The sequence below is a fragment of the Spiroplasma sp. NBRC 100390 genome (assembly GCF_001886495.1).
GTDB lineage: Bacteria > Bacillota_I > Bacilli_A > Mycoplasmatales > Mycoplasmataceae > Spiroplasma.
Map to the genome: position 1 here is coordinate 1,095,759 of NZ_CP018022.1, position 57,671 is coordinate 1,153,429.

46 protein-coding genes, 1 other RNA gene and 1 riboswitch (2 of these 48 cut by a window edge) are annotated in these 57,671 nt (G+C 28.5%); of the genes, 5 read left to right on the forward strand and 42 right to left on the reverse strand.

The genetic code is table 4. The features are described 5' to 3' along the window. The 10 genes from ligA to rplK form a co-directional block, all read right to left on the reverse strand. Positions 1-1,873, reverse strand: the 5' portion of a protein-coding gene (gene ligA / locus S100390_RS04940; protein ID WP_070407160.1) for an NAD-dependent DNA ligase LigA. 131 nt of this gene lie to the left of the window's left edge; the window shows 1,873 of its 2,004 coding nt (coding positions 1-1,873); it begins with the start codon at positions 1,871-1,873; the stop codon falls past the left edge of the window. A gap of 10 nt (positions 1,874-1,883) precedes the next feature. Next, a complete protein-coding gene (locus S100390_RS04945) occupies positions 1,884-3,509 on the reverse strand; it encodes a hypothetical protein (protein WP_070407161.1) in 1,626 nt (541 codons plus the stop codon). A 113-nt stretch (positions 3,510-3,622) separates the two neighbouring features. Next, complete coding sequence (locus S100390_RS04950; protein WP_070407162.1) at positions 3,623-4,105, reverse strand: PTS sugar transporter subunit IIA; 483 nt, start codon at positions 4,103-4,105, stop codon at positions 3,623-3,625. 84 nt (positions 4,106-4,189) lie between these two features. Continuing rightward, a complete protein-coding gene (locus tag S100390_RS04955; protein WP_070407163.1) occupies positions 4,190-4,477 on the reverse strand; it encodes a hypothetical protein in 288 nt (95 codons plus the stop codon). A gap of 54 nt (positions 4,478-4,531) precedes the next feature. After that, on the reverse strand, positions 4,532-6,265 hold the full coding sequence (gene ptsP, locus S100390_RS04960) for a phosphoenolpyruvate--protein phosphotransferase (protein ID WP_070407164.1): 1,734 nt from the start codon (positions 6,263-6,265) through the stop codon (positions 4,532-4,534). A 241-nt stretch (positions 6,266-6,506) separates the two neighbouring features. Continuing rightward, complete coding sequence (locus S100390_RS04965) at positions 6,507-6,866, reverse strand: hypothetical protein (RefSeq protein ID WP_070407165.1); 360 nt, start codon at positions 6,864-6,866, stop codon at positions 6,507-6,509. 239 nt (positions 6,867-7,105) lie between these two features. Continuing rightward, positions 7,106-8,110, reverse strand: coding sequence for an NAD(P)-dependent oxidoreductase (locus tag S100390_RS04970; protein WP_070407166.1), 1,005 nt, complete (start codon positions 8,108-8,110; stop codon positions 7,106-7,108). Positions 8,111-8,122: 12 nt separating this feature from the next. Further along, positions 8,123-9,337 (reverse strand): AEC family transporter, encoded by a 1,215-nt coding sequence (locus S100390_RS04975; RefSeq protein ID WP_070407167.1) that lies wholly within the window; start codon positions 9,335-9,337, stop codon positions 8,123-8,125. Between the two features lie 140 nt (positions 9,338-9,477). After that, entirely contained in the window at positions 9,478-10,164 is a 687-nt protein-coding gene (rplA, locus tag S100390_RS04980; protein WP_070407168.1) for a 50S ribosomal protein L1, read from the reverse strand. A gap of 2 nt (positions 10,165-10,166) precedes the next feature. Continuing rightward, the gene (rplK, locus tag S100390_RS04985; protein WP_070407169.1) at positions 10,167-10,601 is read right to left on the reverse strand and encodes a 50S ribosomal protein L11; all 435 of its coding nucleotides are present in this window, start codon (positions 10,599-10,601) and stop codon (positions 10,167-10,169) included. 648 nt (positions 10,602-11,249) lie between these two features. On the opposite strand from rplK, the gene S100390_RS04990 reads away from it, so the two are divergent. Then, positions 11,250-13,256 carry a hypothetical protein gene (locus S100390_RS04990; protein ID WP_070407170.1) on the forward strand — a complete coding sequence of 669 codons (2,007 nt, stop codon included), beginning with the start codon at positions 11,250-11,252 and terminating at the stop codon, positions 13,254-13,256. A gap of 444 nt (positions 13,257-13,700) precedes the next feature. Here S100390_RS04990 and S100390_RS04995 read toward each other — a convergent pair whose 3' ends face one another. The 12 genes from S100390_RS04995 to sufC all read right to left on the reverse strand — a co-directional run bounded on the left by S100390_RS04995 (position 13,701) and on the right by sufC (position 26,996). After that, on the reverse strand, positions 13,701-15,314 hold the full coding sequence (locus tag S100390_RS04995) for a hypothetical protein (RefSeq protein WP_070407171.1): 1,614 nt from the start codon (positions 15,312-15,314) through the stop codon (positions 13,701-13,703). 280 nt (positions 15,315-15,594) lie between these two features. After that, positions 15,595-17,205 (reverse strand): hypothetical protein, encoded by a 1,611-nt coding sequence (locus S100390_RS05000; protein ID WP_070407172.1) that lies wholly within the window; start codon positions 17,203-17,205, stop codon positions 15,595-15,597. 170 nt (positions 17,206-17,375) lie between these two features. Next, positions 17,376-18,989, reverse strand: a complete 1,614-nt coding sequence (locus S100390_RS05005) for a hypothetical protein (RefSeq protein ID WP_070407173.1) — start codon at positions 18,987-18,989, stop codon at positions 17,376-17,378. A gap of 157 nt (positions 18,990-19,146) precedes the next feature. Beyond that, entirely contained in the window at positions 19,147-19,497 is a 351-nt protein-coding gene (locus S100390_RS05010; RefSeq protein WP_070407174.1) for a hypothetical protein, read from the reverse strand. 42 nt (positions 19,498-19,539) lie between these two features. Further along, positions 19,540-20,523: a hypothetical protein gene (locus S100390_RS05015; RefSeq protein ID WP_070407175.1), complete on the reverse strand. Its 984-nt coding sequence runs from the start codon at positions 20,521-20,523 to the stop codon at positions 19,540-19,542. Positions 20,524-20,678: 155 nt separating this feature from the next. Beyond that, a riboswitch (cobalamin riboswitch) is annotated at positions 20,679-20,864 on the reverse strand. Positions 20,865-20,866: 2 nt separating this feature from the next. Further along, positions 20,867-21,661, reverse strand: a complete 795-nt coding sequence (locus tag S100390_RS05020; protein ID WP_070407176.1) for a hypothetical protein — start codon at positions 21,659-21,661, stop codon at positions 20,867-20,869. A gap of 17 nt (positions 21,662-21,678) precedes the next feature. Next, on the reverse strand, positions 21,679-22,230 hold the full coding sequence (locus S100390_RS05025; RefSeq protein WP_070407177.1) for a 5-formyltetrahydrofolate cyclo-ligase: 552 nt from the start codon (positions 22,228-22,230) through the stop codon (positions 21,679-21,681). Next, complete coding sequence (gene sufB, locus S100390_RS05030) at positions 22,230-23,642, reverse strand: Fe-S cluster assembly protein SufB (protein ID WP_070407178.1); 1,413 nt, start codon at positions 23,640-23,642, stop codon at positions 22,230-22,232. Before sufB ends, S100390_RS05025 begins: the two co-directional genes overlap by 1 nt. Before the next feature lie 14 nt (positions 23,643-23,656). Then, on the reverse strand, positions 23,657-24,112 hold the full coding sequence (sufU, locus tag S100390_RS05035; protein WP_070407179.1) for a Fe-S cluster assembly sulfur transfer protein SufU: 456 nt from the start codon (positions 24,110-24,112) through the stop codon (positions 23,657-23,659). Then, positions 24,113-25,342: an aminotransferase class V-fold PLP-dependent enzyme gene (locus S100390_RS05040; protein ID WP_070407180.1), complete on the reverse strand. Its 1,230-nt coding sequence runs from the start codon at positions 25,340-25,342 to the stop codon at positions 24,113-24,115. Positions 25,343-25,344: 2 nt separating this feature from the next. Next, positions 25,345-26,178, reverse strand: a complete 834-nt coding sequence (locus S100390_RS05045; protein ID WP_070407181.1) for a SufB/SufD family protein — start codon at positions 26,176-26,178, stop codon at positions 25,345-25,347. Positions 26,179-26,180: 2 nt separating this feature from the next. Beyond that, on the reverse strand, positions 26,181-26,996 hold the full coding sequence (gene sufC, locus S100390_RS05050) for a Fe-S cluster assembly ATPase SufC (RefSeq protein WP_070407182.1): 816 nt from the start codon (positions 26,994-26,996) through the stop codon (positions 26,181-26,183). Positions 26,997-27,185: 189 nt separating this feature from the next. On the opposite strand from sufC, the gene S100390_RS05055 reads away from it, so the two are divergent. Further along, positions 27,186-29,468 carry a hypothetical protein gene (locus S100390_RS05055; protein WP_070407183.1) on the forward strand — a complete coding sequence of 761 codons (2,283 nt, stop codon included), beginning with the start codon at positions 27,186-27,188 and terminating at the stop codon, positions 29,466-29,468. Beyond that, positions 29,468-31,168 (forward strand): lipoprotein, encoded by a 1,701-nt coding sequence (locus S100390_RS05060; RefSeq protein WP_070407184.1) that lies wholly within the window; start codon positions 29,468-29,470, stop codon positions 31,166-31,168. The genes S100390_RS05055 and S100390_RS05060 overlap by 1 nt, the downstream gene beginning before the upstream one ends. A gap of 67 nt (positions 31,169-31,235) precedes the next feature. Here S100390_RS05060 and S100390_RS05065 read toward each other — a convergent pair whose 3' ends face one another. Further along, positions 31,236-31,457 (reverse strand): hypothetical protein, encoded by a 222-nt coding sequence (locus S100390_RS05065; protein ID WP_070407185.1) that lies wholly within the window; start codon positions 31,455-31,457, stop codon positions 31,236-31,238. A gap of 215 nt (positions 31,458-31,672) precedes the next feature. Here S100390_RS05065 and S100390_RS05070 point away from each other — a divergent pair, with 215 nt between their 5' ends. Then, the gene (locus tag S100390_RS05070; RefSeq protein WP_070407186.1) at positions 31,673-32,089 is read left to right on the forward strand and encodes an HIT family protein; all 417 of its coding nucleotides are present in this window, start codon (positions 31,673-31,675) and stop codon (positions 32,087-32,089) included. A 23-nt stretch (positions 32,090-32,112) separates the two neighbouring features. Here the strand turns inward: S100390_RS05070 and tpx are convergent, their stop codons facing one another. The 11 genes from tpx to S100390_RS05125 form a co-directional block, all read right to left on the reverse strand. Next, positions 32,113-32,613 (reverse strand): thiol peroxidase, encoded by a 501-nt coding sequence (gene tpx, locus S100390_RS05500; protein ID WP_070407187.1) that lies wholly within the window; start codon positions 32,611-32,613, stop codon positions 32,113-32,115. Next, on the reverse strand, positions 32,600-33,223 hold the full coding sequence (locus S100390_RS05505) for a 4Fe-4S single cluster domain-containing protein (RefSeq protein ID WP_070407188.1): 624 nt from the start codon (positions 33,221-33,223) through the stop codon (positions 32,600-32,602). The genes tpx and S100390_RS05505 overlap by 14 nt, the downstream gene beginning before the upstream one ends. A gap of 3 nt (positions 33,224-33,226) precedes the next feature. Next, complete coding sequence (locus tag S100390_RS05085) at positions 33,227-35,047, reverse strand: AAA family ATPase (RefSeq protein WP_070407189.1); 1,821 nt, start codon at positions 35,045-35,047, stop codon at positions 33,227-33,229. Positions 35,048-35,281: 234 nt separating this feature from the next. Then, positions 35,282-36,379, reverse strand: a complete 1,098-nt coding sequence (locus tag S100390_RS05090) for a hypothetical protein (protein ID WP_070407190.1) — start codon at positions 36,377-36,379, stop codon at positions 35,282-35,284. Further along, the gene (locus tag S100390_RS05095; protein WP_070407191.1) at positions 36,379-38,754 is read right to left on the reverse strand and encodes a hypothetical protein; all 2,376 of its coding nucleotides are present in this window, start codon (positions 38,752-38,754) and stop codon (positions 36,379-36,381) included. The genes S100390_RS05090 and S100390_RS05095 overlap by 1 nt, the downstream gene beginning before the upstream one ends. A gap of 16 nt (positions 38,755-38,770) precedes the next feature. After that, on the reverse strand, positions 38,771-42,646 hold the full coding sequence (locus S100390_RS05100) for an AAA domain-containing protein (RefSeq protein WP_070407192.1): 3,876 nt from the start codon (positions 42,644-42,646) through the stop codon (positions 38,771-38,773). A gap of 122 nt (positions 42,647-42,768) precedes the next feature. Further along, positions 42,769-43,170 (reverse strand): 30S ribosomal protein S9, encoded by a 402-nt coding sequence (rpsI, locus tag S100390_RS05105; RefSeq protein ID WP_070407193.1) that lies wholly within the window; start codon positions 43,168-43,170, stop codon positions 42,769-42,771. Between the two features lie 11 nt (positions 43,171-43,181). Then, positions 43,182-43,622 (reverse strand): 50S ribosomal protein L13, encoded by a 441-nt coding sequence (rplM, locus tag S100390_RS05110; RefSeq protein ID WP_070407194.1) that lies wholly within the window; start codon positions 43,620-43,622, stop codon positions 43,182-43,184. A 110-nt stretch (positions 43,623-43,732) separates the two neighbouring features. Continuing rightward, on the reverse strand, positions 43,733-44,974 hold the full coding sequence (glyA, locus tag S100390_RS05115) for a serine hydroxymethyltransferase (RefSeq protein ID WP_070407195.1): 1,242 nt from the start codon (positions 44,972-44,974) through the stop codon (positions 43,733-43,735). Between the two features lie 88 nt (positions 44,975-45,062). Next, the gene (locus S100390_RS05120) at positions 45,063-46,019 is read right to left on the reverse strand and encodes a hypothetical protein (protein ID WP_070407196.1); all 957 of its coding nucleotides are present in this window, start codon (positions 46,017-46,019) and stop codon (positions 45,063-45,065) included. 74 nt (positions 46,020-46,093) lie between these two features. After that, positions 46,094-46,756 (reverse strand): uracil-DNA glycosylase, encoded by a 663-nt coding sequence (locus tag S100390_RS05125; RefSeq protein WP_070407197.1) that lies wholly within the window; start codon positions 46,754-46,756, stop codon positions 46,094-46,096. Positions 46,757-46,912: 156 nt separating this feature from the next. Between S100390_RS05125 and S100390_RS05130 the strand changes: the two genes are divergently transcribed. Next, positions 46,913-47,518, forward strand: coding sequence for an IMPACT family protein (locus S100390_RS05130; protein WP_070407198.1), 606 nt, complete (start codon positions 46,913-46,915; stop codon positions 47,516-47,518). On the opposite strand, the gene trmB is transcribed toward S100390_RS05130, so the two are convergent. From trmB to S100390_RS05170, 8 genes are all read right to left on the reverse strand, one after another. Next, positions 47,493-48,134 carry a tRNA (guanosine(46)-N7)-methyltransferase TrmB gene (gene trmB / locus S100390_RS05135; RefSeq protein WP_070407199.1) on the reverse strand — a complete coding sequence of 214 codons (642 nt, stop codon included), beginning with the start codon at positions 48,132-48,134 and terminating at the stop codon, positions 47,493-47,495. The genes S100390_RS05130 and trmB overlap by 26 nt on opposite strands. Next, the gene (locus S100390_RS05140) at positions 48,118-50,157 is read right to left on the reverse strand and encodes an EAL domain-containing protein (protein WP_070407200.1); all 2,040 of its coding nucleotides are present in this window, start codon (positions 50,155-50,157) and stop codon (positions 48,118-48,120) included. Before S100390_RS05140 ends, trmB begins: the two co-directional genes overlap by 17 nt. A gap of 116 nt (positions 50,158-50,273) precedes the next feature. Continuing rightward, positions 50,274-50,699: a transfer-messenger RNA gene (ssrA, locus tag S100390_RS05145) on the reverse strand. 48 nt (positions 50,700-50,747) lie between these two features. Beyond that, on the reverse strand, positions 50,748-52,019 hold the full coding sequence (locus S100390_RS05150; protein ID WP_070407201.1) for a hypothetical protein: 1,272 nt from the start codon (positions 52,017-52,019) through the stop codon (positions 50,748-50,750). An 18-nt stretch (positions 52,020-52,037) separates the two neighbouring features. Beyond that, positions 52,038-53,222, reverse strand: coding sequence for a hypothetical protein (locus tag S100390_RS05155; protein ID WP_070407202.1), 1,185 nt, complete (start codon positions 53,220-53,222; stop codon positions 52,038-52,040). Positions 53,223-53,234: 12 nt separating this feature from the next. Then, on the reverse strand, positions 53,235-55,436 hold the full coding sequence (locus S100390_RS05160; protein ID WP_070407203.1) for a DUF4091 domain-containing protein: 2,202 nt from the start codon (positions 55,434-55,436) through the stop codon (positions 53,235-53,237). Positions 55,437-55,450: 14 nt separating this feature from the next. Then, positions 55,451-56,599, reverse strand: coding sequence for a hypothetical protein (locus S100390_RS05165; protein WP_070407204.1), 1,149 nt, complete (start codon positions 56,597-56,599; stop codon positions 55,451-55,453). A 155-nt stretch (positions 56,600-56,754) separates the two neighbouring features. Continuing rightward, a protein-coding gene (locus S100390_RS05170; protein ID WP_070407205.1) for a lipoprotein crosses the window boundary here: on the reverse strand, positions 56,755-57,671 show its 3' portion. Its footprint extends 721 nt past the window's final position; the window shows 917 of its 1,638 coding nt (coding positions 722-1,638); its start codon lies off the right edge, out of view; it ends in the stop codon at positions 56,755-56,757.

The following is a 57,671-nucleotide window of genomic DNA, read 5'->3' on the forward strand; positions in this document are numbered from 1 at the left end:
TTTCAGAAGTTTGACCACCATAACTTTCAATTAGTTCTTTAAAGTATTCGCGTGGTTTTGATAAAACACCTGTAATAACAAAGCGATAATTTTCAAATTTTTGCGATAAAGTTTGATTGGTCGCAAAATATGTCATATTAATACCTTGTTGTTGTAACAAAGCAATTTCTTCTTGGTTTGCCACAATCGCAAAATAGTCAACAACACTAGCCGCAACAATCGGACCAATATCATTAATAACTGATAATTGTTCAATATTCATTGCGACTAATTCTGTTATTGTCTTAAATTGTCGCGCTAATAGTTTTGCTGTTTTCTGTCCAACATGACGAATTCCTAAGCCAAATAATAACCGTTCTAACGAATTTTGTTTCGAATTATTGATTGAAGCAATCATATTTTCAAAAGATTTTTCACCAAAATTTTCTAATTGAATAATTTCAGCACGATATTGTTCTAATTGATATAAATCACTAAAACTTTTCAAATATCCTAATTTATATAATCGTTCAATAATTTTTTCACTAACTCCTTCAATATTCATTGCATTGCGAGAACAATAATGTTCTAATCCCCGGGTAATTTTTTTTGGACAAACTGAATTAATACAATATTGATCTACTTCCCCCGTTACTCGTTCTAATAAAGACTGGCACTCTGGACAATATGTCGCTTCTTGTCATTTTTTTGCCTTTTTTTGACGACGATCAACAACATAATTAATAACTTCTGGAATAATATCCCCCGCTTTTTTAACTTGCACATCATCACCAATTCGAATGTCACGTTCAGTAATAAAATCAGCATTATGTAATGTTGCTGCTCTTACAATTGTCCCTGCAATTCGGACTGGTTCTAAAACAGCATTATAAGTAATTCGCCCTGTTCGACCAACCGATGGAAAAATATTAAGTAATTTTGTTACCACTACTTCCGCTGGAAATTTATAAGCAATTGCTCATTTTGGGTTTTTCGCAGTATAACCAATTCGATTATATAAATTTAAATTATTTACTTTAATTACAATCCCATCAATTTCATATCCTAATTGATGACGTTTTGGTTCATATTCCTGAATATATTCTCAGACAGCAGCAATATTTGGACAATAGCGATATTCTGGATTTGTCTTAAATTTTAATTGTTCTAAACGTTGCAATGAATCATACTGTGTTTGAATTCCATCTCCCAGCGCATTAACATAATAATATAAAAAAGCATTTAAATTTCGTTTTGCCACAATTGCTGAGTCTAATTGGCGCAATGTTCCAGCAGCAGCATTACGTGGATTAGCAAACTCTGGTTCACCAAGTTTAATTCGATCATCATTAATTTTGTTAAATTCTTCCAACGACAAATAGACTTCACCACGAACTGTTAAATTTGGTTGTTCAATTCGTAGTGGCACTGACTTAATTTTTTTGATATTGACAGTAACATCCTCGCCAGTTACACCATCTCCCCGTGTAGCCCCCATTATTAACAAATGATTTTCATAGACTAATGAAATTGATAAGCCATCAATTTTTAATTCACACGTATATTCAACTTCTGACAACCCCGTTAATTCTTTAATTTGTTCGTCAAAATGAATTAAATCGTCATAATTAAAAGCATTTGCCAAACTTAACATTGGGCTATTATGAACATATTTATTAAATTTTTCACTAACTTGACCAAAAACCCGCTGTGTTGGTGAATCAATTGTAATTAATTCACTATATTGTTGTTCAATTGCCATTAATTCTTGCATTGCACGATCATATTCTTGATCACTAACACTTGGAGCATCATTGACATAATATTCATAATTTCATTTATCTAACTGTTCTTTTAGTACTAAACTGCGTTTTTTTGCTTGTTCAAAATTCATAATTTCCTCCTTATTTTATTACTTTTAATTTGCGCTCATTATGGGGAGGCAGGGTTGGTTTTTTCAAATGTCACTTTTTAAATGGCTTAATTCGTAATGCATAAACACTAATATTTAAGGCAACTAATAACGCAACAATAAAGACTGTTGCATTATTTAATAATGCTTGGTCATTAAAAATTAAAATTAGAAAACGCCCCACTAATGGGTTAAAAAAAGTTACTGTTAAAAGCGATAGCATATTAATTGGTGTTTTTGCAACAAAATTTGGAATTTGTTCAAAAAATAATAATCAAATTAAAGCTAAACCCAGAAAAACAAACGAAATAATTAAGAAAATGATATTTGTTCACGGTTGAAAGCGCATCAGTTCTAACTGAACATATAATGCCGAAGCGATGTTTTCTAAAGTTCAAAAGTCCAAGTTATTTTCCCCCGTTGCTAAGACAACAACAACGGAAATTAAAGTAAAAATAACCGGAACCACAAATAATAATTTTTTGCGTCCAACATACATCATTAGTTCAATATCATGCACACGAGAATAATTTCGATATAATAATATTGATAAAATTAACATTAATAAAAATAAGCCTAAGAAAATAAAAATTAATAAGAAATTTTTAATTTGCGCATTATAAAAAATAAAACATAATGTTGAAAATAAGGTAAATTTGACCATATCTTTCAAGAAATTAGTTTGATATTTTAGCATCGTAATCCATGTTGAAACATAAATAATAAATAACATAATATAGGACGCATCTCACTCAAAAGTAATATAACTTGAAAAAATAATGCCAATAATCCATGGCATATTGCGGCTACGATATTCTTCATTAGTATAAATTGTCATTAGAATAAATGTTACAAAAAATAGATTTGTTAACATGTTTTGCGGATGTCATGAATCATAACCAAAGTAATAAATTAATAATTTTGATGCTGATAAAACTAACAAAGATAATAATCCAATTAAAAAGCGATTACTTTTTTTATTAGCAAAATTACTTAACAATGTTACAAAAATTGAAGCAAATAACATTGCATCTAAAATATTTAATAAATTTCAAATAATTTCACTCGGATCAATTCCCGTCATTACAAATCACATTGAAACATTAGTAAATCAAGAAAGAGAAGCTAAAGCTTGGGCATTGCCAACAATAACATCCGGATTTAATTTAAAAACAATATTATTATCAACAGAATCATACTGATAAAAACTTAGAATATATGTGTTAGTAATGTTTAATCCGGACGGTGAAATAAAATAATTTTTTAAATAATATAAAACCATGAAAACACCAAAGGCAACAAAAAAAATGGCATGGTTTCAATCTCATAAATTAATGTTAAACCAATAACGAATAAACAATAGCAAAAATAACGAATAAAGAATATTAATTGATAATAACGAATAAACTAAAATTATATATCGTAAATCAGTAATTAATTCCAACGGAATTAATAAAAAGGAAATTACAGCAAAATAAAAGAAAAAACCCATAATCATTCCAAAATAAATGTTCTTAGTTCGAATCTTTAAAATTTCTGCTAAAATTGCTCCTGTCGAAGAAAAAACTCAATAATAATATAAAAAAAAGGCAATCGCAATTAAAACTATTTTTGTCATTTTATCTTCTCCCTTTCTTAACAATTATAGCAAAAACGCAATAAAATATTAGGTATCTTCCAAAAATAAAAGTGATTTTTAATTATAAAATCACTTATTACTGAACTTATTTCCTATTTAATAATAGCAATAACTTCCCCCTGTTTTACTTTACCTTCTTTAACAATTGTAATTGTTTTACCATTCATTGTTTCTGGTGTAAACACAATTGGTGTATCTAAACTTGGTACTTTTTCTGCTTTTAAAACAGCTAAATCAACTTCACACAACAAGTCTCCTTGTTTTACATTATCATCTTGTTTCACTTTAATATCAAATCCTTTACCATCTAATGAAACTGTATCCATTCCAATGTGTAATAACATTTCAACACCATTATTACTTTTAATTCCATAGGCATGCCCTGTTGGAAAAACGGTAATTAATTTTCCTGCAACTGGTGCAACAAAATTTCCTGCACTTGGTTTAATTGCTAAACCATCACCTAACATTTTTTGCGAAAATACTTCATCTTCAACTTTATCTAAGGCAATAATTTCACCATCCACCGGGGCAATAATTTCAAGTTCTTTTGATTTTTTACTAAATAATCCCATCATTTCTTCTCCTTATTCTTTAATCAGACAATGCTGCTGTATATAATTAGTATACTATAAATTAATTAAATTTACTTCCTATTTTTAAAACAAGGGGAAACCAACTAATTGATTAACTAAAACTAAAATTAAACCAATTAAACAAAAAAAGCAGCATAAAAAAAGAATCAAATATTTATTTTTTTGAAAAGCAGCACGAACTGTTAATTTTTGTTTTGTTGTAAATCCATCATCATGTTTATTATGACGAGTTTTGCGTCAATGTCATCACCATCAACCACCACTAGCAATTGATAGCAGGGTAAATAATACAACTAAAACAATTAAAACTGGCACTGGAATATTACTTGCTTGCGCATTTAAATAAAACATTAAAATCACCTATTTAATAAAAAATAACACTAATAGTGTTATTTTATCAAAAATTTAAACATTTAAAGCACTTTTTGTTGTTTTTTCCACTAAAGCTAATACTTCAGCAGCAGTTTGACAAGTTAAAGCCTTTGCTACTAATTGTTCCATCACCGGAACTTCTAGTTTACTAATAATTCGTCGTGCATTTAAAATACTTGTTGCTGACATTGAAAAGTAATCTAATTTCATTCCCATTAAAAGTGGAATTGCTTGTTCTTCTCCTGCCATTTCACCACACATTCCGACTCATTTGCCTTCTTTATGCGCTCCATCAATAATTGTTTTAATTAAACGTAAAACTGATGGATTATATGGTTGATACAAATAAGCAACAAATTGGCTCATACGATCAGCTGCCATTGTGTATTGAATTAAATCATTTGTTCCGATTGAAAAGAAATCAGCATGTTTTGCGAACTGATCAGCCAACACCGCTGCTGATGGGATTTCCATCATCATTCCAATTTCAATATTATCAGCAACTTGATGTCCTGCTTTAATTAGATTTGCCTTTTCTTCTAACGTAATTTCCTTTGCTGCTTTAAATTCATCAATTGTCGCAATCATTGGAAACATAATTCCAAGTTTTCCATGCACACTCGCACGTAATAAAGCTCGTAATTGTGTTCGAAAGACATTGGTTTTATCTAAACATAATCGAATCGCACGATAACCCAAAAATGGATTCATTTCTTCTGGAAATTTAAAATACGATAATTTTTTATCTCCTCCAATATCTAACGTACGAATAATAACTGGTCGTTTTTGCATTCCTTCTAATACAACTTTATATGCTTCATATTGTTCATCTTCCGTTGGAAAATGATCATTATCCATATATAAGAACTCACTTCTAAAAAGTCCAATTCCTTGACCACCATTGTCTAATACTCCTTGGACATCTTTTGGGGCCCCAATGTTACCTTCTAAAACAAATTTTTCGTATCCATCTTTTGATACCGTGGGTTTATCTTTAAAAGCTAATAATTCTTGTTGCAATTGGAAAAACTTTGTTCTTTCTGCAGTTCAAGTTTTAACTTCATCACCTGATGGTGCTAAAATAACTTCTCCAGTTGTTCCATTAATCATCATCGCTTCATTATGTTTTGCTTGTTTTGTGACATCTTTTAGTCCTAACACAGCCGGAATTTCTAAACTACGGGCCATAATAGCAGCATGACTAGTTCTTCCCCCCATGTCACAACTAAATCCTTTTGCAAATTTAGGATCTAATTGTGCCGTTTGTGATGGCGTTAAATCTTCTGCCACAATAATAACTTCTTCATTAATTGTTGCTAAATCTAACACTGGCACATTTAAAATATATTTAATTAACCGATCAGTTACATCTTTAATATCTGCTGCTCTTTCTTTAAAGTATGGATCATCCATTCCAGCAAACATTGCAATAAATTTTTGTGCAACAGTATGAATTGCATATGCAGCATTGTTTTTATCATTATTAATCATGTTTTTTGCTTCATCAATCATCGCTGGATCATGTAAAATCTGACTATGAGCTTCAAAGATCGCCGCTTTTTCTGCTCCTAATTTCAATAAAGCAATTTTCTGTAATTTTTCAATATCAGTATTTGCCTTCTTCATCGCCGTTTCTAAACTTTTAATTTCACTAGTTGGATCAGAAACCGTATTATTTGAAATCTCATATTTTGGTTCTTCTAATTTAAAAACTTTTGCAATTGCAATTCCATTACTAGCACCTATTCCGTGCAGTTTTTTTGACATAATAAAAATTCCTCACTTCTCTTTCTACTAAAACTATTTTTATTATATACTGAAAATTAGAAAATTGCTGTAATTTAAGCATAGTTTTCAAATTGCTGTAACATTGTTTTAAACAACAACATTATGACATCAAATGAACATTTGAATATTACCAAGTTAAAATAATTTTAATAGCGTAAAATTTGTAAATTATTTTACTGAAACAAAGGCATAACTACCAATAATTTAATTCTTTTTTATTTTAAAGATAACGTGGAAGATTATATCAACGACTTTTAATAATCGCGTTAGTAAAAATCCGATATCAATAAATACTAATAAATAACGTATGATTATTAAAATTAAAATTCTGATAAGTCTTTTCTGACATTTGGCTAAGCTTTCTTGCGTTATAGACAACAAACCATCTTTCACCACAAAGAAAAGCATAATCTGGAATTAATTCGGTTAAGTCAGGGGCTCCTCTTGTTGATTTTAATTTTTTTTGTACACAAAAAATAAATAATTTATTATTTTGATTGTTTAATTTTCATCTTTTATGAAACGATTTAAAATTAAAACAACAGTCATCACACATTGGACGTAAAACATCAGCACGCATTTAAAAAATCTCTCCTTCTTTCTTTTCGATTGAGTAATAGAATTGGTTTATATTAATGATAAAAAATTTCATAAATAAAAATAGAGTTTCTAGTTTTTTGCTAACTAAATTATAATGTATTTTTTATACTTTTAAATATATATAGCATTATATTTAATAAAAAAAAGACAATAGTGTCTTTTATCAAATAATTTAGTGAAACATTTTGCTTTTGTTGTAGTCTTCAAACTTATCTTAAATTAGATTTTGTTTTTTGACTCACCATCTGTTAAAATTTCTTTTAAATTTTCATATGTTGTTTCAATCATATTTTTAACCGCTTCATCAGTATAAGAACCAATATGCGGAGTAATAATTACGCGAGGATATAATGTTAATAGTTTGTTAGTAATATCATCGGGTGTTTTTTCACCGTTAAAATTTTTAAAGAAAACATTACCTTCATTTTCTAAAACATCTAATCCAACCCCTTTTAAATGGTTTGACTTTACTGCTTCATAAACAGCTTCATTATCCACCAATTCTCCTCGTGCTGCATTAATTAAAACTGACCCCGGTTTCATTTTGGCCAAAAATTCTTTATTAACTAAATGATGATTTTGGTCTCTAATATATGGGCAATGCAATGAAATTAAATCAGATTCTTTAATTAGTGTTTCTAAATCGGTATAAGTTAAAATTGCTTTTGCTGCATCAGTTTCATAAATATCATGGCCTAAAACTTTTGCTCCCATGCCATGCCATGCTTTTGCTGCTTCAAAACCAATACGACCTGTCCCAATAATTCCAATTGTTGAATTACGAATTTCTTTTGCAAACATAAAATCATCAACTTTAAAATTAGTATTTTTTTCATTATCTGCCATATAAAATAAATTTCGTAACAACGCATTTCCCATCGCAACCGCTAATTCACTCACGGCATTAGGTGAATAACCTGGAACATAAGCCATTTTAAAACCTAATTCATGGGCTTTTGTCAAATCAATGTGATTATATCCAACAGTTCTTGTTAATAAATATTTAACACCGTATTCTTTCATTTTTAATAAGTTTTCTTCATAACAATCACAATTAGCTCGAACCATAACAGCATCATGCCCTTTGGCGGTTGCAATATTATTTTTTGTTAAATATTCTTCAATTAAAGTTAACTCATAACCATATTTTTCATTTAATTGTTCGAAAAATGGTCGTTCAGTTTTACGAACGCCATAACAAACCATTTTAATTTTTGTACTCATTACTATTTCCTCCTAATATGTAAATAATGAAGTGGCACCAATTGCTGTTGTAATAATTACTCAGAATGGTAACGAAATAATTGAAAATAAAGTTGAAACTAATGTTAAGTTACTTGTTAACATTGGTTGTTTATTATAACCAATTGAATATGCAACAATCACCGAAGCTGGCGGTGCTGCTAACATAATAACAATTACAGCTAATCCAATTGAATCTAATTTTCATGCGCCAGTTTGTTTCCCAATCACAGCAAAGATGACAGCTAATACTAACCCCACAACTGGTGCTAAAACAACTTTCATCATCATTCCATACCACACTTTTTTGTCTTGCATCGCTTCACGAATTTTTCCTTTCGCTAATGTCATTCCAATTGCTAATCACGCTAATGGGGTACAAACTCCTTCTAATGTTTTTGTTATTTTAAATAGTGGTGGAAAAGAATTATCTAATCGTAATGGTGAAAAAAACTTTCCACTACCAATAGTATTTTGATCAGGAACAACCGCAATCCCCGGAATCAACTGCGTTACTCAAAAGATAAATCCAATAATTGTTGCAATTAAAATTGGATTAAGAAAGATTTGTTTTAAGTTTGCTTTAACCGTTGCCATTTTTTTAGCCCGCATTTCAGTTTTTACTTGGGCATAACCAGTTGGATCTACTTTTGCATCAACAACTGTTTCTACCGCTGTTTGCCCAACTGGTGCTAATTGGCCTACTACTGGTTTACTCATTACAATAAACCCTAATGAATATAAAAATACTCGATAAGGAATATTAAAGACGTTAGCTGGTAACGCTGCTTTACCTGCTCCGAATAAAGCAGTCACAACCGGAATTCCAAAGAAAGTAGTTGAAGCAAAAACAGTACACATTGCTAAAGTATCTCTAACATCCTGGTCATATTTAATATAAAAGTATTTTGCAACAATTCCTAAAATAATATAGAATAAAAATCCAACTAATAAAATTGCTGCTTGTGTTTTAACTTGCTCAATAGTTGTATCGGCCATAAAACCATCAAATGCTAAACACGGTAACCCAACAACCATTACAATTTTAATTAAAACTGCTTCTCAGTCTTTCTTAAAGGTTCCCCGTTTTGTTAAAAATCAACCCAAAAAAATCACAAACATTGTTGCAATAATTGCACTTCAAAATCCCCATGCTTTTAAAGTATCAACAACTGCTTTTCCAACATCCGCTTGTAAATATAAATGCATTAATTTGCGTCTCCTCTCATTTTTTCTAAATAATGTACTTTTGTACTACTAATATTATATCCCCAATTACAATATCATACAATAATTGTGGAAAATTTTGACAAATTAAAAAAACTAACTATTGTTAGTTTCTTAAAATCCTATAATTCAATTAAAACTTTAATTCCTGGCCCCATTGTTGTTGTAACAGCAATATTTTTAATATATGCTCCTTTAACAGCAGCTGGTTTTGCCTTACGAATTGTCTCATAAATTACATCATAATTAGCTTTTAAATCTTCTGCTTTGAACGATGCTTTTCCAATTATTGAATGAATATTTCCATTTTTATCAACACGATATTCAACTTTTCCTTTTTTAACATCATCAATCGCTTTTGTAACATCTGGTGTAACAGTTCCTGTTTTAGGGTTTGGCATTAGACCTTTTGGTCCTAATAATTTCCCAATTTTTCCTAATTCAGCCATGATATCTGGTGTTGCAATAATTACATCATAATCAAATCAACTTTCTTTTTGAATTTTATCAATTAAATCTTTCCCCCCAACAAAATCTGCTCCAGCTGCTTTTGCATCAGCTTCCTTGCTATTTGTTAAGACTAAAATTCGTTGTGTTTTTCCAGTTCCTTTTGGTAAAACAACCGCTCCCCTAATTTGTTGGTCAGCATGACGAGGATCAACATTTAAATTAAACGCAACTTCTACTGTTGAATCAAATTTTGTTGTAGCCGTTTTCTTTGCCAATTCAATTGCTTCATTAATTGGATAAACCTTGTTTTTTTCAACTAATTCAACAGCTTTATTGTATTTTTTCCCAAATTTTGCCATCGTTAGTTTTTCTCCTTCTTACTTGGCATACCTTCAACAACAATTCCCATATTCCGAGCAGTTCCCTCAATAATATGCATTGCTGCTTCAACATCATTTGCGTTTAAGTCAACCAACTTATATTCTGCAATTTTACGGACTTCATCCGCTGAAATAGTTGCAACTTTTTCATCCTTTGCTTTTGCTGATCCTTTTTGAACTTTAGCAGCTTTCTTTAATAAGATTGCTGCGGGAGTAGTTTTTAATTCAAATTTAAATGATTTATCATCAAATGCTGTAATCACAACTGGGACAACATCACCCATACGGTCTTTTGTTGCATCGTTAAACTGGGTACAAAACTGCGGCATGTTAATTCCTAATGAAGCTAACTCTGGTCCTGGTTTTGCTTGCCCAGCTTGAAATTCTAATTTTGCAATTCTAGTAATCTTTGCCACGAGCAATTTCCTCCTTTTGAATTCTCGCTGTGGTCCAAACGTAATGTTAACATTACTACCACATTTAAGCATGTTCTACCAAGTAGAACAAATGCCTAATTAATTATAACAATAAGTTAACAAAAAGCAACTTTATTTTAACTTGCATTTTTATTTGTTGGAATAAAGTAAGTGTTTGCTGGAAAAATCCAGTAAATTAGACATAAATTTAATAAAGTTAACAAAACTAAATTTATTCCGTCTTTTTTATTGCAAAAGTACATATACATAAATCTTGGGTTTAGTTGAGTTAGGCCTCTTTTTAAAATAAGTTTACTTAATAAAATTGTTAAAACAAAAAATTGATGATTTAAATAATCAAATTTATAAATAAAATAAATGAAAATTAAAAATTACATAAATTGTATAACATAGCAAGATTTGATAAAACTTTAGAGTTTTAAATGGAGTAATTTGATATATTATTTCATTTTTTTAACATTAATAATATAATTAAGCATTTTCAAAATTTATTTTTTTGTTATAATATGCATAAGTACTAACCTTGAATTAATTATTACTTTTCTAAGTATGAAACGTCACATGAAATATTTAAAAATAATAACAATTTAAAAACCAAAAAGATAAAATAAAGAAGGAGAAATAATAATGAAAAAAATATTTAGTATTTTTAGCGCAATTATTTTAATCAGTTCATCAAGTGGTAGTATCTATGCTTGTAAAAAAGCACAACAAAATGAACAAGAAATTGAAATTTTAAAAGAAAAAATCAAATGAACTGATATTACAATTGAATTAGAAAATCCCAACCAATTAACAGCCGCTGATGTTACAACAACCATAAATAAAATAAAAGACCAAATCCTAACAGATTTAAAAAACAATGCTAAATTTAAAACGGTTACCCTTAAAGATTTTGATGTTAAAAACCCAGAAAACACAATTAAAGCAGGAACTAACTTAGCATCACAACAATCAATATCATTCTCAATTACTATGAAAAATAATTTTACCGGAACACTTGAAAATCAAACAATTAAAATACTTGGTACAAAAAAACCAACAATCAATGATAAAAAAAGTGATATTTCACAAGAAAAAATCGAGTGAACTGATATTACCATTGAATTAGAAAATCCCAACCAATTAACAGCCGCTGATGTTACAACAACCATAAATAAAATAAAAGACCAAATCCTAACAGATTTAAAAAACAATGCTAAATTTAAAACGGTTACCCTTAAAGATTTTGATGTTAAAAACCCAGAAAACACAATTAAAACAGGAACTAACTTAGCATCACAACAATCAATATCATTCTCAATTACTATGAAAAATAATTTTACCGGAACACTTGAAAATCAAACAATTAAAATACTTGGTACAAAAAAACCAACAATCAATGATAAAAAAAGTGATATTTCACAAGAAAAAATCGAGTGAACTGATATTACCATTGAATTAGAAAATCCCAACCAATTAACGGCCACTGATGTTACAACAGCCATAAATAAAATAAACGACCAAATCCTAACAGATTTAAAAAATAATGCTAAATTTAAAACGGTTACCCTTAAAGATTTTGATGTTAAAAACCCAGAAAACACAATTAAAGCAGGAACTAACTTAGCATCACAACAATCAATATCATTCTCAATTACTATGAAAAATAATTTTACCGGAACACTTGAAAATCAAACAATTAAAATACTTGGTACAAAAAAACCAACAATGGATGATGAAAAAATTGATATTTCAAATGAAACAATTAAATGAGGAGATGTCGTATTAAATTTAATTGATCCAAAAGATTTAAGTAGTTCTGATGTCCAATATGCAATAAAAAAAGTAACTGAACGAATCTTAAATGATTTATGAGAAACTGATCTTTTTAAAGAAATTATTCCAAAAGATTTACATATTGAAGGTTTAGAAAACATGATAAGTGAAGGAGCCGACCTATCATCTCAAAGCAAAATAATTTTCTCAATTACAGTAGATAATAAGAAATTTACTGGAAAATTAGATAATCAAGCAATTAAAATATCTACTAAAAAAGCACAAAAAGTTGATATTTCAAAAGAAATAATTCAATGAACTGATGTTATATTAACATTAGTAAATCCTAATAATCTATCCGCAGAAGATGTTGAAGAAGGGATTATAACAATTAAAAATCAAATTTGAACTGATTTGCAAAAAAATAAAAAATTTGTCGACATTGTTTTAGATGATGATTTTGATATCATTGGATTAAGTTTTATTATTAAAGAACATTCAAATTTGTTGGCAAGTCAACCAATAACATTTGCCATTACAGCATTAGGAGATAATTTTACTGGAAAATTAGATAATCAGATAATTAAATCAATCACAGGAGTTCAAATTGAAGAGCAACCTTTAGTAAAAGTCATTAAAGAGACTTCAATAAAAAAAATAAAATATCGATATTATGATGAATCTCAAGCAATAGAAATTATAAAAGGAATAAAAAAAGAAAACCCGACTTTATATTCTTCTAAAATTAGTATTAAAAAAATTAGTAAAAATATAATATTTAAGTCAGGAACAGCAATTGCTTACACAAATGATAAGGATATTTATACTGGTGAAGAAATAAAAGTAAAATTTACTTTCTATTATTTATTTGGATAAATTTAATATTATTTAAGCATTCTAAAAAACCAACATCAGAAAAGTTGGTTTTTTATTTTAATATTTTTTTCTTATTGATTTATCACATATCAATTCACAAGATATTACTTTCTTTTCCATATTAAATTAACCTCTTTTTTAAAGTTTACACATATACATAAATCTTGAGTTTAATCAAAGTTAAAAATTATTAATTTAAGTTGTATTAAGTAAACTTATTTTAGAAAGAGGCCTAACTCAACTAAACCCAAGATTTATGTATATGTACTTTTGCAACAAAAAAGACGGAATAAATTCAGTCTTGTTAACTTTATTAAATTTATGTCTAATTTACTGGATTTTTCCAGCAAACACTTATTTTATTCCGTCTTTTTATTTAAGTATTGTCTATCATTAATTAAAAAAACAAAAGAATCTCAACGGCTCTTTTGTTTTAGTATAATGTTATCTTGTTTTTGGATAAACATAATCTGATGGCTTAAAAGCAATTCCATATATGTTCACTGGTCATGGCGTATAGTAGATGTTATTAGTTGTTGCATTAACCCCAAAATTAAACCGCAAACTATAGTTTCTACTTGCATAAATGCTCAATGATCTATCACTCCCAATTACAGGAACCAAATCAGCAACTTCGGTTGTTACTCAGAACTTATCAATATCAGGTAAAATTTGATTTTTTGGATCATTTTTAAACTTATTTAATAGAATTCGTCAAATTTTACGATGCGATAATCCTTCATCTTTAACTTGTTTTTCTAAACCATTTCAAAAATCAACATCTAAAAACAAAGCTCCTTCTTTTCAAACTTTAATATCCCAAGTAATTTTATAATATTTATAAAAGGTACTAATGATGCGCCCAAAATTCTTAATCTTTTCAATCATTCCATCACGAGTAATCCCAACACTTAAATAAAATGGTTTACCATTATTTAATACAACACCAGATAATGGCACTCCTGCTACTAAAATTTTTGCTAAGTTAATTTTAAATTGTCCTAACTGTAATTTTGAACCAGATGTACTTGTTAAAATATTTAATTTTTCCCCATAATATTCCAAAAAGTTTTCTGGTGTTAATTTTTCAGGAGCATAACCAGTATTAACCCACGTATATTTTTCATCATCAGGAATAACTGGTGTAACACCATTTGTATCTGGATTAATAATTGAATTTAATAAAACCAAAATTTGTTCATCCTTGGCGTAAGTAATACTATTTCGAATCTCACCAAGTTCATTGTCTGCTTGTAATGCGGCATTTAATTCCTTTTGAACAATTGCATCTAACATAGTATGGTCAAAAGCATAATTTAAATCAAAATTATCATAAATGCTTCGAAAAGCAGGATTTTGATCGACAATAATGTCCTTAGCCATTGAATTAAAAAATTTAACAATTGCTTTTGAAACAGCTCCCGTTACAGCTGCTAAAATTTTTTCCATTTTTACTTTGTCATTTGTAATAGTATACTGAATTAAGAAAGGAACTCGTGTTTCTAATGTTTTAAACTGTATTTTAACTTCTAACCTAAAATCTAACCGAACTCCTTTTAAATTGTTAACATCAATATTTACTAAAGAGCCCAATTTACCAATATCAATATAATTTAACATAAATTTATAATCTTTTGCATCAGTGCTTAAAGGCAATGTATCAATATAATAATTTGAATATTGATCAGCAATCTCACGATTAACATTGTCAAATACAGCGCTAAAACCATTTACTAATGCTTGCAATGCTTTCCCAATATTGGTATCATTTAATTTTAATTCCTGCTGTGTGTTATTACTAGTAACCATTGTAAATAACTTTTCAAACTCCTCAGTTGAATAGTCATGAACATCAACTAGTGTTTTTTCCATTGCATATGTTTGAAAAACACTACTAACTTTTTTACTAATTTCATTTAAGATTTTTAAATCTCCTTGATAATCAATATTGTTATTCTCATCTTCCTTAGTTTTTGGTTTTACAACACAACTAATAATTATGCTTGGGCTAATAACACTAAAATTAAAAATTCCGAGCATCACTAATAATTTTTTCATAATGTTTTCTCCTTTTAAAATATTTTGTGTTAAATATTTGTAATAATTATAAAAAAAAAAAAAAAAAAGCAAGTGTTGACAAAAGTAACACTTGGGTTTGGCCCTCGGGCATATATCCCAAAATTGGAATAAAATAAAGATAAAATTTGATTTTAGAAGATCCAATGTCTAAATAAACATATATAATTATCAATTTAGCATCCTTGGGCAAAATGATATATCTTATTTGCTACTATCTCATGTATTTGCCATAATGAATGAAATTGTTCAAAATATAATTTTAAACTGCTTTCGGATAAACATAATCTGATGGTTTAAAAGCAATTCCATATATATTTACTGGTCATGGTGTATAGTAGATGTTATTAGTTGTTGCATTAACCCCAAAATTAAACCGCAAACTATAGTTTCTATTTGCATAAATGCTCAATGACCTATCACTCCCAATTACAGGAACCAAATCAGCAATTTCGGTTGTTATTCAAAACTTGTCAATATCAGGTAGGCCTTTATTTTGTGGATCATTTTTAAACTTATTTAATAGAATTCGTCAAATTTTACGATGCGATAATCCTTCATCTTTAACTTGTTTTTCTAAACCATTTCAAAAATCAACATCTAAAAACAAAGCTCCTTCTTTTCAAACTTTAATATCCCAAGTGATTTTATAATATTGATAAAAAGTACTAATAATACGTCCAAAATTCTTAATCTTTTCAATCATTCCATCACGAGTAATCCCAACACTTAAATAAAATGGTCGACCCTGATTTAAAATAACACCAGATAAAGGTACTCCTGCCACCAAAATTTTTGCTAAGTTAATTCGAAACTGACCCAATTGTAATTTTGAATCAGATGTACTTGTTAAAATACTTAGCTTTTCCCCATAATATTCTAAAAAGTTTTCCGGTGTTAACTTTTCAGGAGCATAACCAGTATTAACCCACGTATATGTTTCATCATCAGGAATAACTGGGGTAACACCATTTGTATCTGGATTAATAATTGAATTTAATAAAACCAAAATTTGTTCATCTTTAGCATAGGTAATACTATTTCGAATCTCACCAAGCTCATTATCAGCATGCAATGCGGCATCTAATTCTCTTTGAACAATTGCATCTAACATACTATGGTCTGATGCATAATTTAAATCGAAATTATTATAAATACTTTGAAAAGCGGAATTTTGATCAACAATAATATTTTCTTCCATTGAATTAAAAAACTTAACAATTGCTTTTGAAACAGCTCCTGTTACAGCTGTTAAAATTTCTTCCATTTTTGCTTTATCATTTGTAATGATATACTGAATTAAAAAAGGAACTCGTGTTTCTAATGTTTTAAACTGTATTTTAACTTCTACTCTAAAATCTAACCGGACGCCTTTTAAATTATTAACATCAACATTTACTAGAGAGCCCAATTTAGTAACATCAATGTAGTTTAACATAAATTGATAATCTTTTTCATCAACTTTTAAAGGCATTGTATTAATATAATAATTTGAATATTGGTTAGCAACATCACGATTAACATTGTTAAAAACGGCCATAAAACCATTCACTAACGCATTCAATGCTGCAGCAATATTTTTATCATCTAACTTTAACTCCTCTTGTGTCTTGTTACTAGTCATCATTGTAAATAACTTTTCAAACTCTTGAATTGAATAATCATTAATATCAATTAATGTTTTTTCTATTGCATATTTTTGTAACATTGTACTAATTTTTTTAGTAATTTCATTTAAAATTCTTAAATCCCCTTGATAATCAATACCATTATCAATTTGACTAATAATTGGTTTTATAACACAACTGGTCAACAAGTTTGGACTAACAACACTAACATCAAAAACTCCTAGTATCACTAATAATTTTTTCATAATGTTTTTCTCCTTTATAATATCTTGGACTGAATATTTCCAATAATTATTAAAAAAGCAAGTGTTAAAATAAATAACACTTGGAACTGTGGAATAAATATCCTTAAATAATAAATTTAATTTAAAGCAAAATAAAAGAGTCAATAAAATTCTTTTATCTCAATATAATCTTAATTTGTTTTTGGATAAACATAATCTCCTGGTTTAAAAGCAATTCCATATATTCCTACCGGTCATGGCGTATAGTAAATATTATTGGTTGTTGCATTAACTCCAAAATCAAACCGCAAACTATAGTTTCTACTTGCATAGATACTTAATGATCTATCCCTCCCAATTACAGGAACCAAATCAACAATTTCGGTTGTTACTCAGAACTTATCAATATCAGGTAAACTTTTATTTTGTGGGTCATTTTTAAACTTATTTAATAGAATTTTTCAAATTTTACGATGCGATAATCCTTCATCTTTAACTTGTTTTTCTAAACCATTTCAAAAATCAACATCTAAAAACAAAGCTCCTTCTTTTCAAACTTTAATATCCCAAGTGATTTTATAATATTGATAAAAAGTACTAATAATGCGTCCAAAATTCTTAATTTTTTCAATCATTCCATCACGAGTAATCCCAACACTTAAATAAAATGGTCGACCCTCATTTAAAATAACACCAGATAAAGGTATTCCCGCAACTAAAATTTTTGCTAAATTAATTCGAAACTGACCCAATTGTAATTTTTGACCAGATGTGTTTGTTAAAATATTTAGTTTTTCTCCATAATATTCTAAAAAGTTTTCTGGTGTTAACTTTTCAGGAGCATAACCAGTATTAACCCACGTATATGTTTCATCATCAGGGATAACTGGTGTAACACCATTTGTATCTGGATTAATAATTGAATTTAATAAAATCAAAATTTGTTCATCTTTAGCATAGGTAATACTATTTCGAATCTCACCAAGTTCATTGTCTGCTTGTAATGCGGCATCTAATTCCTTTTGAACAATTGCATCTAACATAGTATGGTCAAAAGCATAATTTAAATCAAAATTTTCATAAATGCTCCGAAAAGCGGGATTTTGATCAACAATAATATTTTCTTCCATTGAATTAAAAAACTTGACAATTGCTTTCGAAACAGCTCCTGTTACAGCTGTTAAAATTTCTTCCATTTTTGCTTTATCATTTGTAATGGTATATTGAACTAAAAAAGGAATCCGTGTTTCTAATGTTTTAAATTGAACTTTAACTTCTAATTTAAAATCCAAGCGAACACCCTTTAAATCATTGACATCAATATTTACTAATGATTTTAATTGCGCAATATCAATATAGTTCAACATAAATTGATACCCTTTTTTATCAACACTTAACGGCATTGCATTAATATAATAATTTGAATATTGATCAGCAATCTCACGATTAACATTATCAAAAACATTAATAAAACTATTTACTAATGCGTTTAATCCTGAACCAACATTTTCATTATCTAAATTCAGTTGCCACTGTGTTTGTTTACTATTAACCATTGTAAATAACTTTTCAAGTTCCTTAGTTGAATAATCGTTAATATCAACCAATGTTTTTTCCATTGCATATTTTTGAAACACAGTGCTAACTTTTTTAGTAATTTCATTTAGAATTTTTAAATCTCCTTGATAATCAATATCATTATTTTCAGTTTGCATAATATTTGGTTTTGCAATACAACCAATAATCAATCCCGGACTAACAACACTAAAATTAAAAACCCCTAGTATTACTAATAATTTTTTCATTGTTTTAAAACCTTTCATAAGTTTTTTCATCGGATATGAAGTGATTATATTAAAAAAAAAAAAAAAAAACAAGTAGTATATATGTTTAAACCAAAAGCATTAACAAAAAAATGACATTATTTAAGTTAATGTCATTTTTTATAAATATTAAAGTATTTTATTCATGGACAAAAATCCATCCCAATGCTCCAACTCCAATGAAGAGATTAGGAATGGCCCCTAAATAAGTTCAGGGTGATTGATAATCTGCTTTAACAAAGAATCCAATTAAGAAAATAACTGCTAAGCCAGTGATCGCTAAAGCTCATAACAATGATCAAAATCCCGGTTTAACTGATAACGGAATTAAAATATATAAAATCCCTAAAATCAGTAAGACTGGTCAACTTGTATCTCATCCATAAATCGAAGTTTTTGTTGGAACACCTGCCGCAAACAAAATTCCAATTATAATAATCCAAGCCGCGCCAATAAACATTAAAATCTTTGGTCATGTCAAGTTTTTCATATTTTTTCTCCTTTCAATAATTACATTAATTATACCGGAAAATTATGAAATTATCTTGGCATTTTTATAACCTTCAGTATTAAACGAATTTATTTTTTTTGATTTTAAGTATGTCAAAACATCGGAAGCACGAAAGTTCTTATTAATTGCAGGAATTAGTTGTGGTGAAATATATTGGGCATTATTTTCACCTTTGATTTTAAAGTAAAAACCTCAGTGGGGTAAGAGGTATTTCACTTGGTTAAAACTATTATTTATTCAATCTTCTTGATAATTTAAATCAATTCGAAATACATTTTGGGCATCTGTCTTTGACACTTTAATTGAACCTTTACTTACAAGGCTTAATGGAATGTTCATTCCCACTTGAATCTTATTTTCAGTGCTACTTCAAACACCATAAATTGCCTTTTGAATATCTGTTTGCAATAAGTTTCTTCAACCATTAGAATCTCATCATACAAATTTTGTTCCATTTACTTCTTGAACTGGATGCGAATCAGCAATTGTACCACGTTCATTAAACTCTTGTTGAAAGCGATCGTTTAGCTGTTTCATATTTTTGCTATTTTTAATGTCTTGCCATTTATCTTGTGCCATCATGGTATATCCACCAACAGGTGTATTTTGCGTTAAAAAGGGATTAGAAATATACATACCATTATCGGCTTTTGTAAATGTTATTGGCTCATAAATCTGAGTTACAGGTTTCATATCAGCAGTATCACTAAATGATAACTTTTCGATAACTTCATCAATATTAGTAATATTCTTAAAGTGAACATACACATGGCTTTCTTGGTTAAGGTCTAACCAATTGTTTTGTTGAATACTACTTTTTGCCGATGATAAATAATAATTATCATAGCCGACGGTAAATTCTTCTGATTCTTCAGTTTTCATGTGATAAATCCAATCTGGATCTTTATATGAAATAAACTCATCAGTATTTTTACAAGCAATAATTGTTGCTGTTGGTGACAAAATAAATGCACTACTAAATAGCGATATTAATATTTTCTTCATATTCTTTTTGTGCTCTTTCTAGCAAATTAGCAATGGACAATTTAATTCTAGTTATAGTAAACAAAAAAGCATCCCCAAAATGCTTTTTATATAACAATCATTAAATTATTTGTTTGCAAAATAATTACATGACTCACACCCAGGAGTTATATAATAAGACTAATTAAATTTAGAAAGGTCTACTGGCTTAACTTCATCCTACTAACCGCCTTCCCAAAAAATATTTTCAGTGGCTTGTGGTGTTCGTCCATATCACAGTTGCTGGGACAGCTTAAGATCTACACTTAATTCCCTAACTCTAAATAACTATATATTAAATTGTCTAAAAACATCATATCATATTTTATTTATCTTGATAATAATTAATAACAAAAATTAAACTAAAAAAAGTAAAACCTCACCCAAAACTAATTAAACTTGGCAATCAAATATTATGCAATTCCGGGAAATATGTCAAATTTGGATATAAATTTGAATCTAAAATTCATTCCGGAACCGACCAAAAAAAAGCACTACCCATAATTGATGATGAATAACTCGGTACTAACAAATAACCAATAACATTTAAAATTTTATCACTACGAACAACTCCCAATGGGAAAAATAAACCCCCTAAAAAAGCAAAAATTAAAAAAACAGAAATTGAAGCTACTAAAATAACTTTTAAATCCTTTGAACAAAGCGCAATTAGAATTCCAATTAATGAAGCAATAAAAGAACATAAAATAATTGCCCAAAAAAAACTAAACCAATTAATTCATTCAACATGAATTGCTTCACCATAACTTAGAAAAGCAATTAAAAATAACCACAATGACCCCACTAAACTGGTCATTAAATTAATTAAAATTAAAACAAAAATTAACTGATAAATTGACCCTTTCAATAAATGCAATTGTCGGGCAAAACTTGTTTTTCGAAATTCATAAAAAGCAATGGATAAATCAAGAATTCCATTTAAAACACCAACTAGTAAAATTGACCCTGGTAATGCTAAATAACTAGCATTACTATTAAACATATTAGTAACACGCGTACTAATAAAATATAATAACACTGGTAAAACTAATGTTATTAAATAAGTATGCAATGATGTAAATCAATATTTACTAACAATCCGTAATAATGGTAAATTCATGTTTCCTCCTTGTCTAATTAAGCACTAATAATTGTTTTAATTTTAATATCATGTTTTTCAATTGGTAATGGTGTGGTCACCAATTGTTCAATAAAAGCTAACCCAATTGCCATCTTGTGATAATTTTTTAAAAAACGATCATAATAACCTTTCCCATAACCTAAACGAAAATTATTTTGATCAAAAGCGACAATCGGAACAACAATAACATCAATTTTATCTTTCTCAATTAAAGTTAGTGTTGATCGTGGCTCATAAAGACCATACCGCTGATTAAATTCTAAATCAGTTGTTAAATTAGTGATTTGATAAAATTGCAAATCATCTCCTACCAGTCGAGGTAAAAAAACATTAGTTTTTGCTGCTAATAATTTTTGCATAATTAGAATTGTGTCAACTTCCCCTTTAATAGAATAATAGATAGCAATATTTTTACTTTTTTGAATTATATGATTATTAAAAAAACATTCAAAAATTTGCTGCTCTTTCTGATACCGCAGTGATGAAGTAATGTTTTGACGTACAATTAGTTTTTCTCGTCGAATTTGTTGTTTATCAGCAACCACCATTAACCAACACTACCTTCCATATCCATCTTAATTAATTGATTCAGTTCAACAGCATATTCCATTGGCAATTCTCTTGTAAAAGGTTCTAAAAACCCCATTATAATCATTTCTAAAGCTTCTTGTTCTGATAAACCACGACTTTGTAAATAAAATAATTGTTCTTCTGACACTTTGCTAACCGTCGCTTCATGTTCAATTTGTGATTCATTATTATAAACTTTATTTTGTGGAATTGTATCTGAATGTGATTTTCCATCTAAAATTAAGGTGTCACATTCAACACGTGCTTTTGAATATTGTGCTTTTGGTCCAATGTGAACTAACCCACGATAATTAGCTGTTCCCCCATTAAAGGTCATTGATTTTGAAATAATTTTTGAAGAAGTATTTTTCCCCAAATGAATCATTTTTGAACCAGCATCTTGAATGACATTTTCTTTTGCCACAGCAATTGAGATACACTGTCCTTTACTGTTGTTTCCTTTTAAAATAACACTAGGGTATTTCATATTAATTTTTGATCCAATATTACCATCAATTCATTCCATTTGTCCATTTTCTTCAACAATACTTCGTTTTGTTACTAAGTTTAGAACATTATCACTTCAATTTTGAACTGTTGTATAACGCATTTTAGCATTTTTCCCAACAAAAATTTCAACAATTGCAGCATGAAGAGAATCACGAGAATAAACTGGGGCAGTACATCCTTCGATATAATGTAACTCAGCATCATCTTCAACAATAATTAATGTTCGTTCAAACTGCCCACTATTTTGGTAATTAATACGAAAATAAGCTTGTAATGGTTTATCTAGTTTAACACCCTTAGGAACATAAATAAATGACCCTCCTGACCACACCGCACTATTTAAAGCAGCATATTTATTATCCGTATTTGGAACTAATGTTCCAAAATATTTTTTAAATAACTCCGGATGTTCGCGAAGAGCGGTATCACAGTCTAAAAAGATGACCCCTTTTTCTTCAACCTCTTTTAACATGCTACCATAAACTGGCTCACTATCATATTGTGCCTTTATTCCTGCTAAATAATCTCGTTCCGCTGCTGGTAATCCTAAACGATCAAAAGTATTTTTAATTTTTTCTGGTACTTCTTCTCATTTTGTCGCAATATGGTCAGTTGGTTTAATATAGTAGATATAATCATCAAAATTCATAAATTCTAAATTTGGTCCTCAACTTGGATTATTAATTTTTAAGAAATTACGATATGATTTTAAACGATATTCCCGCATTCACGCTGGTTCCTTTTTATGATCTGAAATTTCATTAATAATATCTTCATTAAGACCTTTCCCCGTATTATAGTAAGAAATATCTCCGTCATTAAAACCATACTTATAACTAGAAATTTCTTTAATTTGTTTTTCTTGTTTTAACTTTGGCATTAATAACACCTCCTTTATTTTTTGTTGTTTGTATTTAATAAATTTAATAATAAAGTTTGAAAACCACTAATACCAATTGTGGCACATTTAATTCGATTGGGTTGTTTTGCAATATTAATAAAAGCGATTAATTCATTTAACTTTGTTTCATCATATGGCTTATCAAAAACCATGGCAAGATAATTGTCAATAATTGCTAATCCTTCATGAATCGTTTTTCCTTCTAATTCTTGGGCCATAATATCTGTTGATGCGGTTGAGATTGCACACCCAACACCATCAAATCGTGCCATCATAATTTTTTCGTCTGTCACAATTAATTCTAAATGAATATCATCAATACATGATTCAGAAGCTTGATGAATTGAATGTGCCGTTGTCTTTTTAGTTAATCCCTTATGCTGTGGTTCTGAATAATGTTCCATAATAATTTGTCGTAAAAACATTGGATCATTTTTATCAAATTCCATTTAAACCAACCTTCCTAAAAAAGCTGTTTCATTAGCCAGTGCTATTACTAATGAATCAATATCTTCATAACTGTTATAGATTGAAAAACTAACTCGAATTGTATTTTTTTCCGGAATAATTTCTCCAATTAAACGAGCACAATGATCACCACTTCGAACTGTAATCTTATTACGACTACCCAAATGCGTAGCAACATCTTGACAAAAAACATCTTTTACATTAAACACTAGTGTTCCTGCTTTAGCATCAGCATTATAAATAATAACCTTGTCTTTTAATTTCTCCTTAAATTGTTCAAGCGCATATTGTTTTAACTGATGTGTATAATTAATAATTTCTTTTAATGTAAGGCCATTAACAAAATCAATTGCTGCTCCAAATCCAAAAATATCGGCAATATTAGGTGACCCCGCTTCTAATCGTTCTGGCAAACCTTTCAAAAGATAATCTAAACCATTAACTTCAATCCGTGCGTTCATTCCTCCACCAACAATCAATGGTTTTAATTTCAATAATAATTCTTCTTTTCCTCACAAAATTCCAATTCCAGTTGGCCCAAAAATTTTATGAGCAGAAAAAGTAATAAAATCAGCATTTCATTTTTGAACATCAGTTGGCATATGAATAATTCCTTGCGCACAATCAACTACAACAATTACTTCTGGATTGATTTTTTTAATCATTGCAATAATTGCAATTGGATCATTTTCATAACCTAAAATATTAGGAACATTAGCAAAAGAAACAATTTTTGTTTTAGCAGTAATCACTTTGGCCAATTGCTCTAAATCAATTCGAAAATTTTTTTCAGCTAAGAATTTAACATGAACTTTTTTCTCTAATGCTAAACGATATCATGGCAAGATATTCGCCCCATGCTCTTGTTTTGTAATTAAAATTTCATCCCCCTCATGTAGAAAGTCACTTAAACCAAAAGCAATTTGATTTAAACTATACGTTGTTCCAGGGGTAAAAATAATTTCCTTATTTTTTTTAGCATTAATAAAATGTTTAATTTTATCGCGAATCATTTCATATTGGACATGTGTTTCATACCCTAAATCACTATCGGTATTATGTGGATTAGTTCCATAGTGACTATAATAATTATTAATTGCATCAATCACAATTTGAGGTTTTAAACTAGTAGCTGAACTATCAAGATAAATTTGGTCAGCATTGTTTTTAAAAAAGGGGAATTCTGCTCTCATTTTTCTATAATCAATCATACTTATTCTCCAATTTCCTTATCAATTTCATCAATAATATTTTTTTGTAATGTTTCATCTTCAATTGCATCAATCACATTTTTAAAATACCCCATACAAATTAATTTTCGTGCTTGGTTGACTGTTAAACCCCTTGTTTGTAAATAAAAAATTTGTTCAGGGTCTAACATTCCAACAGCATTAGCATGACTTGCCTTAATATCATTTTCATCAATTAATAAAATTGGATCAGAAATTGCTTTTGAGGTCTTATCAAAAACTAATAATCTTAACTCTTGGTGGGCTTCTGATTTACTCATTGTTTTTTCAATGTGACTAGTACATTTAACTGTTTGTAATGAATTATCCTTTGCGATTGAATACGTTTTAATATCACTTTCAGTTCCCGGTGCCAAATGATGCGCATAAATAATCGCATTTTTATGATAATTATGGGTTGATAAACTTGCTAAATAATATTTAAGCGAACTACGCTTGCCTTGTAAATTAAACGTAACATTTTCAGTAATATTACTATTAACAATGTTTAGATGATAAACATTAACATGAGTTTTTTCTAAAACATTATAAAAAAGATTAGCAACTTGTTCACATTCACGGTTTTTATAAATATTAATAATGTTAATTTGATTTTGAGCAGGAATATTATAGTTAATTGTTGCTTCGGCAGTTAAATTTAAAAAAATTAAAAAAGTCTTATTAACAACATTAGCCGCAAAATTAAGATTAATAACTTCACCAGGATTAGTATTTTCAATTGTTAAGTTTTGCATTGCGCCATTAATTGAAAGATTATCACTAACAACTTCTTCTTGTTGGTTCAGTAAAACTCGCATTGTTATTTTCCTTTTTGCGCAGCACAGCCAATTCCTGTTAAAGGTTTTGTCTCTGCTGTTTTATTATCAAATGTTAAGTTTAATTCCTGTAATAATCATTCATAACCCTCTTCATTAATTTTTTTAACTAAACTATAATCACCACTTTTAACAATTTTCCCTTTAACAATCACATGAGCGTGAGTTGGCTGTACTAAATTGAAAAAACGATCATAATGTGAAACAATAATTGCTGAAAAATTTTCTTGACGCATTTTATTTAATTCAGCACTAACAACATTTAAAGCATCAACATCTAACCCCGAATCAATTTCATCAATCAGAGCTAGCGTTGGTCTTAATAAATTTAATTGTAAAATTTCGTTCTTTTTCTTCTCCCCACCAGAAAAACCCGTATTTAAATAACGACGAATCATACTATCATCAATTTTTAAATTCTTAATATTATGATTAATATCATTATATAATTGTGGTAACTTAATCGGAACATCACGATGAGCATTAATAATTGCTTTTAAAAAATCTAAATTTAAAACTCCAGAAATTTCAACTGGTGATTGCATTGCAAAAAAAACACCCATTTTACTACGCTCATTAACTGTTTTATTTAAAATGCTTTCACCATCAATTAAAATATCCCCACTTTCCACCGTGTAACTAGGATGCCCCATAATTGTTGATAATAAAGTTGATTTTCCATTTCCATTTGGACCCATTAAAGCGTGAATTTCATTAATATTAACAGTTAAATTTAAACCATTTAAAATCATCTCATTATCAGCAGAAACAAACAAATCTTTGATCTCAATTTTTTGCATTTTTACCCCTCCTCTTAAGAGCTTCTTGTGGCATTTTCAAGTGAAATATCTTTATTTTTTTAAAAATAAAGTCTACTTTTATTGTACAATAAAAGTAGACTTTATTATAATTTTTTAATAGAATGTACTTAGTATTTTTTTATCAAAAAGTACAAAAAAATAAAAAGTCAAAAGGAAGGATGAACCAAAATGAAAAAACTCTTATCAGTACTTAGCAGTATGGTAATAGTCGGGGCAACAGTTTCTGGGGTAGTGTCTTGTAGTAATAAAGAAAATAACAACCAACATAAAAATGGGAATGGTGATAGTATTTGAGCTTGAATCCCAGGAATTTATGGTGGAAAACAAATTACTTCCCCTGATATTTGAAGTGTTTTAGCAAATCCCTTTGTTGATGCCGGAAACGGAACATGAACAAATGACCCATCACAGTGAGATGGTGCAACAAGAATCAAAATGTCAGCGCAATTAACGCAAATTTTAAGTGTGGCAATTTTAGCCAATCCTGATAAATTTTTCCCAACTGCGCAAGCAACAGTTGGTGATATTGCAGACTATAAAGATTTAAAAGACATTTTAAAAGACCAATGAAATTTATTAGTTCAAAACACAAACAACACTGTTGAGAAAAAGAAACAAAATTTTAAAGATAGCGACCAAAAAAATTGAGAAAAAAAATATCATGATTTTTTAGACTCAAATTATAAGGATATTACTGGTGCTAGTGGAAATAAAAAATATGAGATTGAAGAGCAAAATTATAAAGCCGCGATTATGACAACCGGTGCTGATGGAGGAATTAGTGCAACACAAATGCTAACTAACATTCTATTAAACAATAATATGCGAACATATCAAACCAACACAACTGAAACATCAGTATCTAAATTAAGTTCTTTTGCTGATTTCCTTAAAGGAGGAGGACAAGCAAAAGATTGAAATACTAGCGATCAAAACTCGCGAACACAAGTAGCCTTAGCCTTCAGTTGAGATAATGCAAATGGAAATTTCGGAGCAAAATTAAGTCAATTAACAATTGCAGAAATTAATACTCGTTTAGAAACAATTGCAACAAATTTAAAAACAGAAAATTTTGATGTTACTAAATATATGGTGAAATTTCCACCAGTAGCAACACCTGTTTTTACTAATGCAAGTCCAACAGCAATTGGAAAACCATTTTTGGCACAATCATATGATCCTGGACAATATTCATTATTTCAAAAATACCTTGTTGAAAAATGATTCCAAAATGAAAAACCATTAGCTGTCTCAAAAATAACTTATGCTTTTAAATCGGGAGTAACACCAACAGATACTGGCTTTACAAAAGATAGTTTTGATGAAAATGTTCAAAATCAAATTAATACTGATTTAACTGCTTTAAAAAATGCATCAAATTGAGATGATTTTATTAGCAATAGTAAAGGAACTGCAACACCATCAACGGATTTATTAACGCTAAGTACCCAAGCAGATGCTGTTAAATCTAATATTTTAAAAGCAAGTGTTTATGACAGTATTGGCGCTACAGCAACAGTACCAGCTGGTGATTTAGATGCAACAGTAACTGCTATTGGAAGAAAAAATACTGCTGATGCGATTAGCGGGAATTGAACAATTGGAACTACTAAGGATATGGTAGTTGCTTTCTTTGATACAAATGGACTAAATTTAGTTCATCTTGATGGTCGTGAATATTTAAGCGACGCGACTGCAACATCATATAGTTCTTATAATAGTGATTGACAATTTGAAAGTTTGAATTATTCAAATATTGCCTATAAAGCAATGTCTGATAAATCACAAATTCTGACAACAGACAAAGCACAACAAAAAATGAATACACAATTTGCTAATGCCCAATATTTATGATATTTAACAAACCGTAGTTTAGTTAATAATGATAGTATCAGCAAACTTAAATTTAAAGTTTTAGACGAGGTGAAGAAATACGCTACATTAACTTCATCTTCTGGTTCAGCTGATGATAAAACATGATGGTTCTGAATTTATGACTTTTTCAATAATTTTAATAATAAGATTCTCCAAAATGGAGCTAGTCCTGAGCAATGATTAAAAAACTTTATTACTTTTAAAGATGGCCAAGGGCACAATAATGCTGATTGATTTACCTTAATTATTAGTGCGATGACAACAAACTTATCAGGAGGAGCAGTTCAACGCTTATATAGTAGTTTTGAAGCAGAAAATAAAACAATTCAAGGTTATAAAACTGGTGGACCTGCAGCAGAAATTAAAACAAAACCTATTGTTGATAAAATTGCTCAATCAAAATACTGAGATGAACAAATTACAACAAATTATTCAGGAACTCATATCAGTCCTGCCCAGACTCCCTTTTGAGTACATCAATTTAAAACATGAGAAACAGATAAAACAAAATATTATAATAACGGTGATCAAAATTGATATCGTGATGACTTTAGCACAATAGGGGGTAGAAGATAATGAAAAAATTACTAAGCATCTTAGGTGCAATAACAATTGTTACTTCTGCCAGCACCACTGTTGTTGCTTGTGGGAAAAAGAGCTTTGAACGTTTTACTGACCCAGCGATCGCTGATGAAGTTAAGCGTTGAATTATTGCCCAAATTGATTCAGAAAATCAATCAAGTTATGTAAAATATTCATTTAATGATATCTTTACAAAAGCAGACTTAAAAACGATGGCCGTACGATTATTGGATACTAATATTTCAAAATTCTTCTATGCTTCAGAAGAAGCAACAAGAGCTCGTTATACTGGCGTAACAATCGATGTTAGCAAACCAGAAAATGAACTAGCAAAACAAATTGTTAGTTTTGTTGAACAAGTTGCCCTTGATAATTTGTATACTAAATATTTAACTGGAATGTCAAATTATACACCATTGGAGTTAACAATTTCTGGGCAAGGATATGCTCCTGATTACCAATCAGAAAATTGATATGTTGGAGGAGTTCAATCATATTTCTGAAAAACATCTGGAACAGCTCCTGATTATACGAAATCACGAAAAGATCAAGGTGAAAATAACTTTGAAATTCAAATTAAGCCTGCCGGAAGTAAATATACTGATTTTAATAAAATGACAGAAGATGAAAAGAAAATTGCTTTAAAAATTCGTTTTAATGACTATTATAAACATGTTGAAGTTCCAGCTGTTATTGATAAGATTATTACTGCAACCTATTTACACCAAAACGAAGTTAAACGTTATGGTAGTGGCGATAAGACTGAAATTTATTTGAACCGAAATGGGGCTTTGTTTAATGCGATGCAAACATGAGACACAATTGGTGGTTCACGTTGAAATTCATATGTTAAAATGGTCTGAGAATTTAAAGCAGACACAACTACTTTAAATAACCTATTTTCTAACGGTGGCCCATTGGAAAATGTGGAAACTTTAAATACTGATTTAACAAACAAAGAGGATACTCTAACAACAACCCTAAAAGAGATGTTTAATGCCAAGAATGGGGATGAATTCAAAAATATGGTTAACGAAGGAATTGATCCAATCTTTGGACTTAGTGGTTTTAAAGGTTTCGTTGGAATTGATAAAAATAAAAATCCAAATGACATTTTTACAACTCTAAATAATGCTGATGCATATAAACAAAAAATTATTGATGCAACAACACCAGGAATTATTAAATCAGGCGAAGGAACAAGCCCTTCAAGTTATCAATTTTTAGATGCTAACCGAAGATTTGGTTCAGTTGTGCTAGTCTTACCAATTTATACAATTGACTTAATGAAAAATATGAACATTAATTACCAAAATAATGCTACAAATAACAAGGAATTGTCATTAACTTGATATGGGTCGGGAGGAACACCAACTGATCTAGACCAAGCATGAGTCGCACAACAAGGAGGCGCTAAACGTTCATTATCATGATTATATAATCAAAAAGGTTATTTAGGAACATATGATGAAACTGGAAAACCACTTTATGATAAAGACGGAACTCCAACAAAGATTTCAAATGTTAAAGGACAAATCTTAAAATGAATTGAATATACTTTTGCTCAACAATCAAACTTGCAAACAGCAGCAAAAACAAGACTATATTCATTAGCGTTTGGTTATAATCCAGAAAACGTTTATTCACAAACTTTATTTGATGCAATCGGATCATTTATTGTTAAAGAAGATTAAAAAATCTTCTTTTTTTTATTTTAAAAATAAAAAAAAGCAAACTATTTTGCTTTTATAAAATATTTAATTAGTCTTCATATTTTTCATTTCAAACTTTTTTTACAGATGTTAGTAAATCTTCAAAGTAGGCCGCTTGTTCTAAATCATTAGGTTCATTACTTTTTTTTCGTTGGCTAATTTGATGTTTTAAAACTTCAAGATATGCATAAATATCTTCCCCTAGCATGCGGTATCGCCCAACAATTTCCCTAGCTTCATCATGAGCTGTTTTTGCGCGATTATTTTCCATTATAATCATCTCCTCTCATTCTGGTTGCTACATAAATATATTATACCACAAAACTCAAGGAAGTATTAAATAACTTATAGTATTTAATTATAACAGAAAAACAATAAATTTGTAAAGAAAATTAAAAATTTTTAAATATTTGTTTTTTCTAGACCTCTAATTCTAATTCCCCCCATAAGTTTGTTATAATTATTTTATAAGGAGCTGATGTAAAAATGAACAAAAGTGATTGCATCTTTTGTAAAATTATTGCCCAAGAAATTCCAAGTAAAAAAATTTATGAAAATGATCTTGTTTACGCTTTTTTAGATTTATTTCCAAGCAGTGATGGTCATACTTTAATAATTCCAAAAAAACACTTTGAGTATTATAGTGAGACAGATGATGAACATTTAGCAGCTGTTGCAAAAGCTGGAAAAATGGTTGCCCAAAAAATGTATCAAGTTTTACACCCCGTTGGAATTAATTATGTTAGTAATGAAAAAAGTGAAGCTTTCCAACAAGTTTTTCATTATCATCTTCATATTATCCCGAAATATAAAAAGGAAGAAGGTTATGGTTTTAAACTAAACGTTGATAAAGAAAAATTACGTGGCCTTGATGAGATCAAAGAACTTTTAACCTTAAAATAAAAAAGTATTTTATTAATACTTTTTTATTTTTTACTACTTAAAAAATCATACACTGCTTGATAATTTGGTTCATTACCAATTGGATTAACAATTTCAAGATATTCAACGATATTATCTTCATTTAAAATAATTACAGCTCGTGGTAAAATTTGTGAATCAGTAAAAACCAATCCTGATTTTGCCCCAAAGTCTCGATAATTATAATCCGAAATTAAGAAATGTGCTTCATCTTTAAACGATTCACAACATCTTTCTTGAGCAAATGGCAAATCTCTTGAAATCGTAATTAAACGAGCATTATTATAATCCTTCATACTTTCATTAAACTTAACTGTTTGTGTATAACAAACACTAGTATCAATACTTGGAATTGACGAAATAACTTTATAGTTTGCTCTAACATCATCGATATGAAAATCACTCATATCACCATTTGTTGCTCTAAATTCTAATTTATCCCCAACTTTAATAATATCTTGTTTAATATGTGAAAACACATCACCATCTAGTTTAAATGCTCCCATCTTTTTTGTCCTCCTCTTTTTTTAAAATCGTTTCTTCATTGTTGACGAGGTGTGCACCATCGCCGTTAATAATCATACTATTATTTTTAGTAACAGTAAATTCAGCTTCAATAATATTTTGTTCAAAATAATCATTGTCTTGATAAATATCACTTAGTTTAATTACCCGTTGATTGGTTGAACCAATTAAACGCCGTTTTTTGTCTAGTTTTTCAATAATAAATGGCCCATCAATTAAAATATCAATTTTAGCTAAAATTGCCGGGTGTTTTTCTTGTAATAGTTCGTATAAAAAGCCAGAAAAAACAATTACTGTTAAATTGTTTGCTTGACACAACGTTACTAATTCCAATAATGCCCGTGGTTGAATAAACGGTTCGCCTCCCAAAATAGTAATTCCTTCAATTTGAAAGCGCTCTTGCGCATCCTTAATTGCTTTAAAAAGTTCACTAACTTCCATCACATTACGATTAATTAACGGAATCATTTCTTGGTTACTACATCCTTTACAATTAATAATACATCCTTGCATTCATAAGGCGAAACGGTTCCCCGGGCCTTCAATTGTTGTAAAAGAAACAAACCGATTAAAATTAATTAAATTACTCATTATTTATTTTAAGCTATATTCAATTTGATGACCATTAGCTTGTGCCAAAATTGTTTGACCCGCTTTAAAACTAGTTTGATTAGCAAATATAAAGGAGCTTAACCCATCAACAATATGTTTTTCAATACTATTTAACAAGTCACGTCCCCCTTTTTTATCATCGGCATCTTGAATAATAATTGGTAAAATTTGTTCCAACTGAATAAACTCTAATTTCACCTTATATTTTTCTCATACCGCCACTTGAATTGGCCGTAATTTCTGTGTGATTAATTTTGCTTTAAAATTAATGTCCTTAATAAAATTAAACGGAATAATATTATTCCCAATTCGCCCTAATAACTCTGGACGTCTTAATTCGGTGCGAAAATGGTCAGAAACCTTTTGAATAAATTGCTTTTCAATCTCTGAAAATTCTAAACTATCATCAACTTCACTAGCACCAATATTTGAAGTAAAGATAATAAAAGAATCAGAAAAACTAACAGTTTGCCCCTTATTATCTGTTAAGCGCCCATCTTCTAAGATTTGTAAAAACTTATCTAAAATTCGTGGGTGTGCTTTTTCAATTTCATCAAATAATAAAACACTAAAAGGTTTTTCTTTAATTGCATTAGTTAATTGCCCACCTTCTTCATAACCAACATAACCTGGCGGGGCTCCAATTAATTTTTGATCACTAGCTTCCTGATTATATTCTGACATATCAAAGCGAATACAATTTTTTTCATCACCAAATAGAAATTTTGCTAATGCTTTTGCCAATTCAGTTTTCCCAACCCCCGTTGGGCCAACAAAAAATAATGTTCCCTTGGGCTTTGTTCGTTTTGAAGAATATTGAACACCAGACAACCCCGTAAAGGCTTTATAAACAACATTTTTCACTTTGACAATTGCATGGTCTTGACCAATAACCCGTTTTTTTAACTCTGTTTCAATTGTTGCTAATTTTTCATAATTCATTTCTTCTCATGGTGAAACCTTATCACCATATTGATAAGAATTTAATAATTTTTCAAACGGTAACCGTTCATCAATATTGTTTGAGAATTTAATTAATTGATAAACTTCTTTCAAAGTTCATCCCTCCATAGTATCATAAATATCTTGTAATTTTAGAATATCTGTACTTAAATCTTCCGTAATCTTAAAAAAGCTCTTATTAGTTAAAATAAATTTCTCACGTTCCTCGCGATTTGGTTTTGTTAAAGTAATTGTTGTGACATCCGGATTATTTAAATAAAATGATGTTGGTAACTTTCCAACACTATTGGTAATAAAAATAATTGCAGTATCAAAATCAACTATTTCTGATTGATCAAATTTTTTATCGCGAAAAGCTTTACTTAAAGAGATTAAGTTAACACGTTCCTCTTCACTCAATGCTTGTTCATTTGAAAATAAATAATCTGAAAAATCAGCAACAAAAGCAACTTTTTTAGGACTTGGTGTTAACATATTTCGACGAACAATGGCAAAAAATTCTGCTAAAGTTGGAAACTGTCCAGTTGGACCATTATCTTGGTTATTAGCATTATTAATTACTTCTTGACCAAAATCATAAGCTTCCCCTTCTTTGCTTTTTTGTTGTGGTTCAGCTGTTAGAGCTAAGTTTTTAATATTTCCACCAGTTAATCCATCAATTCGATCTCAAGTAAAAATGTCATTAAAACCTTTCTCCTTTAATAAACCACGTAATTTATCTTTTAAACCGACATAACCGTTATTTATTTGATAAATATCATTAACGTTTCCTTCAAGAATAACACAACGTTTAATCCCAATTTGGTTCTTTAACTTGTCTAAATTACTTTTAACACTCATTTATTTGCTCCCTCTAATCATTACTTTGATTCTAATTTTTTTAAAATAAAATTAGGAATTAATCCTAAAAATAATTAATCTCACTATAAGTTATTATACTATTTATTTCCCGTAAATTATTTTTAAAATGCCATTCTCCTTATTTCTAAAAAATATTATAACAGTAAATATCTAAAATAAAATGGATGCATAAAGAACAAGTTTATGCGTCCATTTTTCTTGGCATATTTAATATTATTTCTTTTTTGTTTTATGATCAATTTGCACTTTTGCTTGATTCATAATTTTATCAGGATTTAAATATGTTTTTTTTATTTCTTTTGATAATGATACATCATACATCGATAAATCATTAACAAATGGTTGTTCATCAACATCATGGGCATGCCCTTCATAACCTTCAAATTTGTAAGTAAACCGCCCATCAAGATATACTTTAAAAATTGCTTCTTCTCCCGTTACTTTTTTAGCATAAACAATGACAAGACTATCATCGTTTTCCTTCGTAATTCGAATATCATTACTATCAACAATAAAACCACGTTTTTGAATTGCTTGTAAAATTGCGGCGATTGCATGTTTTCGAGCTGATTCATCTAATTGTTGACTAATAATTTTATTTTGTAAAGCCAATGCTTTTTGATTCAAAGCATCCGAATCATTAACACCAGTTTGGTTAAATTCTTCTAGTACCGGTGCTAACTCAGCATTAATAAATTTATCGTCGCCAATTTGGGCTTTAAAACTATTTAAATACTGATTTTTCATAAAGTCTGCCGAAGCACGATAGTTATTAATTTCATCTTGCACAAGATCTGAAATTGTATTTGGGTCTAAATTAACAAGCTGGTTTTTATTTGTTTTGAAAAAATTCATAATGAAAGCTTTTGTAATATTATCATCAAACATCCCCAATAGTTCTTGTTCTAATGTTTGATAATTTAAATTAGTACGATTTTTCAAATTTATTAATCGTTGTTTTGTTTCATCCTCAATAACTTTTACTTTTAACACTTCAATTTTTTGTTGAATTTCTGCTAAACGCAATGTTTTTTGTTCTAAGAAAAAATTAACTTGTTTTGCTAATTCTAACTCAACATGCTTAACCTTTTGCAGTTCTGCAACTAACGGATTAGTTTCTAAATCAATTAGAATTTGATTTAATTCTTGTAAATATGTTTCAATTGCTTGGCAATTTAGTCCACTAGCATCAATACTTTTTAGTTGCTTTAATAATAATTGTAAGTTTTCTTTAACAAAATTAATATTTAAACTTAATCTTTCAATTTTTTTTTGATAATTATACATTACCTGTTCAACGCTCATACTCATTAGTTTAACACCTCTTCTATTTCTTGCTGTAGTTTTTTTAATGCCTCACGATTTTTATTATCGTTTTGTTCATCACGGGCTTTTTCACAATATAAATATAGTCGTAATTCATGATATATTCTCATCATTTCTTTTTGCTTGTTTTTATCAAAAAGTTCTTTACAAACAAATAATTTTTCATTAATTCCTTTCAAGCGTTGGTCTTTTGCTTTTAAAATAGCAGTAATTTTTTCTTCCATTATATTTATCAAATATAACGCGGCTTTATCAAAATAACAAAAATCAAGGTATTCCTGAAATTTAGGTTCCGAATTAAACATTTCTTTAAACTTAATAGCTTTGTAGGTAATTTCTAATTGCGACAAGGACCCTAATAATTGAATGGTTAAATCATCGCCATGGTTAATATTTTTAAAACGTTCACTAATAGTTGTAATCTTAGCTCAAATATCTTGCCAATGACGCTGCAATCCACTTGTTTCCCGTTTTTTCATTTCATTAAAATACTTTAGATACTCTTCAGCATAACCATACAGATTAACCAATAAAGTAATATTCTTACTTAAATTTATTGTAGTGACTTCTTCAAATAATTCACGATGTAAATTATCATTATTAAGAGCAAAAAGAAATTTGGTTAAAATAGCGAATAAATTTTGATTTCAAATTTTTTCTACAATTGTTGAACTTGCAACATTAGTTAATTCTAATAATTGTTTTAATGTCACATCATCTTGATGATAAAGTTCTTGTAACATACTTAAAACTTCTTTACTTGCTAACAAATCATTGTTTGTTAAAACTTGATATCCTTTAACAATATGCTGTTGATCTTTTGCTTGTTGTTTCATTGCAGTAATTAAAAGCATATGCATCTTTGTAAAATAATTTGGTTTTAAAATAAAATTAGTTAAAATTTGTTCACATTTATATAAAATTGAAATCTTATTTTGAAAATCATTTGCACTAATCCCTTTTAAAATATTATCAAAAGCATTTTCATTTTGATTAAAAAGGTCAATTAAATAACAATAAATAAAAAGATTATTAACCTTATTACTATGAATTGTTTCATAAATATTTTCTTGCTCATTTTTTAACAAGGTTTCTAAACTTTGTAAAATTTTTTTAAATAAAAGTTTACTATGATCTGGTAAAAACTTTTGTGCTGTAATAATTTGCCGGTTTAACATTATTAATTCAGTTGACTGTAACACATAGTCTTCTGTCTCATTTTTATCATTAAGAAATAATGTTAAGAAATAATCATGAATTGGTAAGATGGTTTTATCTAAGTAAAAAATTGGAATTGAACCGGTTAAATCACCTATTTCAGTACTATGGTCAGCATTAACAAAAATAATACAATGAACATTATTATCAAAATAATATTTGTGATTTAAAACGGCCTTTGGATTAACGCTTGTTGCATTAATAATTAAAATTCGAGGATTTATTAATGTTGAAGTAATATGACGAGGATCTTGTTGATAATCACTTTCTAATGTATTTGTTGCAATCTTTTGAATATTTAAATTAAAATCCGTTGTTAAATCCTTTGTCATTGTTGTTAAAAAATAATCTAAAATTTTTGTTCGTAAATTAACATTATTTTCAATAACGTTTTGCAAATTTTTATCATTAATAACTTGCATTTTAATATCTTTAAAAGTAGTTAAAGTTAACACTACTTCCTTTGCTTCATAAACATCAGTTAATAATTTATTAATTTGCTCATTGTTATGCTTAATTTCCTGTTGTTTCTTTCGAATTGAAGTAAATGTTGTATCATCACTAAACATATTATATTTATTAGGAGTAGTTTTATAATCTTCTAAAAACTTAAATAAATCACCACCAGTAAAACTTGGTTCATGTTCTGGGAAAATAGTTAAATCATTATTATTAATTTTTTCCGTTAGCATCAAATGTTCATTATTAATATATCGTTGGTTAGTAAAAATATCAAACAGAAAATCAATTGTTGCCTCACGATTATTATTTTTACTTAACAAGTAACCCTTCTCTAAGGCTTGTAATGCTTCTTTGGAAATATAAAAAATCCCAATTGCTCGATCAATTCATTCTTGTTCAGCATAACTATTAGCCAAATAATTTAATGACCCTTGCGAATTAATTTCAATCGTGTTTTCCTTTTCAATTAAATCTTTTAAACATTCAGCGTAAATTTTAAGGTTAAAAATCTGCAATTCTTCTTGTAAAATATTGGCCAAGGACTTTTCTTTATTCGGATAATTAGCAATAGCATTTAAAATTACATACTGAAAAAAAGCTGGTCTCTTCGGAGTTTGATAACCAACAACTGTTGTTAATTTTTTTCAGTTTTTATAGACCTTAACTATTCCTAATTTCATTTTCTACCTCTAACTTCTATGATAACAAATCTTTTGCATATCAAATAAGACCATAATTATTAATAATTCGCAAAATTTCATAATATGCTTTAATTGTTGTTGTAACATTTGGATTAATAACCGTTGGAATCTCAACATCAATATTAGCAAAGAAATTAACTGCCCCAATAATAATTAACATATTCTTTGCTCGGGAAAAAGCAACATTTAACCGCTCATATTTTTTAATAAATTCTTTATTAGCATTAAGTTGTCTTTGCGGATGACGAACAGTATTCACAATAACAATTTCTGTTTCTCGCCCTTGATAATCATCAACAGTTGAAACTTCAACTTTAATATTTTTAAATTTTAAATTACTAATAGTTTTCCGTAAGTTTTTTACATGTAATCCATAAAAACTAATAACCGCCACTTTTGGTTGTTTTTCTAATTTAGTGGTTAAATTATTATATCCTAGTTCAATTAACTGAAGCACTTTAATCGTTAAATTAATTTCTAATCAATTAAAAAGACTGGTACTACCACTTTCGCCTTGTTCATAAACAAAATTTTGATTTTCATCTTTTGTTGAATCAATTCAATAAATTGCTTTCTCACTATCGAAAATTTTTAACCCCTTGTCGTTTTCAACTGTAACATAATGCTGTTTTTCATTATTTTGATTTATTTCGTCTCCTAGCTGCAATTGATTTTCATAAAAAACATTAACAATCCGCATAATGTCTTCATGACTACGATATTGATTAATTAAAATCTCTTTAACTGAATCATCACATTTCGAAATAATCTTTTTAAACATTGAATTAGTCACTAGCTCTAAAAAATCATTATAACTATAATTTTCGTTATAAATATCATTAACTAAAGCAACATCTTCTTCGCGATATGGCATGATTGGTGGTAGCTGGCGATAATCGCCCACTAGAACGACGGCTTTACCATAAACTAATGGCATAAAGATTTCCATTGGTGTTAATTTACTTACCTCATCAATCACAACAACATCGAACCCAAATTTTTTAATATCAATATCAGCAATATTATAATCCTGTAAAACCTTATTTTTACTTTGGGCATATGATTGATTTGAAGTTGCTGTCATTGCAACAACATTAACACTATCTTGTAAAAATTGATTGGCATAGTTAACGGTATCACGTTCCATTGCGGAGGTAAAACGATCATTTTGAATACCTTCTTGGTTTAAGAAATCAGCAATATTATAATTTTTATCTAAGAAAGTAATCATATTATTAACAAAATTACCCTTTGTTGCTTTTTCATTAATAATAGTCTTCATATCATGATCAATGCTATTAATAACCTTATCAATTTCATTAATTGTTGCCGTGATATCTTTTACAACTAAATTTAAGTTAAAAACATGATTAATACTATTAACAATATTTTCAATCTCAATTTTCAAAGTATTAATTCGGTTATTTAATGCTGCAATGTCACTTTCTAAATATGATATTTCTCGCTCATTTTTATTAACATCAATTTGATTTATTAATTTTTCGTTATCATTAATTTGTTTTTCATATTGACCTTTTAACTTTAAAAGGTCTTTTTTAAATTCTCGTTGCAAATTTTGATAAACAACATTTTCTTGTTTTAACGAAAGTTGTTGTTTTAATTCTAAAATTTCATTTTGGGCCACTTGAAGTTTTTCAATTCATGCATCATCACGAAATGTTTGACTAACATTCTTTAATTCTGTTAATTCTTGTTCTTTTTTTACTAATAATGGATTGACAGGTCCTGATTCTGTTAATAATTGTTGATAGGTATTTGTTAAAGAATATGATTCATCAAATTGAAAACCTAGTTTTTCTTGAATTAAAGTTCCAAAATACTTATTAAATAATTCAACTAAATCTGTTGTTGAAGTAATAATCCCTTCTCAATTTAAGTTGCCTAAAAACTCTATTGCATTATCAATATTATTAATGTCAACTTTTAATCTTCGGTTATCCTTTTGATATTCCAATTTTTGATTACCTAGCATTTCTTGTTCTGCAACTAACTCATTTACCTTTTGTGTTCAAGTATTATAATCTTTGATTTCCTGTTCAAGCATCTTCGCACGAGCTTTAAGACTTTGTAACTCTTTTTTTTGATTTTCATAATCATAGTCAATTGCATTCCATTTTGTTAAGTACTGACGCATTAAATGAGAATAAATAAAGCGATAATTATTAAAAATTAATTTATCCGGATTAAAATCATTAAAACGATTTTTTTTTCGAACTTCTTCGCCGGTTAACCGTAATGGTACTAACATTGGCGTCTTATATAATCTCGTTAAAACATTATCAATCGCAGTATGATTTTGAGAAGATATCAAAACTTTTTTTCCAAGTTTAGCATATTGATAAACTAATTCAGCAATAAACTCTGTTTTCCCTGTTCCTGGTGGCCCTTGCAATAAGAAAATATCTTGCGAATTAAGGGCTTTAACTAATGCCTTTTTTTGATTTAAATTCAAATTAGTAGAAGCAAAATGTAGTTGTTCTAACGTTATTAAATGATGTTGTGATTTTAATTTAACATCTTCAATATTAAAAATATAGTTAATTAAATAAGGGTTAGCAACATCATTTTTACTAATTTTATCTAAAATTACACTACTACGACGAATTAAAGTTGAATCTCCTTTTCCAATATAAGTTAAATAACCATACTGGGGAATAATGTTTGTTAGTTCTTTTAATGAAATATCATCATCATTTTTTATTTCATAAAAGCAACTAATGATTTGATACTTGCTTAAATGGTCAACAGCTAATTTAATTGTTTCTGAATCAATTTCTTTTTCTTTTGTAATATTATTTTCAATCATATACAATTTCATTAATTCTTTAATAACATTAAGATTAGGATTTTGATGTTCTTTTGTTGTTGTAATATTAAAACCTAAATCATAGATATCTGTTCCATCTTGGGCATAACTATCACTAAAATTAAAAGTAAATAAGGTTAATGGTGTTTCTTTTTGATATGCTCGATTAATCTGTAATCCGGCAATACTTAAATTATTTAATCCTTTTAACACAAGATATTTATTAAAATCCTCTAAAATTAGTTCTAACTCAATAACAATAACTTCCTCAAAAGAAGGATTAATTTTAATGTTTTTATTGGCAAAATGCATTTTGTTAACATATCAAAAATTATGAGCCAAAAAACGCGCATCATGGAAGGCTTCTAAGGTCGTAACTGTTTTTGGAATTTTTATATATTCTGTTAATTTCCGTGTTAAATATAAACATGAATTATTACGTTTATATTCTAAATTCTGACTTTGAAATTGAAGATATTGTAATCAACGTTCTTTTTCTTCCGAAAAAGATGAAATCAAAAACTTCATATTAGCAAAAACATTTGAATCAAAAATAGTTCGTAGTTTTGCTTCATCAATCCGAAAATTATCCGCTATTTCTAAAACAACAGTAGTTGCCATTGTTTCAAATTCTTGTTTCTCTTTTTCCATTGCTGTTAAAAAGATATTTTTAACATTAACAATCCCAATTTGTGGATCAATATCACCAAGGATTGTTAATGACAAATTTGGATCTAAAATATCATCAAAGCCCGTAATTGATTTAAAACGAATTAAAATATCATACAACTCTTTTGTTTCTCCTTTTTTATCTTTTTTAATCTTTGCTTGATCATTAATTAAACTAACAAAAAAATCAGCAATATAAATATCTTTTTTTAAAAAAAGGTCTAATCCATTCACTGTTGTAATATTCTTTAAGCGTAGATTCTTAACATCATCATCAGTAAATTTACTTTTCGCATTTGTTAAAAAGTATAAATTTAATAATAAATTTTTACCATTAAATTTATCTCCTTGAATTGTAAATTCTGTTAACGCCATTAATCCACCCCTCTTATTCATATATAATTATACTAAACTTATATTAGATAACAATCAAAGCCACCAAAAACAATAAAAATAAAAAAGAGAATATTTCTGCAATATTCTCTTGATAAAAATACCTATCTTTTTGAGTATTGTGGTGCTCTTCTTGCTCCATGTAACCCGTATTTTTTACGTTCTTTAATACGAGCATCACGAGTTAGCATCCCCGCATGTCTTAATAAGGTTTTATAATCTTGTGAAGCTTCAATTAGTGCTCTTGCGATTCCTAATCTTGTTGCTCCCGCTTGCCCAGTAAAACCACCACCAGATACTTTAACACGAATATCAAATTCTGATTTTACACCAGTAATTTCTAAAGGTTGTTCCAAATCCTGCACTAATGTTGCATATGGGAAAAATTCTAATGCTGGTTTCCCATTTACAACAACATTTCCTTTACCAGGAGTCAATACAACTTGGGCAACAGAAGATTTTCTTCTTCCTGTCCCACGATAAATAACTTCTTGTTTTTTTGCCATACTTGCTCCTTTTATTTATTAGTTAATTCTAACTTAATTGGTTGTTGTGCCTCGTGTGGATGTTCATTACCAGCATAAACAAATAAATTACGAAATAATTTGCTTCCTAATTTATTTTTTGGTAACATTCCTTTAATTGCGTGTTCAACTGGATAAATTGGTTTTTTAACTAGCATATCTTTTGCTGTTGTTCGTTTTAACCCACCCGGGTGTTGTGAATGATGATAATAAATTTTACCCTTTAATTTGTTTCCTGAAAAATTAACTTTATCAGCATTAAGAATAATAACATTATCACCACAATCAACATGTGGCGTATACGCTGGTTTATTTTTTCCTCTTAAGATCATTGCGACTTTACTTGCTAAACGTCCTAAAACTAGATCCTGAGCATCAATAACATATCATTTCTTTTCAACTTTTGCTGAATTCAAGATAGTAGTTTGTCTCATGCCACTGCCTCCTAACATTATTCCGTACCAGGGTCCAATGTATAAAGCAGTAATATTATAACTAAAAAGAGCGCGATAAGCAACAATTTAAATCGATATTTCCAAATTAATTATTCTGCTAAATGTCAGTTTGAATAAATTGGAAAATCATGTAGAAGGGTATTTACCTCTTTTTGATATTTTGCAATATTTTCATCAGTTGGTTCTTTTAACACATGATAAATTATTTCCCCAATTTGTTGGAATTGTTTGCTGCCAAAACCACGGGTTGTCATTGCTGCTGTTCCTAATCGAATTCCACTTGTAACAACGGGTGATTCTTGGTCAAAAGGAATCATATTTTTATTACAAATAATACCAATTTTTTGTAGAATCTCCTCTGCTTGTTGCCCTGATATTCCCAAACTACTTTTGACATCAACCATTAATAAATGGTTATCCGTCCCATCAGCAACTAAACGAAGATTTTTCTCTTTTAAAGTTGTTGCTAAGGTTTTTGCATTATTTATAATTTCAGCTTGATATTTATTAAATGATGGTTCTAATGCTTCTAAAAAACACTGTGCTTTTGCTGCAATTACATGTTCTAATGGTCCCCCTTGATTACCAGGAAAAACAGCACTATCAATTTTTTTTGCTCATTTTTGTTTTGATAAAATTAAACCACCCCGTGGTCCGCGTAATGTTTTATGTGTTGTTGAAGTAACGACATCCGCATATGGAATTGGTGACTGGTGTAAACCAGCCGCAACTAATCCAGCAATATGGGCCATATCAACCATTAATAAAGCCCCAACTTTATCGGCAATAGCACGAAACTTTTTAAAATCAATTTCACGCGAATAAGCACTTGCTCCGGCAACAATTAATTTTGGTTTAACTTCTAGCGCAATTTTTTCAATTACATTATAATCTAACATTTCTGTTTTTGGATCAACACCATAACTACAAAAATTATATAACCGACCAGAAAAATTAACTTTATGACCATGTGTCAAATGCCCACCAGCTGCTAAATCCATTGCTAAAATCGTATCATGGGGTTGTAATAAAGCAAAATAAGCTGATGCATTTGCTTGACTACCAGAATGGGCTTGAACATTGGCATGCTCCGCTTGAAATAGTTCCTTTACTTTATCAATTGCTAACTGTTCAATTTGATCAATATACTCACATCCTCCATAATAACGATGAAACGGATATCCTTCAGCATACTTATTTGTTAAAATTGAACCCGTAACAGCTAAAACTGCTTCACTAACATAATTTTCCGAAGCAATTAATTCAATATGGTCTTGTTGACGTTTTAATTCTAAGTTAATTAATTCTTTAATTTGTGGGTTTACTTTCATTATTTTCATCTCCATTCTATTTTTTCTACTATCATTATATATTTATAAATAAAAAATAACTTAAATAAAGTTATTTTTTCATCATCTTTTAATATTGTAAATTAGCATTAGTATCTTTGTGAATCAATGGCGAAACAGCCCGATAAGTAATATAAATAATCGCTGAATTAAATAAAACTTTTAATGGTGCCATTGCCAATCGTGAAATCATTGTCACACCATAACCATCTGTTCCGCTTGTTTTATTTTGTGAAACTGTTAAGAAGGCAATGTCCCCCCAGGCGGATATTAGCGTGGTGACTCAATATTCATTAATAACAGCCAGCATAATAATAGCGACCAAATCTCAGTAACGTTTTTTGGTTTTATCAAAGTGGCGATAAACAAACATTATTATTCAAATAATAACAATTGTTCCTCCTGTTCCAAAACCAATAATATAAATTAAGACAACCTTACTAACTTCTAACCCAGCAAATAAGGTAATTGTTTCTACTGGTGAATATCAAGTCATTACCCCAGCAAAAGTTCCAAAAATTACAATAAAAATATTTGTTAACATAAATAAAACTCATTTATGTTTTCCTACGGCACGATTAATTGATGATGCACATCCCGATAAAAACCCATATGAAGCAATAACAATAATGTAAGCAACATGAACATAGGAAGGAACAAACAACATAACAATCAAATCGGTTATTACCCCAGACAATAACCCAACAATAGGGCCAAAGATAAATCCACTAATTTTTACCATTAATCCTTCAAAAGCAATCCGGACAGGTGGAAAAACAGTAATTGGTACTGTTACTGAAATAATAATTGTAACCGTTGCTGATACTGCTGCTAGCATTGTAATATATGCAATATTCTTTGTTGTAAAACGAATCCCATGATAACGTTTGGGATTAATTAAATAATACAAACCATTATAAACACAATAAATAACAAAAAGTGCGCCTATTACCCCACTAGCAATATATGCCATTTTATTACTATATAAGATTTTCGATATATCGCTAACTGTTGTTAATAAACCCATAATATCCCCGCAATCTATATGTTGATAAAATAAAACTTTTGTGGAGTCAATATTTTACATAATACAATTATACATTACATTTTTCATTCAATTATGTTTTTTTTATTTTTTAAAAGTAAATTATTAATTTTTAAAAAAAACTGTTGATCCTTAAACAAACTATAACTAAAAGGTGATGGATGCGACCCTTTAATAATGTTACTTTTGTTAGTAATATATTCACTATATTGTTTGGCATAATTACCTCATAAAACATAAATAATGTCATCATGCATTTGATTTAAATAAATAATTAGATTTTGACTAAAGGTTGTCCAACCAATGTCCTTATGACTTAGTGGTGTTTTAGCAACAACACTACCAATTGTATTATATAAAAAAACACCCTCTTTAACTCAATGATCTAAATTACCGCTAGCATGATGGTCAACTCCTAAATCCTTTTTTAATTCATGAAAAATATTAACTAAACTTGGTGGATTTTTAACACCACTATTAACACTAAAAGCTAATCCATTAGCTTGCCCCGGACCATGGTATGGATCTTGACCAATAATTACAACTTTAATATCTTTTGGTTCAATTAAAGTAAATAGCCGAAAAATATCTGTTTTCAAAGGATAACAAATATTTTTTTCATACTCATTATCAATATTTTTTAACAATTGTTGAAAATATGGTTTTTTAATTTCATTATCAAAAAACTCTCTCCAACCAACCGCATACTTTATTCACATTAACTTATCTCCTATTACTTGTCTTAGTAATTATTAGTTTCCATTTTTGCAAGTTAATTATATCAAAAACTTTTTTAAAACAACATAATATTAAGAATTTAATAGATATAATTACTATAATATTATTAACAAGTAGTAAATAAAGTGGTGAAAAAAATGCAAGAATTAAAAGAGAACAAAATAATTGTTAGTGAAATAAACATTAAAAAATCTCGTTTTGTTTGTTTTCTTCAAAAGGTTACTTCTGAACAAGAAGCGCTCGCCTTTATTAAAACAAACCAGCAAACAAATGCAACTCACAATTGTTATGCCTACATTATTGGAAAAAATCAAAATATTATTCGAAAATACGATGATGGTGAACCAACCAATACTGCTGGAAAACCAATTTTAGACATTTTATTGCATTATCATCTCACCAATGTTGTTTGTTTGGTTATTCGCTATTTTGGGGGTATTAAATTAGGAACTGGTGGATTAATCCGTGCTTATGCAAATAGTGTTAAAACGAATTTAAAAAACAGTGAACTAATCCCTTATTTAGAAATCAAAGAAATTATTATCCAATTTCCCATTAATAAAATTAAACTTGTCAATGAATATTTAAATTATCATTATCAAAACATTAAAATTAAAAAAACTTTTAATAATGAATTAATTAGCTATACCTTTAGTCTTGCAACAACAGAAATTCCTCTTTTGTCCTTATGAACAAACAATAATGCAATTAAATTAATTATTTCCGAACGTAAAGATAGTTAATATTCTTTCCAAGTCGAACAAAACGACGTTCATACTCAGTTGGAATATTATTTTCAAGATACTTACTATGATATAAATCAGTCGTGTAATCAATAACTTTCCAGTTATTTGCTTGAAAGGATTCTAATGAATAAGCAAATAAATGATCATTATCGGTTTTAAAATGAATTTCACCGTTTGATTGTAAAATTAATTGGTAAAATTCTAAAAATTTTTTGCTAGTTAACCGACGTTTCTCGTGCCGTGCCTTTGGCCATGGGTCAGAAAAATTTAAATAAATTTTATTAACTTCCTGCGGTGCAAAAATATCTAATAACTTAGCCGCATCAAAAGCAATAATTTTTAAATTTGGCAAATTTTCAGCAACAATTTTTTTTAATGCTAAAACTAAAATTGAAGGATAACGCTCAATTGCTAAAAAATTCTGTTCTGGATATTTTTTTGCTAAAGCAATAATAAAATCACCCTTCCCTGTCCCAATTTCAAGATTTAACGGATGATTATTTTTAAAGATAGTTTTTACTCATTGCCCTTGATAATTTTCTGGATTTTGTAACGCAACAGTTGGATTACTTTCAATATATTCTTGTGCCCAAGGTTTATTTCTTAGTCTCATTCTGCGCTCCTTTCATTTTATTCTTTAGTAATGCTAATTTTATCTCACGACTAACTTCAAACTGTGGTTCATCATAAGTACCAAACAACGAACCAAACATATAATCAATTTTTAACTCTTTTAATTTACTATATCCTAAATAACTATTAACTTGCGGAGCAATTAAAATAACATCAATTTTTTTTGCCAAAATAATATATTCTTTAATTAAGTTTTGATAATGTAAGTGAATAAACATCTCACGAATAATTGTCGGAGCAAAAATAGCATAATTAGGTTCATAATAATACAAACTATTTAATTCAGTATCAATTCCGCCAAAATTTTTAACTGCCACTTCAATCCCAATGTTTTTAATTGCCATTAAATTTTGTTTAAACTGTTCTGGATCAAAACCAGTTTCCATTAAATCAAATGTTAAAATTAAATTCGAAGGTTTAATTTTTAATTCAATTAACTTTGTTGCAAATTTCTTTAAGTTAAATTGTTCACTAGCAATAAAACTAGCTGGATAAGTGATAAATAATTTTTGCTCTAAATAATTATCTAACTTCCGAAAATTTTTAATATTTAAAGCCGCATTAAAACGAACTAGCATTGTTTCATGAACAAGACCACCAAAATTGCTGGTATTTTTAGTAAAGATTAGATCACTATCAACACCATCAACCAAATTATTACTATAATGGTAGACTAATTTAAAATCATCATTAACATTAACAATTGGTGAATATAAACTAACAATTTTTTCTAATTGTGTATGTTCATTTAACGCTAAAATACTACGTTTTTGATTTGATAACTCTTTAATATGTCCCGGATCAACAAAAATAACTTGATTCAAATATTCAATATTTAAGCGATTATCAGCAGTAGCAATATTATATTCTTTTAACTTATCTAAATTATTTGATTGTAAACCATATAACGAAGCATAACCTTGTAATTTAACAACTATTTTGTAATTTTTTAAAATAAAACTAGTATTAACCTGTCTTAATAAAATTTCAAATTCTTTTAATAAATCAGCTTCTGGGCGTAACTTACTTTTATTGTGTAATAAAATATTACCAATATTAATTTTTTCAAGTTGATTAAGTGGCACAAAAATCCCAAAATGATTTAAACTTGCCTTAAAAAATAAGACATTTTGATCCTTTCATAAAGTGAAAACTTGATTTGAAATTAAATCAATAATTTTATTTTTAATATTACTATTTAAAAAACGGTCTAGTTTTTCAACATTATTAATCATAAAAGTAAAATAAATTCCATGACGAATTTTATTTTTATGAATAACATTATAAATAGCATCATGGGCCAATGCTTCACGAACATAACTATTACGATCATATTCAATAATATTTTGTAATTTTAAAGCATGAATATAAATTAATTCAATAATTCCACAAATACTATACGCCAAATAACTCATCGTAATTCAAACCAAAACATATAGTTCATTTACTAAGTTTGCTGAAACAGCCATAATTCTAGATTGGGTTAAAATAATAATTGATGTTGTAATAAACGATGCTAAGGCCAATAATGATCAACTCGTCCATTTTGTTCATTTAAAATATCAACTAATAAAAATAATAATTAGACTTAATCCATAAAGAACTGAAATCATAATAATATTAGATGTTCCCGTTAAAGACAAAAAATAGTTATTAGGTAGATGTGGTAACACTCCAAATAAGAAAGTAAAAATAATAATGGTATATAAAATTGTTGATAGATAAGAAATAAAAACTCCAATCATTCAACAAACTATTATTGGCAAAAAGATATTAATAACAATCATTGTATTTGTTTCACCTACTTTTGGTGGCACAAAAACCGGAATCAAACCTTGAGCAATAATAACTAAAATGGCAAAAACACCACCAATAACTGCTTGGTAGTAAATTATAAAACGTGCAAAATAATTTCGAACTAAACCTCAAGTAAAAACATAAATAAGAGCAAAAATAAGTATAAAGAATAAATATACAAAAATGATATTTAAGATATTACCCACTTATTTTCACCTCATTTAAAAACATATACATTGCTTTTATTATATCATTCCTTTTAAATACTTTTTAAAATTTACAACCTTAAAAATAAGTTTTAAAAAAGACTTAAAATAAAAAATGGTGGAGATGGCGGGAATTGAACCCGCGTCCACAAATAACTTTCTAATATCTTCTACAGTTTAGTCTAATCATCTTTATTTCATTATTTAATAGTAGGACTAGACAACTAATTAAATAACTAGATAATAAGTCGTTTTCAAAATTCTAACATTATCATTTAGAATTTCAATTAGATTAAGTATTGAGATACGATAATGGTTAATAACCTACAATTAACTATTATTACGGCTAGCTATCCTCTAACAACGAGGAATTAAGCTGCTAACATTGAACCAGCAAATTGATTGTTCATCATGAATGCTGGAATTTCAACTTTGTCTTCGTTTTGTTTTTTGTTTGCGTTTCTTCAAACCTAGAAGCATTATAGTCTGCCAAACTACTGCCGATACTAGTAGATCATTCCTGTCGAAACCAGAACATCCCCATAATGTAATTATACTATTAAATTAGTCAACAGTAAATAAAAATCTTTTTATGCATCTCATTTCATCTTACACAACTGTTTAAGAGAATACTCGCGTTTAATTCCTTTGCCAGTTTTAAAAGCTAAACTATTACGAATTAAATCATAACAATTAAAAATAAAATCAAAACTACTAAAAATTAAGGGAAATAATAAGAAAAAACCCATTCCCCGTAAATAATCTTTTTGCAACCAAAATAATAGTCGCTCAACAATTAAACTCGGTTTTATTGTTGGATTATCATTTTTTAAATTTAAATATTGAACATAAGCATTTAAACTACTAAAAAAGTAACTAAACAAAGCAAGCGCAACAATTAAAATAACAAATTTCAATAAGTTTATAATAATTTCATCGTAATTTTTATTAAGTAAGTTTATTCCACATAACAGATTTTGGCATAATAATTCAAGAACAAAAAGAATAATTACAACAATACTTAAGACATAAATAATATTACTTTTACTTAAAAGATACTGTTCTCCATCATAGTAATAAAATAATCAGGCTTTGGAGTCTCATTGGAAAACACCCAATAAAAAAATATAGCAAATTAAAAGGATTTTTGTCACTTTAAAAACAATTAATACAATAGTAATGAGTTGTTCAAAATATAACCATCCTCAAATTTGCTGTAAATTAGAATTTTTTGTTAAAAGAAAATTAATTTTTGCCGCTGAATAATGTTTTAACCGTAAAATTTTTATTATTGAAATTTGTTCCTTATCATTAATCTCCTTAAAATCACATTTAAAGAAAGTTGTAATTTGTTGATAAAATTTACTATTTGTTTTATAAATAAAACATTTTTCAGCAAATTGTAATAAACTAACCTGATTAAAATTGACAATTTGAATATTACCATCCATTAAATCATATTCATTAAAAATACTTTTAATTTCTTGTTTGTTAAAATATACAACAGTTTTTCATTGAAAAAAATATGTCATGACAAAGAAAAAAAGAAAAGTGAAAATACTAAATGCAGTTGTAATTACATAAAAAATTTGCCGTGAGAACAAACTTCAATTTGGAAAATAATTAGTGGTAAAAGTAAAATTTGATGTTAAAAATAAACAAAATAATTGAATTACATTGCAAACTAAGCCAACACTAATTATAACTAATAAAAAATAAAACAGTCTACCAACAATATACTTATCACTATCCCTTTTATTTTTAAAATGTTTAACTAAATATATTCCTTCTCAACTACTAGCAAAAAAGAAAAACAAAACATTTAATACAATAAAATATTTTAAAGAAATTAAATCTGTCATAAAGTTATTTTTCCCTTTCTATTTAAGTTTAAATGCTACATGTGTTCCAGCACTACCCGATTTATTATTGATTTTAATATAAGTTTTATTACTATCTTTAAATCACGCAAAGACATATGGCAAATTACCATGTTCACTAGCTTTTCATAAGTCTTTTAACTGTGTTGTTAACGGTCAAGGATCGTTAGCATTTGCTTGTGCTCCTTTTTTTAAAATAACCTCAACATCTTCTGCCCACATAAAGTGCGAATTATGAACATGGGCTGATCATTCAACTAAATACGTTGTAACATCAGCTACAACTTCTTGGACCGTTGTTGTTCCATCATATATTTTATTTGGAACAGGTTTCCAATCAATATTCCGTCAATCATTAGCATTAAAATCATTACTTTCAATCGTGACATTTCAAACTGATAAAAATGCTGTTTTTTGTGCAAAGGTAAATCCTTTACTATCAAGCATCGTCTTATAATGACTATCTTTAACACTTGGGTCAAAAACCAATGTTGCAGTTGGGGCATCAAATCTTAGATAAGTGCTTTCGTCTCCTTTCGCATTAATCTCTAAATTAAAGAAACCTTTTGGAAGTGGTTTATGATCATTCCACATCTTTTTGCTTTTATAATATGTTACAATTTCTTCATAGCCTTGATCAGTTTGCAATATGCGATTGGTACTTTGAACAAAACCAGCCATTAACTTAGCTTTATCCATTGGAACCGGATTATTCGAATAAAACAATGTTTCATTTTTTAAAATATTCAACTGACTTAAGTCAACATTAGTATTTACTGTAATTCATTTTTCATTAAGATAACTACCATAATTATTTGGAGTAATATGAATTGAAAAATAAGTAATTGGCAATAGGTTCCGTACAGCACTAAAATCAATTAAATAATCTTGTTCAGGACTTGTCTGATAACCATAATAAATATCAACATTAACTTTTAAAATATTTAAAGTTTGAAAATTATTTTGCATAATTTCAAGAACGGTACTTCGTAATGTTTGAAAACCACCAAGTTCACTACCTAACATTTGATCAACTGTTCAATCATAATCTTGAAATACTGTTTCATCAATATTAGCCAAATCAAAATCAAGTTGTTCACTAGATTGACTTTGACAACTTACTATTGTACCAACACTTGTTAGTAAAATATTTCCTGCGAATAATGCCGTTAATATCTTCTTCATATAATTCCCTTCTTATAATGAATTAACATACATAAATAATTCATATACCTGTTCTCCAATTGTTTTATGATAATTTAACCCTGGTTGTTCAAACACAACATCATCTAAAGTAAACTGATTTGGATATCACTTATAATGATTATCTCTTGTTGTTGATGCTGGAAATCCAATCGCATTTAATGTTCGATTTAAATCATATTTTTTATCTGGATACAACTCCATTAATTTCATCATTTTATGAACCATTTCCATTCCATCAATATAATTTTTATAACGAACACTATAGCGTGGTCCATTAATATTTCCAACATAAACTAAGTTATCATCTCCCGATTCAAACTGACCATTCATTTCTTTTTTTGCATAATAATCATCACGATATAAATCAAATGATCAACGAACATAACCATTTGCTCCTAATTTATAAGCCATTAATGGTCCTCAAACTTGCTCACTATTATCTGATTGAATATAAGCAGCGGGAAAATTATTTCATGAAGTATAAATCATTGTTGAATTGCCAAAAGATTTACGTCGAATAATATTACTTCGTAATTTATAAATATTAATGTTATTAAATTTTTCAACAATTTCTCGATATTGTAAAATCATTTGATCATATTTATTTAAGAAAATATTTTGAATATCATCTTCATCAAAAGGATTATAACGAAACCGTCAACCAGCAAAAACACTAGATTTAATAACACCATACGGGTCATTATTAGCAACATTTTTCATTGTCATCTCATTTGTTTTGTCAGCTAATTCATCAAATGATTCATATAAACTAATTTGTTTTCCATTTGGTGTCAGATACTCTGACTTATTTCGAATAGCATTTCAATGGCTTGATAATGCTTTAATAAATTTACTATGAATTGCATTTAAATACGCTTCAAAATTTTTCCCCGGCATTCCATTACTGGAATTTACTAATTCTGCTTTAAACTCTCGTTGTGGTCCCTTTTTTGCGCCATTTTTAAGATAAAAGAAACTAAAGGAACCTGGTTCCATTGCTGAAAACATAAACTCAGTATATCCCAATTGGGCTGCTACTTTTAAATATTCATCAAAAGCATTAAAATCAAATTCTCATTCCCAAGCAGGATCATTAAAGACGGCGTTTAAATCACTGCTTTTAATATAATCTTCATATTGTGCATCGGTTCAACCTGGTTTATTTAATTTTCCTGCTCATTGAATTAATTGATAATTTCAGCCAGGACCATATAAATAAAATGTATTTGACTCTTTTAAAGCTTTTAAATGGGCTAATAAATATGGTCGCATTGTTGATGATAAATATCACGGTAAATTATTATCAATAGGGCCCTCCTTTTCTACTGTTGGGTCTGCCTTTGAATTTAAATTTTTTGACATTAAATTATTCCCATGATCAATATATTTCATTCCATTTGAAGGGAACGATGTAGCACTAAAACCAAATCGTTCACTTAATGGTTTCTTAGAATCATCTGTCTCTAAAAGATAATTCTTAATATCAACACTAAATTTACGGTTAATTTGTTTTTTCACTTGTTTATCAAAAGTAAAACTCAATTTTACAGTAAAATTTTGAAGTCCCGTTTTAGCTTGAGCACCAATAAAAATACTAATTCAAATTGGTTGAACATTATATTGCATCTCTGTCAAAGTCTTTTCACCTAATGCATCTGGCATATATTGTATACCAGGATAGATATAACGATCAGAACTTGCTGCATTTGGAAAAGCTTTAATATAAGTTAAAAAAACAGCATCACTAACAATATTTGGATCATTATTGTCATTTATAATAGATACTTTTAAATCCTGATACATATTAAGATTTTCTTTATTTAATAAAATTAACTGGGTATTAAGATGTTGATTTTTTCATGATGTTAACATTGGATTATCATTACTACACTTTAAGACATCCTGACGATTTCCATAAAAAACTGGATTACCACTTTTATCTTCGTTATAAGCACTATATGTAAATTTTGAATCACCAAAAAAAGTATGGAAATAAGAATTATCATCTGGAAGGGGATTTTGATTATTACCACAACCATATTGAAAATTAAACTGGTTATCATATTGACCATGACTACCACCAGAACCATTTTCTCCTAATCGACTACAACTAACCACCATCATTATAAATGGTGGAATTAAAACAAGAACTAATAAAATTTGAATAATTTTTTTAAATGATAACTGTTGCATCACATCACCCCTTATTATACCTTAAACCCTAAATGAACGCCCGGTAAAGTACTTAAATCAAGCGAAGTATCTTTAGCGTTAATTAATTCTAATCAAACTCAATGTCTTTTTTCTTGGTTTGGTGTAATAAAGGTATATAAATCGCTTAAAATTGTTTCTTCATCCAGTAAATTGGGATCTGAATAACCATTTTTACGGAATTGCAATTCAAAAGCATCAATCGATAAAGCATAATTATAAATACCCTGAACAGCATTAACAACAAATTGTTTCATATCAGAATATAAACTGTTCAATTTAGTTTCTAACGTAACATCCTGATTTAAAATTGCATAATCAAAATTATGGTCTTTAAAATCTTTACTTTGAATTTTAATAACCGGTGCTGTTTGCATTGTCAGCGGTTGGTTTGAAATTTTAAATAACGATGTTTCCAACCGCTCAGGAATATATTTAAATAACGTCGGATTTATTGTCAAAGAATTATTTTGCTCAGGAACAAAAGCATCACTTAAATTCATAAAAAAACTAACATCCTGATTAAGGGTTATTTGTCCTGGTTGCAATTCCATTCCCGCCGTAATATCTAAATTCATTTGCTGAAATTGCAAATTAAAATTATTAAGAATTATTTTATGACTTAACAATTTATTTCAGCTATTAACAAGTTTAGCAATGCTATCAATTGGTCCACTTGAATTATCAAATTTAACAAATTTATTATTAAAATTTCAGGTTGGACGATAATCAAATTCTAAAAATTTATGACCAATAAAAGAACTTTTTTCTGTTGCAAAAATTCCAACAGTAAATCAAAAAATATAATTAGTATTAGTAAAATCATTAAAATCAATTGCTTTTGCATTATAAAAATTATTATCATCAACATGACCATAATAGATTTCAACATTTAAATTTTTCACAATTGCTGCTCCTAAGTTATTCTGTAAACCCATCATAACATTACTGCGAATTGATGGCATTAAACCATCATCATACCCGCGTAAACTACTTAATCCTCATTTGTTGTTTGTCATAATTGAATCTGGTTTTAATAGTAACTCCAAATTTTTTGTTTCTTTTCATCATAAATTAGTAGAAACTAAGCTAAAACCCGTAACTATAGGCAAAATAACTGCTCATAAGCAAAATACTTTTTTCAAATCTACTATCTCCGCTTTTTCCTTTTGTGCTTGTAATTTCTAAGTCTAACCTAGATTATAGTAAAAAAAAAAAAAAAAATCAACCATCCTTAAGAAACAATTCTAAAATAGCAATTATTAGCTGTCTTAAAAATAAAAAAAGTTTAACTTTAAAATTAAACTTTTTTAAACATTCCTAAATTAACACCATCATTATTTGTTTCAGTTTCAACATTTTGCTGTCTAGAAGCAAAAGAATAAAATAATCCAGTATCTAAATCTTCACCAAAAGTGAATAAAATTGCTCAACGTTCTTGAGTTTGTTCATCTCAAAATAGAGCACTGGGATCACGGTAACGAGATTCACCTTTAACCCTTGGGAACAATGGATGTGATATCAAATTAAACGATTCAATATCCTCTAAATCTTTTGCATTATCAGCGTTTTTAAAGTCATCAACTAAAAGTTTAGTAACATCTTTTAACCCATTTTTTTGATTCTTTGTTAACATTTTGCTATATATTTCTTTTGGTACTCCAAAATTAACTTGATTTTTATTAATTGCAGCACCATTGGCATAGTTTAAAAAGGCAATAATTATTTTCCCTCAATTTGTTAATTTTTTATCAATTGCCGAACGTGACAAATTTAAAGTAATTGTTGCATCTTCATTGTCCTTATTTTTTATTGTTCCAGCTAGACCTAACCCATAAATGTTAAAATAATTTAGTTTAATTTTAAATGTTCCTAAAACTAAATCAATATTATCATCAACATTAAAAACGGATGCAACTCTAGTTTTATAAAAATTAGCAAAATCAGTGCCCGTTATACCACCAATATCGTTTCAATTAGATTCTTTATCTTTAATTCAATTTGATAATGTTAACTCTTTTGGATCTTTGGATGTTGATAAACCATCATATCCCTTATTTTCATAGTTTAAATCACCTTTTTGGTCTTGCTCAAGTAAGTCAACAGCATTATAACTCATTGTAATATCTTTAAATTCTTTTTTACTTGCAATATAAGTTTTAACAGCATTTTTTAATGTATCATTCAACGCAACACTATTTTTAGAAAAATCTCAAA